Raw genomic sequence first — 55,917 nt, 5'->3', positions numbered from 1 at the left:
TGCCGTTCGCTGTGGCACTGAGAACCGCAGGCACCCCGACCTCGCCGTCACCGCGACCCGTCTGGCTTTCCGCCGCAATCACGCACCACGATCAGAGTTGCGCGCCAGCCATATGCCGCCTCGGCGAGCCTTGGCTACGCTCGATGGCGATGACCATGCGGGAGGAACGATGACCCAGTGAGCCCGATTCCGTCTCATCCAGGCAAGCGCCCGTCTCGCCCGGCGATGCGGTCCGGCGCGGCACTTCTGCTCGGCGCCACCCTGCTGCTCACGATCAGTGGTTGCGAAACCGATCAACCGGCGTCGACGGCGGCCACGACGCTCGACCCGCCCGCCGTCACGACGTCCATTGCCGCGGCCGCGACGTCGATCTCGACGTCATCTGCCGCGACTCCCACCGCCGATCCCTATGCTGATCAAGCACTCATCGACCACATCGAGTGGACAGTAGCCATCGATGGCCCACGGCTGCTCGTCTTCCCGACACCGGCCGGGCGCCACACGACCTTTCCCGGCTCCGAGGACCGCGCCTGGCAGGAAGTGCTCGCGCAGTCCGCGCAAGCCGATACACCCGGCATGCGCGACCAGTTCGTGTGTCACTGGGATTGGGCCCGCATGGTGGCGCCGGACAAACCGAGTTGGAATCTCGAACCCTGGCGTCCGGCGCTCGACTATCAGGCCATCGTCCGAGCCAGTTGCAACCCGGGCGGACCCGAACGCTGACCACCACCGACTAGTACGCGGCACCGACCGGAGAGGACCAGCCATGCGCGTCGTCATCGCAGGCGGACACGGAAAGATCGCACTGCTGCTCGCCGAATTGCTGACCGAACGCGGCGACAAGGTCGACAGCCTGATCCGCAAACCGGAGCAGGCAGCCGATATCACCGCCACCGGCGCGCGCGCCGTGGTGCTCGACCTCGAACGTGCTGTGCTCGGCGACGTCGCCGCGGCCATACAGGGCTACGACGCCGTCGTTTTCGCCGCGGGCGCGGGCACCGGCAGCAGCGCGGAACGCAAGTACACGGTCGACAAGGGCGGTTCGGTGCTGCTCGCCACCGCCGCCGAGCAGGCCGGCGTGCGCCGTTTCGTGCAGATCTCCACGATGGGTGCCGCAGCGCCGCCCGCGGCGGGCAGCGATGAGGTCTGGGCCGCCTACATCGATGCCAAAACCCAAGCCGAAGACGACCTGCGTGCCCGCGATCTGGACTGGACGATCTTGCGCCCCGGCCGCCTCCTCGACACTCCCGCCACCGGCCTCGTGACGCTCGGTCCGCCGCCGCTGCCGCGCGGCGCCATCCCGCGCGCCGATGTCGCCGATGTCCTGGCGCGGATTCTGCACGCCCCGCAGACCGCGGGAGCGACACTGGAACTGATCTCAGGCGCCACTCCAGTGGGTTCCGCGATCGAAAATTTAGATAACCAGTCGGTCGCCCAAGGCGGTGCAGCCCCGACCGATTGACTTGTGCACGTCCCCGATTGGAGTCCGTCACTGTGTTCAGCCGCATCGTATCCATGAAGATCCGGCCCGGCTCTCGCTCCGAATTTCTGGCCGCCGTCGGCCGCAGCGCCGCCGCGTCGGTGCGTGACGAGCCGGGTTGCCTGCGGTTCGATGTCTGCGCCGACCGCGTGGATCCGTACCGGTTCTTCCTGTACCAGGTGTATGTCGACGACGAGGCGGCGGAAGCGCATCGCTTCACCGACCATTTCATCGCGTGGCGCAGCGCGGCCGACCGATATGTCGAGCCGGGCACTCAGGTTCAATACAGCACCGATGTCCTCGTCAACGCCAACTGAGTTGCCCGGCGGAACACGCTTTTGCCACGCGTTCGCGGGCGGTTAGCAGGCACGAAATCGCCTCTGCGCATACGCAATCGATCGTGCAGATGTACTTGCATCTGAAAGGCGCACCGACCTAAACTCAGTCCCGCAACGCTAAATAGGGGACAACCAGGGGAGGCCGCGTGGGCGAGCCAAGGGCCAATGTCGCCATGGGTTTGCTGCCGCCAGACGTCAGGGGCGTTCTAATGGACCAACCACTTCACGGCGGCCGGCTCGGAATAGCCGATGCCGCACTGGCCGACCAGCCAGCGAACGGTACAAATATGAGCACACCGTCGTCACGATCGGGCCAGCGGCCTGCCGCACTCACGCGGGAGACCGCCGTCGCGTTCGTGATCCACGCCGTCGAATCCACCGGTGCGGCCACCCGCCATGATTTCGACATCGACCGGATCGTCACCACCGCGCACGCGATGGCCGACGACTGGGATCTCGAGGTCCTGCAGCCGGATGCGTTCTGGCGCATCGCCTCCACTTTTATCAAGCAGTGAGGTAGCGCGCACTCGCGCAGGCACCGAATACTGTTGTGCCGCTGCGTGATACGGAGCGCTCCCCTGCACCTGCGGTGTCCTGCACCGACCGTGTGCCCGCCGTGTTTTGCGCTGTGCGACAACCCGAACGCACGCGCTCATCCCCTACCGAGCATGTGCCTGTCTCCGCAGCCATCTGCGATCGACGTGTGCATCGGCGTCAGTCCAACGGTGTGCGAAGCCCGATAGGGAACAGCGCGCCCGGGCACGCGTCAGCCGTGACGGCACACAAAAGCGGCGCAATCGAATGACCCCGGGCCGACGGCGAACCGCCGGACCTCACTCCCCTTGGGCGTACTCCCGGAGAATCTCCACGGACTTCTCCGGACGCTCGGACTGCACGCTCAGCCGGTCCATGACCGACAGGTACAGCGCGAGATCTTGCCGACGATCCAGGTACAGCGCACTGGTGAGGTGCTCGAGGTAAACGATATCGGGCAGTTCGGGCTCAGCGAAGCGCAGAATGCTGAATGAACTGCCTGCCGCCGCGTGCTCCCCCGCCGCGTACGGCAATACCTGAATGGTGACGTTGGGTAGTTCGGAGAGCTTGATGAGATGTTCCATCTGCTCACGCTGGACGCGCGCGCCGCCGACCGGCCGGTGCAGCGCGGCCTCATCGATCACCGCCCACACAACGGGCGGATCCTGCCGGAACAAGATCTCTTTCCGGCGCTGACGCACCGCGACCCGTCGATCCATGTCGGCGTCCTCGTAACCGAGGGAGACGACCGCTCTGGCGTATTCGGGAGTCTGCAACAGTCCAGGAATCAGATTCGCCTCGTAGGTGCGAATCTTGTTGGCCGCCTGCTCCAAACCCAGGTAGGTGCCGAACCAGGACGGCAGCAGATCGTTGTAGCGATGCCACCAGCCCGGTTCGTTCGCCTGCCTGGCCAGGTCCAGGAATCGTTCCCGCTCCACGGGGTCGTCGACGCCGTAGAGGGTCAACAGATCTCGGATGTCGCGTTCTTTGAAGCCGGTGCGGCCCAGCTCGAGCCGACTGATCTTGGCGTGCGAACCACGGATGGCGTCGCCCGCGGCCTCCCGGGTGATATTCGCCTTCTCCCGGAGCTTGCGCAATTGGCCGCCCAGTGCGATCCGAAGCACGGTCGGACCACGTTCCGCGACAACCGATTGCACACGACCGTCGTCATCGGGTTCTGCGATCATGAAGTCATCTCCGATACTCGGGTTTGACCACAGTGTGTCACAAACACCCCGGTTCGAAACACACCGCACCGACCGCCAATGTTACCGCTCAGCTAGTCAGATCGTCGAACTCGCCGGCCTTCGCGCCGCGGACGAATGCGTCGATCTCCGGACGGGTGTAGAAGAGCACTCCGCCCTCCGGGTCCCGCGAGTTCCGAACGGCTACCAGGTTATTGGTCGCCTCTGCCACTTCGACGCAGTTCCCGCTCGGATTACTGAACGAGCTCTTGCGCCAGCTGCCATCGATCTTGTTGGTAGATGTTTCCGACATTTCCCCACTCCTCGGTTACGCCAGTGGATCAACTCGAGTCAGTTCTTGCAGATGCACTCTCAAACGTTCTTGCATCTGCACTGACAATTGGGACGATAGCACGAAGTTCACCCTCACGCGCCTGGTATTTCATACCCCGCGGTCCGCTGTGAACCGCCGTCCGATCCGACCCGCGAAATACCGTGCTCAGCTCGCCGATCCCGGCCGTCCCTGCGGCGCGAATCTTGTACTGTCACAGTGCACATCGGATGTACCAGTCATTAGCGACACCCGCCGCGCCAGCTCGCCCCGCGTGCCGCACCCGCTTGCCGAGGAGCTCACAGTCATGTCCGACGACCACAGCCCATTGATCCGCACCGACATTCCCCATTCGGCGCGGATCTGGAACTACTGGATGGGCGGTAAGGACTACTACGAAATCGATCAGATCGCCGGTGACGCCGGCGTCGAGGTCGACCCCGACATCACCACCATGGCCGTGCAGTCCAGGCAGTTCCTGATCCGTGCTGTGCGCTACCTCGCCGGCGAGCAAGGGATTCGCCAGTTCCTGGACATCGGCACCGGCCTGCCGACCATGCAGAACACCCACGAGGTCGCCCAGAGCGTCATCCCCGAAGCGAAAATCGTCTACGTCGATAACGATCCACTGGTGCTGACGCACGCCAGAGCGCTGTTGACCAGCACCTCCGACGAGGGTGTGACCACCTACGTCGACTGCGACTTCCACAACCCGGAGCAGATCGTCTCCGACGCGAAGAACGTGCTGAACTTCAACGAGCCGATCGGCGTCATGTTCATGGGTGTACTCGGCCACGCCAAGACCTATGACGAACTACTGCGGATCGTGCACACAGTGCTCGACGCCGTGCCATCGGGCAGTCACCTCGTCATGTGGGACGGCACCGACGACAGCCAGGCCTACGTCACGCTGTGCGAGAACTACACCGGCACCGGCGGTGATCCCTACACGCCGCGGCCGAAGGCCCAAATCCGGGCCGTCTTCGAAGGTCTCGAGATGGTCGAGCCCGGTTTCGTCTCCATCACGGAGTGGCGAGCAGGCAACACCGAGGTGGGCGATGTTCGGCCCATCTCCGCGTACTGCGCCGTCGCGCGCAAGCCATAGTCAGCCTGACAACGACAGTTCGACACCGGCGGTCCTGGGCTACATCCCAAGGGCCGCCGGTGTTTTTCGGTCGGCCGTTCGTGCAAATGTACTTGCATCTGTAAGCGACAACAGCCTAAACTCGGAGCCATAATCCGGGAGGTGCGCAGGGAGTTCGCGCCGGCGTCGCAAGCGATCAGCCTCCCAATCTCATATGCGAGGGGCGGTCGATGAGTCAGCCATTCCGAACTCCCCACCGGGTCGCGATTGCCGGCGCCACCGGGATCGAAATGGTGCGGCCACGTGCGGTTCCCGACTTCACACCACCGGATTGCGGGACGGAGCCACGCGCTCTCACTTACCGGCTGGCCCGCGAAATTCTGCACATTCACGACGTCCATGGACCTCAGTGCAGGCAGTGGCTCGCCGCGGCCGCATACCTCTCCGCCGGACTCGACGACGAATAGTCACCGCATCGTTTGGCGCGCAATAAAAAAACAGACCGGCCGCTCCGATTTTGGTCGACGTCAATTCCAACCGATCGGTCGGATACCTCCGCCCACGGCGCCGAAACTTTCCAGCACACACCGCGACGGGATATCGCCCCGGACAATCTTCTGGCCTGACAACGGATCTCACGGAGAGCTATCCACATTCATCACAATTTCGTATAGTGATGCACACGATTCGGGCTCAGTTCTATAACGCCCGACGTGGTACTGGAGCAACGTGTATGACCTTCTCGATGCTGGATCTGTCCATCAACACGCCTGACACGGCGTTGGAAATCGGCGGGCAACCGGCGTCGGTTCCATTGCAGAACACCGATCGGGTGGCCTCGCGCATGGTGGGCTACTTCGCTACCTGCATGGCCCCCTGCCGCACGCTGCCCGGCGAGCAACTGCGCGGTGACGTCACGAAACTGACCCGCAGCTGTCTGGCGCTCGCCGCCGAAATGTTCGACAAGCGCGCGGTACCCGACGACGAGCAGCTGGACGAGGTCCGCGAAGCCGCGGCGCAATGGGCACGGGAAGCCGTGCCGCTCGGCACCATCTTGCGCGCCTATCACGAAGGACTCCGGATCGCGTTCGGTCTCGTGACCGCGCGGGCGAAGGCCGATGACGTCGACGAGTTGCTCGTCGCCACCGATCTGATGCTCGAACTGCTCGAAGCGATCACCGCCGCGGTGTCGGACGCCTACGTCGACGAACAGCACCTCGTCGCGCGCGAACACCAAACCGCGGCACAGACATTGGCCTCGGCACTGCTCAGCGGGCGCAGCAGCTCCGCATTGGCGCGGCAGGCGGGCATCCCCATCGCCGAGTCGTATCAGGTGGTGGCCCTCTCGATTCCGGAACATCCGGACGAACGAGACCCTCGGGTCGACGCGCAGGTCGCCGCGCGCCGCAAGCTACGCCGGTTGCAGTCGGCGTTGGCCACCGTTTTCGACTCCCGTGTCCTGGCCCTGCTCAGCACCAAGGGCGGCACGCTGCTGATCCCGGTCGATGAGGGCGCGGCGACGCTCACCGGCGAGGTACTCGCGCTGCTCACCGAGGCCGCGGCGGTACCGCTCACCGCGACGCAGGTCGTGGGTGACACCGAGCAGATCCCGGAGGCCGCCGAGCAGGCGCATGAGCTACTCAACCTGGTCCGGGTGGGCGGACGCGCGCGCGGCCTGTACCAGATGGCCGACCTGGCCGTGGAGTACCAGCTCACGCGCGGTGGGCCCGCGACCCGGCGGATCGCCACCATTCTCGATCCACTGGACGCGCACCCCGAACTGTTCGACACGATGCGCGCCTATCTCGGCAACGACATGAACCGCCAGCTGACCGCCAAGCAGCTGTATGTCCACCCGAACACCGTCGACTATCGCCTGCGCCGCATCTCCCAGCTCACCACCATCGATCTGGCCACCTCGGCGGGTATCTCCCAGGCGGCGATCGCGCTGTTGGCCCGCGATCTCGACCGCAGCGTCGCGCGCCGTCTGTAGGTCCACAGCCCCAGCTCGAGACCCTGTCGCGACCTGATGCGGATTTGTGCTGGTCACACGGTCGCGAACGAGAGATCCTTAGAACTGCCGCGACATCTGGATGGTGGAAATATGCGAATTGCGGAGATCTTGCATAGAAAAGGCACCGAGGTGGCCACCGTGCCGCCCGACACGACGGTGCGCAACCTGCTCGCCGCGCTGGCCGAACACAACATCGGAGCGGTGGTGGTATCGCCGGACGGCATCCGGATCGCCGGCATCGTCTCCGAACGCGATGTGGTCCGGAGCCTGCACGCGCGCGGCGCGGACCTGCTGGACACCCGTGTATCGGAGATCATGACCGCCGACGTGCGCACCTGCGCACCGGACGACCTGGTCGACGGACTGCGCAGCACCATGACCGAGCACCGGATCAGGCATCTTCCCGTAGTGCACGACGGGAAGCTGATCGGCATCGTCAGCATCGGCGACGTAGTCAAGAGCGCGATCTCCGAACTCGCCACCGAACGCGAGCATCTCGTCGACTACCTGCAGGGCAGATACTGAACGATCACCGCGCCCGTGGCGCGTGAAAGACGTTGTGTGCGAGAAACCTTCGAACGCCCTTCGCAAGGTGCGTATCGTTGGTGGCGTCCAGCGGTACTCGGAAGGGAGCGACACGTTGCGTTCACCTGCGTCCGGGTCGCACCTCACCCGGCCTGCGGCCACCCGGTCGCCGGTACCGGCGGAGCCGGAACCGCCGATCTACCCAACCGCCGCCGCTCGCCGACTTTTTCCCGCTCTCGCCGAATCCACCGCGGTCTACCTCGACAGCGCCGCAACCACACAGAAGCCGCTGCCGGTCATCGACGCCATCCACCGATATCACAGCTCGCGCACCGCCAACGCCGGTCGCGGCACCTATCCGTGGGCGACGGGCCTGACCGCGCAGATCAGCAGGATACGGGCGCGTACCGCGGCGTTCATCGCCGCCGAACACCCGGACGAGGTCGTTTTCACCGGTGGCGCGACCGCGGCGCTCAACGCCGTCGCACTGTCCTGGGGCCTCGGCGCGCTGGAGGACGGCGACGAAATTCTTTACAGCCCACGCGATCACGCCTCCAATGTCCACCCATGGCACCATCTGCGCCGAGTGCTCGCCCGGTTCGGTCGCCGCGTCGAATTGGTCCCCTATCGGGTGACCGAACTAGGTGAGGCGGACACCGCCGACATCCTGGCCAAGCTCACCCCGCGCACCCGGTTGATCACCACCAGCCACCTGCATCACGTTTTCGGCGGGCTGACCACCCTGGAGGAACTGCGCGGCAGATTGGACCCCTCGGTGTTGCTGTGTTTCGACTGCAGCCAGAGCGGCGGGCACCTGCCGGTGGACGTGACCGAACTCGGCGCCGACTTCGCGGTGTTCGCCGCGCACAAGATGTTCGGCGCGCCAGGGACCGGAATCCTGTACTGCCACCGTCGAATTCATGAACAGCTGCTGCCGTTCCTTCCTGGTGGCAATTCCGGAGTCGAGCTCACCGACGCTGGGCTCGTCTCGACCGGGATGCCGGATCTCCTGGAGGGCGGCACCCAGAACATCCCGGGTATCCTCGCACTCGGCAGCGCATTGGATGTCCTCGAGTCCTTCGATATCGGGGCGATAGCCGAGCACAATCGCGCGCTCACGCTGCGCCTGATCGCGAATCTGCGCCAGGTGCCCGGCCTGGAATTTCTGCCGGGGCCCGCGCACGCACCGTGTGCGATCGGCTACGGGATCCTGTCGTTCACCCTCGCCGGAATCTCTTCCACCGACCTCGGATTCGTCCTCAGCGAGCTTGGTTTCCTCGTGCGCACCGGCGCCCACTGCACGCCGGCCACCACCGCCGACGATGCCGACGATTCGGTTCGGGTCAGCACACACATCTACAACACGCTCGAGGAGATAGACCGCTTCACGGAATGTGTCATGACCATCGCCATGGAGGTCCGATGAGTATCGACGGCTCCCCGCGCTACGACCGGCGGGCCGCTTCCCGAGTGCTGGCCGGACTCGCCCAGCCCGGACTTTTCGCAACGCCGATCCCGGTCCCCACGGCCCGCAGGATCGAATACACCTGTGCCGCACTGCGTCCCGAACCGAACAGCCATCTCACCTTCTCGCAGCGGCTGTATCTGGAGCGGTTCATGCGCCCGTGCCGTCCCTACCAGGTCACCAGCGCCACACATCGGATCGCCTGGACCGACAGCGACGGAATCCCCAACACCGGCCACTTCCGGTCCGACGGGCTCGGGCCGCTGGTACCGATCGCCATGCGCGAAACGGTGCTGACGCTGTGGCACGCGTTGGCCGCGAATTCCGCTCTCGCCGACCGCATCAGCGCGCTCGGCACGCGCGAGCACGCGGTGCTGGCAGCCACCACCACCGATCACGAGCCCATGGACATCCTCCGCGTCGGCATCGAAGCGACCGGGCGGGCATTGGCCCAGCACGCGCTGCTCGCCCGGCAGACGCCATATCGCAGCGCGACCGAATTCGCCGAGGGAATGCGCGATTCCGGGCTATTCGCTGCGGTCGCGACCCGCTGGTACTGGGAACTGCAAGCCTCGACCTATCGGCGCGGAATGATTCCGGTGACCATCGCTACCCAGCCCGACGGGACCGTGCGCTACACCGCGGACAGCGTGGCGACGCTGCGCGCGATGAAGGACTCGACCATCGAGGATGCGCACAACGTCATGCGGCGTGCCACCAGGGTGGAAGGGTTGAGCGTCGAAGACGCGATCGCCAAATACCACGACGATCTCGACCTCATCTCCCGCCAGTACGCGCTGGTGCCGTCCAACACCCGGCCTGCCTGCCTTGCGGCGATGCCACACCACCTCGGCGGCGGGCACTACACCCTGTTGCCGCTGGTGGTGGACCAGTTCGTTACCGTCTTCGGCTGGCTCGCCGGGCGCTGCGAGATCATCGAGGTGAGCGCCGAGCTCGATGAACTGACCGCCGATGGCGAGGCAACCGCCGAGGACCAGGTGTTCTACGTACCGGACATGAATTGCAAGCACTGCGTCCGTACGATCACCGGGGTGCTGGAGTCGATGGGGATCAAGGTCGTCGACATCGACCTGATCAGTAAACGGGTCGTCGCGGAATTCCGTAGCCCGCGCAATCGGGCTCGCGCATTCGAGGCCATTCGTGACGGCGGCTACAACCCGGCCGCGGACAAGCCCGCGGCGATCGATTCGTCGACAACCGCCCCGTCGGAAACCGCGGTATGACGGCGCCGCTACCGGCGCTACCAGCGAAGATCCATCCGCTGGTGCGCGCCTTCCTCGACTCACGCGACGCCGTCGTGGACACGGTGGTCCGCTTCGGCTCCCCGGTACACCTGGTGTTCCCGCAGGTCTATGCCGAGAACCTGACACGATTCCGCGCCGTCCTCGACCTGCAGGTGCCGCACTACCGAATCTGCTACGCGCACAAAGTGAACCAGTCGCGCGCGTTCGTCCGGACCGCCGAGCATGCGGGCGTCGCCATCGATGTCGCCTCACCACAGGAGCTGGGCAGCGCGATCGCAGCGGGTTTCGGTGCGACGCGCATCGAGGTGACCGGGCCGAAGGGCGAAGCATTCCTGCGGGAGTTGATCGACTGCGGCGTCACAATCAATGTCGACAATCTGTGGGAGCTGCGCCGAATTGCCGAATTGGCAGGCGACCGCACGAAAGTGCCGGTACTGCTGCGTGTTTCCGGTTTCGACGCGACATCGGCGAGCCGGTTCGGCGTACCGCTCGCGCACATCGACCGCGCCTTCGATCTGCTCACGGCCAGTCGCAGCCGAATCACCTTCCTCGGCTTCGCCTTTCATATCGACTCGGGTGAGCCTGCTGAACGCATCAGAGCCATCGATGCCTGCCTGGCCTTGGTCGAACAGGCCTACGACCAGGGTCTGACACCGTCGGTGCTGAATATCGGTGGCGGCTTCCGTCAGGTCTTCACCGCCGACGCGGACCGATTCGACGGCTACGTGCTCGCGCTGCGCGAGGCGCTGCTCGGCCGTGGCACGCAGATGAGCTGGGGGAATAATACTTTCGGCTATCACGTCGACGGCGGCGCGGTGCACGGTATTCCGGTGTTCCACAAGTACGCCAATACCGTGCCCGCGACCACGATGCTCGCCGACCTGCTTGCCGCGCCACTGGAGCGCCACGGTGGCCGCACCGTAGCGCAGGTCGCCGGGGACAATATGCTCGAATTGTGGCTGGAGCCCGGCAAGGCCCTTGTCGATCATGCCGGCCTGACGGTGGCGAAGGTCGAGTTCGTCAAGGACCTCGCCGACGGCACCGTGGTGGTCAATCTCGACATCAGCCGTGACCTGGTGACGCCGGCGGATCAGGAGGTCATGGTCGACCCCATCGTGCTGTCCGGCAACGCCCACCACTCGGACACGCACGTCGGCCACGCTACGGTGACACCGCTGCGCACTGCGGACGACACCGCGACGGCACTGCGACCGATGCCCGAATCCGGCCCGGTGGCGGTGTATTTCGCTGGTCGGCTGTGCCTGGAACGCGACCTCATCACCAATCACAAGGTATGGCTGCCGCAGCGGCCCCAGCCGGGCGACCTCGTGGTTTTCCCCAATACCGGCGCCTATCACATGGATCTGTCGGCGGCGACGGCCTCGATGCATCCGGTGCCGGCGAAGCTTGCCGTCACCCAACGCGCGGGCAGTTTCCAGGCCTGCCACGACGGCGAGTACGAACCGCCCGTGCCGGTCGGACTGCCGCCGCACCGGACTGCCGCACGCGGTCCGCACCGACCGCCGGTGCTGCGCCACGTCTCCCACGCCGACAACGATGGAACGCCGTAATGCGCTACGACCACATCACCGAACTCATCGGGAACACTCCGCTGCTGCGCCTCGATCCTGCCGTGCACGGACTGGAGAACGTCGAGCTGTACGCGAAGCTGGAGTCGCACAATCCTTTCGGCTCCGTCAAGGACCGGGTGGCGTGGGGCATGATTCGCGACGATCTCGACGAGATCCGGGCGAACGGGCAGACCCTGATCGAGGCGTCCAGCGGCAATACGGCCAAGGCGCTGCGGATACTCGGCGCGGTGTACGGCGTCGGGCTGCGCGCGGTCACCAACCGGATCAAGGTCGCCGAGGTGCGGGATCTGTTGCAGCTGTTCGGCACCGACATAGTGGAACTGCCCGGACTCTCCGAATGCCCGGACCCGACCACACCGAACGACGTGTATTCGGTCATCGAGGCGACGATGGCCAAGGATCCCGACGCGTACTACCACGCTTCGCAGTACACCAACGAGAAGAACATCGAGGCCCACCACCACGGGACCGGCCGCGAAATCCACGAGGACCTCGCCGCCGACGGCATCACCCGCGTCGACTACCTCATCGGTGGTCTCGGCACCACGGGATCTACTCGTGGCACCGCCACCTACCTGCGCAAACACAATCCCGAATTACGCACTATCGCCGTGGTTTCCGACCGCACCGACTTCATCCCCGGCATCCGCTCGGAGAGCGAAATGTGGGACGTCGGGCTGTTCCAACCCGACTTCTACGACCGGATCGTCACCGTCGACGCCCCGAGCGCCGTCGACGCGACGCTGCGCCTTGCCACCGGCTACGGCATTCTCGCCGGCCCGACCAGTGGCGCAAGTTATGCCGCGGCACTCGAAACCTTGCGCGCCACGGCGGCTTCCACCAGCGATGGCCCCGTCGTCGCCGTTTTCATCGTCTGCGATCGCCTGGAACCGTACCTGTCCTACATCAAGAAGCGCAGGCCGGACCTCTTCGACCGCACCGACCGCAGGCCGCAGCCCACCGCGATCGAATTGACCGCGACACCGGCGCTGTCCCCCGACGAACTCGCCGATCTCGAGCGCACCGCCCGACCGACCGTCGTCGACACCCGAGGGGCCATGGCCTACCGCATCGGCCACGTCCCAGGCGCCATCAACATTCGCGACGACCAACTCGACGACATGTTCACCCACGGTATCCCTTTCCCACGCTCCCGCCCCATCGTCTTCGTGTGTCCCGTCGGCGAGCTCTCGCTGCGCTTCGCCACCACCGCCCGCACCGCAGGCTTCGACGCCTACAGTCTGGCCGGCGGCATCGTCGCCTGGCGCGACGCCGGCCTGCCCTTGGAACGCGGCGCCTGACTTCGGCGGATCACTCCGGCACTTTCCGGACACCGGGCAACCGCGAAAGGCGCGGTGGCCTCGACGCCCATTAATGTGAGACGGTGCAGACAGGGCAGGAATCAGACGACGACGCCGGTCCCCGGATCTGGGGCGGCACGACGCTCACCGAGCGCAGGCAGGCGCGGCGGGCCGCGCTGCTCGAAGCTGCGCTGGACCTGATCGGTGAATCCGGCGCCGCCGGGGTCACCATGCGCGCGGTGTGCCGGCGGGCCAATCTCACCGACCGGTACTTCTATGAGAGCTTCACCAGCCGCGACGAACTGCTCGACCAGCTCTATCGCCAAGTGGCCGACGAGTTCCTCGAGCCGATGACCGCATTCGCCGCCACCGACGATCCGGCGCGTGACCATGCGCTTTCCGAAGTACTCGTGGACAAGGTGCTCGCGGATCCGCGCAAGTCGCGACTGTTTCTGGTCGAGCCGTATTCGAGCACCGGCCTCGGCCAGACCACCATCGCCGTCATGCCGGTGTTCACCCGCCTGATGCAGGACCACTTGTTCGCCCACATCGAAGACCCGGTCCGCCGCCGCTTGGCCGCGGTCACCATGGCCAGCGGTAATGCGGGCATGTTCTCCGCGTGGCTCAACGGTTCGCTGCGCGCCACCAGGGAAGAGATCATCGACCACTGCGCCGAAACGATCGCGGTCTATCGCCGCCTGTATCGGTCTTGACGCTGTGTTCAGGAACACAAAGACCCACCACAAACAGCGAGAGACCCACCCACTCGGACGCAGGCCGTGGGCGATGAATCCTGGAAAGCGCCTGGCCGGACGTCACATTGCCAAGTCTTCCGTTTGGGTGTTTACTGGCGAACGCAAGGTGCCGATCGTTCGCTGAGGCTCCTTCACGGATACAGGCCAGCGACCCCGAACGTCGAGAGACGCCCCGGGTCAGGACAGGTCTCCCCGGATTAAGGGGTGATCCCGATTGGCTCCCGATACCTGTCGGGTTTACGCCGTGAAGTGCCAAAGGTCTTACGAGGAGGGCTTCCACCGGCAGGTTTGCCGGGATCCCCACGCATGCTCCGCAGCGATTGCCGATACCGCGCCCGGTTTTGCCGCGCGCACAACAGCCGAAGGAGGTGAGCCGGATGCCCGGCGGAGATAGTCCGAGAGCCCTATCAGCCAATTATTCACCCGGCGACACCTCCACGGCCGATTTCGGAACGGGACGAGCCTCGTAGCCTGCTGTTCGATGGTGCGCCGACCAGTCAGGGAGTGCGTGATGTCAACGGTAGAAATGATCATTCGGCTGCTCGCGGGCGTCGGCCTCGGCACGGTGATCGGCTTCGAGCGGCAGTACCGGGCCAGGGGTGCGGGCCTGCGCACCAATGCCCTCGTCTCCGCGGGCGCGACGCTGTTCGTCCTGCTGTCGGCCAATGGGTTCGAGGGCGCCACCGCCGACCCGACCCGCGTCGCGGCCCAGATCGTATCCGGAATCGGCTTTCTCGGCGCGGGCGTCATCATCCGCGACGGATTGAATGTGCGTGGGTTGAATACCGCTGCGACACTCTGGTGCTCGGCGGCTGTCGGTGCGCTGGCCGGAGCGGGGATGCTCGGCACCGCATTGGCGGGCACCGTTGCGGTCGTCGTGGTCAACATCGCCCTGCGGGCCGCCGGGCGGGCCGTCGATCGCCAGCCCGACGCGTCCGATGAGCAGCCCGCTTCCTATGCCTTCGTCGCCGTGACCAATGACGAGCACGAGGCACACGTCCGCGCGCTGCTGGTGCAGGCGTTGACGCGCACCGATTTCCGGCTGGTTTCGGTGGCCAGCGCGAACACCGACGTCCCAGGCCGCGTGGAGGTCCGCGCAGAGCTGACCGGTGACCAGCGCGATGACCGGCAGATGGAGTCGGCGGTGAGCAGGCTGAGCCTGGAGCCGTCGGTGACCAGCGTCAGCTGGCACATCGCGGTACCCGAGACGGCAAGCGGTGCGCAGGAATGACCCTGTTGCGTTCCTACTCCTGCCGGAACCAGGTGCCACTGGCCCTCGGGCCCAGGGCTATCGGCCTGATTGGGCGCGCCAGTAGTCGAGGTTGCTTCGTGTCAGTTGGGTGTGGGCGTTGTCGGGGCCGAGGATGCGTTCCTGATCGGCGAGTAGTTGTTCGTATTCGGCGATCGCGCCGGTGATGTCACCTGCTTCGCCGTGGCAGGCGGCCAGACAATTGCGGGTGTAGAGGGTGTCGGGGTGGTCGGGGCCGAAGATGCGGATCTGGTCGGTGAGCAGTGACTCGTATTCTGCTATCGCCCTGGCCGTTTCGCCGTCCTCCCGCAACCAGCGGGCGATGCTGTTGCGGGTGCGCACGGTTTGGGCGTGATCGCGGCCGAGCATACGATTCAGGTCGGTGAGCAGCTGTTCGAATTCCGCCAGGGCGCGGTGGATTTCGCCTGCCATCGCGCGACTGCGGGCGAGATCGTGTCGGGTACGCAGGGTTTCGGGGTCGGCCGTGCCGAGAATCTTCGACTGGTCATCGATGATCTGCTCGAATTCGGTGATGGCGCGGCGCAGGCTACCACGTTCGCTGCGCCAATACGCCAAGCTGTTGCGCACGCGCAGGGTCCACGGATGGTCGGCGCCGCACACGCGGATGTAATCGATCACGAGCCGTTCGAGTTCGGCGACGGCGCGCTCCAAACGGCCGGTATGCCCCCGCCAGTCGGCGGTGTGGAGGCGAGTGGTGAGAGTGTCGATGTCCTGATCACCGAGCACTCGCGCCTGATCACGGCCGAGATTCTCGAGTTCTTCGATGGCGGTATTGATGTCGCCGCTGCGGCCGCGGCTGTTCGCGAGGCGGTGGCGCACGCGCAGGGTGTCGCGATGATCCGCGCCCATGACGGCGGTGAAGCTCGGCAGCCACGCCGACCACAGGTCGCGATTGTCGGCGGCGCGTGGCGTCTGGAGTTGCTCGAGGAAGTCGAAGGCGGCCGCGGAATTGCCGAAGGCCAGGTAGTGGCGCACCGCCGCACCCCGTGCGTAAGTGGTGGCGCTTGTGGCGCCGTTGTCCACGATCGCCGCGATGATCGCCCGGTGGCCGTCTTCGAGTTCCACTCCGAGCCTGCGGCATTCGGCCCGCAATCCGGCCAGCAACGCGGCATGGGTCACCCCGACCGCCTCACGAACAGTGCCAGGGCGGCTACGAGTGATCAACGAGCCGAGACCTACCGTGAGATCACGCAGGCGGGCAATCTTGGTCTGGTGACCCATCCACGCCATCGCCGCGTCGAGTAGTTCGATCGGCAGCGCGGGCCCGACGCCCGCGGCGGCGAGGACACCGAGCAGCGCGCCGATCGTCCCGGCCGTCGCCTGACCCGCGACCTGCAGGGCGGCCCCGATGCGCAAGGCCACCACACCATCGAGGTCGACATCCTGCGCCATCACCTGATCGGCCACCGCGCCGGGGATCTCGGTCAACAGCCGAGCCATCAGCCAGCCCGCCGTCACCGAGTCGGAATCACCACGGGTCGAGGGTGTTTCGGCCAAGAGCACATCCGTCCATGCTGTCCACTCGCGCTCGTCGAGCACCATGCGACTGTCCCGTGCCGACTCCACCGTCGCGGCGATGTCCTCGGCGACCGGCTCGGAGACCACGATGCGGTGCATGTGGGCGAGCGCCGGCGCATCCTCGATCCCCATGCCCTGCCGAATACCGAGGATGATCCGCACATGACGGAGATCATCGCTGCGCGTGAGGTCGGCGAAGACGTCAATCAGCAATTGTCGGGTGCCGACTTCCGGGTGGTTGAGCCCGTCGACGATCACGGTGACCCGTCTACCGTCTTTTGCCAACCGCGCCAACGGATGTCGCACTTCGATGTCGAACACGTCATGAGCGGTGCCGTTGTGTTCGTCGAGCTCGCGTGCGGTCCGTGCGGCCGCGGCGAACCCGGGCACCCTGGCGCTCAGCTGCGCCGACAGCTCGGCGGCCACCGCGTCGACCGAACTGTTCACCGTCAAAAAGATAGCGGCAGTGATGTATTCGGGTGAGATGGGCAGAGTGTCGACGAGACTGGGCCGGATGAGCATGGCCAGCAGTGTGGACTTGCCGACTCCCGGCGGGCCGATGACGCCGCGCAGTCGGTTGCCGCCGGCTTCGATGATGTCGTCGAGGGTCTCCCTTACCGCGGCGGTGAGCAACAACCTGCTGGTCAGCTGGTCGACGAAACCTGCCGCCGGCCGATCGGTGACCGCATCCCGGCGGCGTGCGATATTCGGCACCAGCCACAGGCCGGGGTCGCCGCCCTCGCTGACAGTGACAGTGCCCGAGGTGAAGGACAGATGCTCGGGCTGCTGCCTGGTGCAGACGGTCGCAATCGGGTCGACCAGATCCGACGGCAGCAGGTTCTCGCCACGCAAAGGCAGACCGGAAGCGAAGGTGGACAACATCGTTCGAGTGAAGCAGCCCGCATACGCGGGGCCGTCACCCGCGGCGACCAGCAGCTCCATCCGACCCGCCGCCCTGGCCAGCAGTTCCGGCCATCGCCGGGCCGCGCCGAAGAGGCCCTGCTCGGTCTCGCACGCGTCCACCAGCACCACCAGCCCATCGAGTGCCGACCTGTTCAGTCGCTCCCGAATCTCCTGGGTGAGATGGAACGCCGTGTGGGAGTCCGGCATCGACGGCGAATCATGGCCGAGCAGAAAGAAGTCCTCGGCACTGGTCGCCGTCCCGTGCCCGATGAACCCGATCAACAGTGTGGCCTGCTGTCGCGCCGCGGCCGCGAATGCCGCCCCGACCGCCGAACTGAGCTGCGCGGCAGTCGGATTGAGCAGCGGCCCATCGGCATCGGTCGCGGCTTGCCAGCCGCCGGTCGCTTTCAAACTCTCGTACAGACCGGTCGCGAGTTCACCGGTGAACCCCAGTTCCCCCAGCGCCCCGCATTCGGATCCCACGACCAGCGCGAGCCTTCCTCCCATCCAGGCAACCTACCTTCCCTCTCGAAACCGGAACCCGCATTGGCTGGTTCCCAGCGTCGACAGCACGGTCGCTGCGTGCCGGCAGCACCGGCGAACCCCAACTCCTCAGCGCAACGCACGCGGATCCGACGACCAGCGCGAGCGTTCCTCCGATTCAGGCAACCTACCGTGCCTGGGAACCCGACTACGGACCTCATATTTTCGCGCGGACGACCACCGCGGTCGTCTCGCCGTGATAGGAACGTACTTAGAACGCCACACCGTGGCGAGCGATTACCGGGGGCCGTGAAGTATGGCAGCGATAGTGCTGGTGCATGGCATCGCGCAGGAACAATATTCGGCGGATGTGCTGGAGGCCCAGTGGATTCCCGCACTGGCGGGCGGGGTTCGTGCGGCCGGGCATCCCGAACTGGCCGATCGGTTGTGGCGCGGGCCGCTGCCGGGGGCACCCGAGGTTCGGATGGCCTTCTACGGCAACGCTTTTCTGGATCCCGGCGCTCAGGGTGGCACCGCTCCGATCGCCGACGACGACGATGATCAGGAACTCAGCGAACAGCTCGCCGCGGCGTGGCTCGCGACGGCGGCGGCGCAGGCCGGCGACTCGCGAGATCGGGTCGAAGCACAGCGGTACCTCGACAACGCCGCGCTGGGCGACGCGGGCCAACAGGGAATCGGGGCGACGGCCAGGTTCGCGACCAACACGCTCACCAGGCTGAAGTGGTTCGCGCCCTTCGGATTCGGATTCGCCGAGAAGTTCGTCAACCGGTCGCTGGCGCAGGTCACCCGGTACCTCTCCGACGAGGCCGTGCGCAAGCATGCCCAGCAGCAGGTGCTCGACCTGATCGGACCAGAGACCAAACTCGTCGTCGGACATTCGCTCGGTTCGGTGGTCGCCTACGAGGCGCTGCACCACACCGGGGGGCCGGTCACGCTGATCACCCTCGGTTCCCCGCTCGCGTTGCAGTCGATCATCTACCCACGCCTGCGTCCGCAACCGCCGATCGTTCCACCGGCGCTCGCCGGCTGGGAGAATATCGCCGACCGTGACGATATCGTCGCCGCGCACCTGGACCTGGCCCCTTTCTTCCCACCCGGCCCCGGCGGCACGGTAGTGCCGACAACGCATGCCGCCATCGACAATGGCGCACAACCGCACGACGCCGCGCACTATCTCACCAAGCGCTCGGTCGGCCGTATCGTCGCCGAAGCGCTGAGCGAACAGCGACACCCGTGATCGACGGCCCGACGCCGTTTACTCCGGGGCCGAATTCCGCTCCGACGCGTAGGCTGACAGCCCTGGTGTCTAGTCCGAGGAGTTCACCGCGATGACCGACCCCGTTCGGGGTTTGACGGGTACGCTGACGGCGGCGATTCGGGGTGCCGGAATGTTGGGTGAGGTTTTGGTGGCGATTCGTGGGGGGACGGAGCTCTATATCGCGCGGGCGGAAGAGCCGATTCCGGCGGGAACCGCCGTATTGATCATCACCGTCAATCCGGGGCGCATCGTCGATGTGGTTCCGTGGATTCCGTTGCAGACGGATCTGCCAGAGAGAATGTAAACAGTAGGGAGTCGACGTGCTGGGGTATCACGTACCTGATCCGGACGAAGCGATGCTCGTCAGTGGCGCCAAGAGCAAGGACGATGTGCCGTTCGGGGTGGTGATCGGACGCGGCAAATGGGTGATGCCCTTCTTCCGCAAGGTGAGCTATCTGTCGCTGGCGATGTTCGAGGCGGAAATCAAGGAGCGCTGCGTCACCAAGCAGGCCATCCAGCTCGAGGTGCGCGCGGTGATCGCGTTCAAGGTCGCCAATGACGAGAAGTCGATCGTCAATGCGGCACAACGCTTCCTGTCGGAACAGGAGCGAGAGATGTCGGTGCTTACCGGGCGCATCTTCTCCGGTCATCTGCGCTCGATCGTCGGGTCGATGACGGTCGAGGAGATCATTCGCGAGCGGCAGCGCCTGGCCGACGAGGTGCTCGTCGCGTCCAAAGTCGAGATGAGCAATATCGGGTTGTGGGTGGATTCCTTCCAGATCCAGTCCATCGATGACGGCAACCTGGGCTACATCACCGCACTCGCGGCTCCGCACAACGCCGCGGTGCAGCGTGACGCGCAGATCGCGCAATCACAAGCCGCGCAGCTCGCCGCGGAGGCCGAGCAGGAATCGCTGCGCCGCCGAGCGGAGTACCAGCGCGAGACCGCGATCCTGAAAGCCCAGTATCAGCGCGATATCGACAAAGCCAATGCCGAGGCGGCGCAGGCGGGGCCGCTGGCCGAGGCCAAGGCCATGCAAGAGGTGCTGACCGCGCAGGCCGAGCAGGCTCGCAAGGAAGCCGAACTGCGCGAACAACAATTGCAGGCCGAGGTGGTGAAACCCGCACTCGCGGAAGCGGAACGGGTGCGCATCCTGGCCGAGGCCGAGGCCGACCGGACCAGGATCCAGGCCGACGCGGCCGCGTCGAACAATCGAATCGCGTTGGACCAGTTGCTGATCGAGCAGTTGCCGGAGATCGTCAAGCAGGCGTCCAACGGACTGGCGAACGCGAACCTCACGGTCCTCAACGGGCCGGACGGTGTCGGGGAATTGGTCAACGGAATGGTCGGTCAAGGGCTCACCGTCTTCAATTCGTTACAAAAGGCGCTTTCATCCAACGACGGGGAAAATGCGAGCTAAAGTGGCCGAATAGCAACGGCGAGGAGCGGGTGTTGGTGTCCATCGGGAAATTGGTGTCGTTCGACAGCTCTCGGGGGTTCGGGTTCATTCGTCCCGATGACGGTGGACCGGATGTGTTCGTCCACGTGAACGACATCGGTCTCGACGAGGACGAGCTGCGCCAGGGCCGGGTGTTCGAATTCGAGGTGACCGAGGGCGACCGTGGACCCAAAGCGGTCAATCTGACAGTGGTCGGCGGCCAGCCGGCAGCATCGGCTCCTGCCCCTCGGCACAAAAAGGACCGGTCATCGTCCCCCGGCCAGCTGACCGCCGCCGAGCACAAACGCCAGATCACCGAGCTGCTCCTGGACGCGAGCCCCGCCTTGACCGCGGGCGAAATCCTGACCATCCGTGATCGCCTCACCGCGTATGCCGACCAGCACGGCTGGCTCGACTGAGCTCGACCAGGATACGAAGGTAGCCGCGCGGGAGCCGCGGCCGATCACCGCAGCTCCAGACCTCCCCGCACCAGTTGCCCGGCTCGACGTCGCCCCGGCCCGGTTGCCCGAAATTCACGATGTTGTCGGACCTGGGACCTACGATCGAGCCGGAGCCTCAGCCCGCGGTAACCGATGAATCTTCGTCGGCTACAGCGTCGACATGGGTGAGGGACAAACCGAGGAGGAGCGCGTGGACCTACCGGTGATGCCACCAGTCCGGCCGATGCTGGCGAAAACAGCTCCGTCGGTGCCGCGTGAGCCGGGCCTGAGTTACGAACCGAAATGGGACGGTTTTCGCTGCGTCGTTTTCCGCGACGGCGACGAGATCGAACTCGGGTCACGCAACGACCGCCCGCTGACCAGGTATTTCCCCGAGGTCGCCGAATTGCTGAAACAGGCGCTGCCCGAGAAATGCGTGGTGGACGGCGAAATCGTCGTGGTCACCGATCAGGGCCTCGATTTCGACACGCTGCAGAATCGTCTGCACCCGGCGGCCTCGCGCGTGAACAAGCTGGCCAAGGAAACACCGGCCAGTTTCGTCGCCTTCGACCTGCTCGCGCTCGGTGACAAGGATCTGACCGGCGAACCGTTCGCCGAACGCAGGCGACTACTGGAAACCATTCTCGACACCGAATTCGCCAGGGTGCACCTCACCCCGATCACCGAGGATCCCGAGGTCGCCGAGGACTGGTTCACCCGGTTCGAGGGCGCGGGCTTCGACGGCGTCATGGTCAAGTCGAACGACCTGGCCTACCTGCAGGACAAAAGGGTGATGCTCAAGGTCAAGCACGAGCGCACCGCGGACTGTGTGGTCGCCGGCTTCCGCTGGCACAAGGACGGCGAGGGTGTCGGCTCGTTGCTGCTCGGTCTTTTCGATGACGAAGGGCACCTGCATCATGTCGGGGTGGCGAGCAGTTTCACTGCGGCCAAGCGTAAGTCGCTGGTCGAAGAACTGACATCGTTGCGCGAGAACGCACTGGAGAACCATCCGTGGCGGGAATGGGCCGACGCGGCGGCGCAGGCGAAGGCCGACGGCAAGATGCCGGGTGGCGTGAGCCGATGGACCGGCGGCAAGGACCTGTCCTGGGAGGCGCTGCGCCCGGAGCTGGTCGCCGAGGTCCGTTACGAACATGTGCAATCGGGCCGCTTGCGCCACGGCGGCAGGCTGGTTCGCTTCCGCGCCGATCGGACCCCGGAATCGTGCACCTACGCCCAACTCGACGAGGTCGCGCCCGCCGAATTGAGCACCCTGTTCACCGAAATCCAGGGAAAGTGATGAGCGCGTCCGTCGATATCGAGGTGGACGGCAGAACCGTCGCCATCAGCAATCCCGACAAGATCTATTTCACCAAGCGCGGCGAAACGAAGCTCGATCTGGTGCGCTACTACCAGGCGGTCGCCGAACCGTTCCTGAAAGTGGTCGGCAATCGACCGCTGCTGCTCGAGCGCTATCCCGATGGCGCGTCGGGGAAATCGTGGTTCCAGAAGCGGGTACCGAAATCCGCGCCGGATTGGCTGCACACCGTCGAGGTGTCGACCCCCAACGGGACCACCAGCGACGCCCTTGTCGCGCATGATCTCGCGCATATCCTGTGGGCAGTGAACCAGGGCTGCTTGGGCTTTCACGTCTGGCCCAATCAGGTGGACGATCTGAAGATCGCCGACGAACTGCGCATCGACCTGGACCCCTCCCCTGGTATCACCTTCGACGATCTCAAGCATGCCGCCGTGCTGACCCGCGAACTGTTCACCGAACTCGGCATCGAATCCTCGATCAAGACCTCTGGTTCTCGCGGTCTGCACATTTATGTTGCGCTGGAACCGAATTGGGATGGTTACCAGGTTCGCGCCGCCGCTGTGGCCTTGGCTCGCGAGCTGGAGCGCCGCCATCCCGACGAGATCACCGCGCAATGGTGGAAAGAGGAACGCGGCAGTCGCGTGTTCATCGACTTCAACCAGAACGCTCCGCACAAAACGGTTTTCGGCGCTTGGTGCGTGCGCCCGAAGGTCGGCGCCCAGGTGTCGACGCCGATCGCCTGGTCCGAACTCGACACCGTCGTCCCCGACGAACTCACCATCGCCACCGTGCCCACGCGGTTGGCCACGCTCGGTGATCCGTGGGCGGACCGTGCCCCGCAATCGATCGAACCGCTGCTGACGATGTCCGAACGCGATATGGCCGCAGGCCTGATGGACGCGCCGTGGCCGCCGCAGTATCCGAAGATGCCCAATGAGCCGCCCCGCGTGCAGCCGAGCCGAGCCAAGAAGGCCGACTAACAGCTACGCAGCGCTACTCGGTCCACAGCACCCACACCTTGCTCTCGCACGCCAGCGCATGTCCGTCAGCAGTGCGTGCGCTCTTGGTTGCGCCGGAAACTTCACATTTTGTCCCGGCCTGCTGCACGGCCGCCGCGATGGCGTACGGGCCTGCCCACTGGTAGCCGCCACTCGCCGGAGTGGCCAGGCAGAGCAGGGTGTTCCCGTCCGCGCCCGTACCGATGAGCGCGGGGTCCGAACATGCCGTGCCCTTCTTCGGAGTGACCAGGTTGGTCGCCGCGGACGTCGTGGTCACGGGCGGCGGCGCGACCGTAGTCGGCGCCACTGTCGTCACGACGACGGGCGGCGCGGCAACGGTCGATACCTCGGTGACCTTGCTCGCACGCGACACCGAGTCGGTCCACGCCGTTCCGGACAACACCACGAATCCCGCGAGCGCCGTCGCCTCGGCCACCCCGATCAGCAGCGCGGACACCGCCATCGCCTTGCCACGCGGATGGCTGAAGGCGATGAAGCCGAACACAATCGCCACCGGAAACAACCCCAGCAACGCGGCAACCAGCGCGACGATCGCATACGGGTTGACGATGGGCGGAATCTCCACCCGCAACCGACCCGTCCGGCGAGGACCGCGCTGCGGCGCCTCCGTCCAGCGTCCCTCGGCTTCCGCCTCGGGCCAACGCTCCTCGGATTCCGATTCCTGCTGCCAGCTTTCCTCGTGCTGCGCCTCTGGCCAGCGTTCGATCTCACGGCGTTCCATCCGTGCCATGCCAGGTCCGTCCCTCTCCACACCACAACCGCGCAGGAGCCTCGGACTGCCCGGACCCGCCCCGATATCGACACAGAATAGGGGCGAACAGCCGCCGGATCATCCGAAACGTCCAATCGGCCGTCATCAAAGCGTAATAACGAAGCCGGAGCAACATTTCGCAGCAGTGGGAACAGTGCGACTTTTCGCCGTGCCCGCCCCGGAATAACGAACCAGCAAACACCTCTCGCGGATCGCGCGGCCGAGGTCCATGCTGATCACAAGGTGAAATCGCTGATCATGTGCTGACTCGAAACCAGGAGGATACATGTTCGGGAATACCGATTCGCCCCAAGGGCGGCCGTGGCACGCCCAGGCGGGCGATTTGCTCGGCGACGACTACAACGTGCCCGGCCTGATCCTGTGCGCGCTCGGCATCGTGGCGATGGCGTGCACCCTCACCGCAGCCGGATACGGGTTCACCGGCTGGACGCAGATCGGCGCGATCGCGACCGCGATGCTGTGGATAGCGGGTATCGGCGTACTGGTCGTCGAGCATCGCCGCGAGAAAGTGATCGAGCTGAAGTACGGCAGACAAGGACACGCGCCGGGACATGTCCGGCACGTTCGCTATGGCGCCACACAGCTCGACGACGCGACATCGGGAGAACCGGCCCGAGAGCTGACCTAGCGGCTCGAACGAGCCGCTCCGCGCTCACTGGCGCGGGTCCACTTTCGGCATCGTTTCGGTCATCAGCGTCATCAGCATGTCCGCGAGGAGCACATGCACCTGTTCGCGGGTGAGCGTGCCTCGGGTGATCCACTCCCGCCCGGCCACCTTCACCAGACCTCCGAAGGCGCGGACCATCGCGCGCAATTCCGCATTGTGTGTCGAATCGGCGCGTCCGACCATCAGCAGCATGCGCTCGGCGGCCGCGTCGTCGGCTTGATCGAGGATGTGCTGCACCTCGGGGTCGTTGCCGACGCCCTCGTGACTTGTCACCTTCACCCAGGTGCTGCCGTGTTCGGAGATCACGTCCAGCAGCCAGTGCACGCTGGCGTCGACTCGCTCGCGATCGGTGCCGCTCGGCGTCACCATGTCGTCGAGCCGCGGCAAGGTGACCATCCGGCGCACCACCGCGAGGTAGAGGTCGCGCTTGTTGCCGAAGTAGTGATTGATCAGGCCGCGCGCCACGCCCGCGCGCTGAGCCAGCTCGGCGGTCGAGACTGCCGCGTAGGGACGCTCACCGAACATGTCGATCGCGCAGGCGAGGATCTGCGCGCGCCGCTCATCGGGTTCCAGCCTGCGCCTGCGCGGCTGCGCTTCGTCGGAGGACGCGGCCGCCGACGAATCCGTCTCGCTCCGGACTTCAGAGAGACCGGGCAATGAGATCCTTCATCACCTCGTTGCTACCCGCGAGGATGCGCAGGACGCGGGCGCCGGTGTAGAGCTGGGAAATCGGATACTCCGTCATGTAGCCGTAGCCGCCGAACAGTTGCAGGCAGCGGTCAACCACGATACCCAGCTGATCGGTGAGCCAGTACTTGGACATCGCAGCAGTGGGAATGTCCAACTCGCCACCCAGGTGCTTGACGATGCAATCGTCCAGGAAGGTGCGACTCACTGTGGCGATCGTCGCGCACTCGGCCAGCTCGAACTTGGTGTTCTGCATCGCGAACAGCGGCTTGCCGAATGCCTCACGACCCTTGGTGTAGTCGACGGTCAGCTGGACGGCCTTCTCCATCATGGCCACCGCGATGATCGCGGTCACCAGGCGCTCTTGGGCGAGCAGCTGCATCATTTGGTAGAAGCCTTGGCCCTCGGCCTGCCCGAGCAGGTTCGAGGCAGGCACCCGCAGACCGTCGAAGAACAGCTCCGCGGTGTCCTGAGCCTTGCCGCCGATCTTGTTCAGGATGCGACCGCGAGTGAAACCCGGGGTGTCGTCGCCGACCTCGGCGAAGATCAGCGAAACGCCCGCGGCGCCCTTGGTGGGGTCGGTTTTCACGGCGATGATGATGCCGTCGCAGAGCCAGCCGTTGGTGATGAAGATCTTCGAGCCGGTGATGACGTACTCGTCGCCCTCACGGACCGCCCTGGTCTTGATGTTCTGCAGGTCCGAGCCGGTGCCCGGTTCGGTCATGCCGATCGACAGCACCATCTCGCCGCTCGCGGCTTTGGGCAGCACTCGCCGCTTGAGTTCCTCGGAACCGAATTCGTTCAGGTAGGGCGCGATGATCGAACTGTGCACGGGCATGCCGAGCGCGCCGTCACCGGCGAATGCCTGCTCCTCGATGATCGCCGCGTCGTGCGCGAAAGTGCCACCGCCGCCACCGTATTCGCTCGGCAGCGCGGTACACAGCAGACCGAGTTCACCGGCACGGTTGTACAGCGCGCGATCGGGATGCCCCTGGGCGACGAACTTCTCCTCGTGCGGGACGACTTCCTTGTCGAAGAAGGTCTTGGCCAGCTCCCGTACCGCTTCGACCTCGTCATCACTCCACGCGGCGCGTGCCATCGCTCGATCCTTTGCTCGCCTCGGGCCGGCCTCGTCGCCGACTCCTCGCCATCAGATTCCACCACTATTGGCATGATGTCAACAAGGCGGCACGTGCTGACATCACCCGTCGCTATCGCACGGGAGCGCAGGTCAGGTCGCGGACTGTCGCGACTGGTTGACCGCCGCCAAGGACGTGAAGATCGGGGTGTCCGGGTCCACCGCGATGCCTTGACGACGCAAGAAGCCATCGATCAGGCCCCAGACGAACTCGACGGCCTGATCGACGAACTCGACGGTCGTGGCCGGGCGCGACACCTCCGCGTCCCCCAGCCACAGATCGGTGATCGCCACGACCATTCCGACGACCGCACGGGCCAGATAGTCGATGCCCGTCGCGGCGATCGGGATGGATTCGGCGATTTCCCGCGCCCGCTCGGCGAATCGGCCCGCCACCGCCCGCCCGAGGTCGAATTGCAACACCGAACCATCGGTGTTCTGCGTGACGTGCGCCTGGCCGAGGAAGCGAAAGACGTTGGGGTGCTCCAGAATACTGTCGGCGTAGCCGGTCAGGACGCGGTGCAGCGCGGTGCGCGGCGGCTGGAGCATGAGGGTGAGATCATTGCCTGCCGCAGCCCCGGCCGTCACGGCCATCCGATTGCCGATCTCGGTGTACAGATCCGCTTTGTCGGCGAACTGGCGATATAGCCGCGGCTTGGTGATGCGGGCCTCGCGCGCGATGTCGTCCATGCTCGGGCGCGGACCATCCCGGTCGATCACCCGAATAGCCGCGTCGACGATCTCCTCGCGGGTAATCTTCCTCGCGGCGGATCTGGCATCGGATCTGGGCACAATCGCAGCATAACGTACCGACAGTACGGTAGCGATCTCCAGCAAACCGGGCCAGAAGAGCTGTTTCATCTGCCCATCACGTGACGTACCTCATATTCTCCCCTGCCGACGCCCATTGATTTACGAAGCTTCGTACTGCCAGTATCGGAGCACGTACCGGCGGTACACCAAGATTTGCGACAGCTCATCGATCGAGGCGCGAACATGACCGAACAGCCCGACAGCACCGACTCTGCCGACATCCGACGACCGGACCGACAGTCGACCGTGCCCGTCTCGGGCGCCGAGCTCGCCGTCTTCGAATGGGGCGACCCGGCCGCGGAACCCCTGGTCCTCGTGCACGGCGTCACCGACACCCATCACGTCTGGACCAGGGTGGCGACGTTGCTGGCCGAAGACTTCCGCGTGATCACCTACGACGTGCGCGGCCACGGCCGGTCCGCGAAACCCGCTGCGCCGCAGGACTATCGACTCGAGCGTCTGGCTGCGGACTGCTACGCCGTGATCGACACGGTCAGCCCGCACAGCCCGGTGCACGTGTGTGGCCACGGCTGGGGCGCGGTCCAGGCATGGGAGGCAGTGTGCGATCCGCGGGCGAACACCAGGATCGCCTCGTTCACCGCCATCTCCGGCCCCAACCTCGATCATGTGGGAATCCTGTTGCGCGACATCGCATCTCCGTCGCGATATCTTCGCGGACTGGCCACCGACCTGACCTGGTTGCTGCGCAGCGCCGGGTCAGCGCCCGCCGCCGCGCAACGGATCGCCTACCCGCCACGGGTGCGTTCCTGGCTGATCGAGCGGCTCGGCGGCGTCCCTCGCGCATACGCGCCGATCGCCGCCACCTGGCGCACCGATCTGCTCGCCGGAACCCGCATCGTGCGGGCCAACCTGCTGCACCATCTGCTGCGACCACGGGATCGGCACACGGCAGTGCCGGTCCAGCTGGTGGTCGACACCACCGACGTGTTCGTGCCACCGTTCCTCTATGACAGCAGCGCCCCCTGGGTGGATCGCCTGTGGCGCTGCGCGATTCCCGCCGACCACTGGCTCCCGGTGACCGAGCCGTTGCTCGTCGCCGAGGCCATCGCCAACTTCGTCGAAGACCTGCACGCGGCCGGCGCGACCATCCCGCGCCGCTAGCCGCTGCTCGCCACCGACGCAGCCCGACAACGGTTGGGTTACCGGCCAGGTCGAGCAGCCGGGCCGGTTTCGTGGACTCGGGCCTGACAAGAAGTCGATCGCTCATGGCCGAGCGCATGCGGCTGACGCAGCCGGCCGCCTTGCCCGCGCGCATCGCGGAGATACCGGAGGAAGAACTTGCCGATCTCGTCCGCCGACCCCACCACGCGGAACTCTGGAACGCGGTGGTCCCCTCGCTCTCGCCGTGTCCGACACCGTCCGCCGCCGCGTGCGGCCGGGCCGAGGTAGTGGCGGTGACGAGCGGCCTCGACGGTCCAGCCGGGGCGCGACCAGCGCGCCGAGCCGTCGATGCGACAATGAATGCGTCAACCGCCCCAGTTCACGAAGGATAAAACCGCATTCCGATGGCCGAGAACACCGCGTCGACATCGCCCGATCCCCAGGCCATCGACCCGGCCGAACTGGCCATTTGCCTGCGTGTGCTGGAACAGGCCGGGCAGCTGGACAAGGACGATCCGCATTCGATCGCCGTGCAGCGCGCCGTCGGGCACATGTTCAAGAAGCTCAAGCTCCGCCGCCGCGGCGAGGCAAGGGACGCCGTGGCGGCCGCGGATCGCGCGGTGGTCGCGGCGACGGCGACCGGGTCACCCAAACGGATCGATGACGAGACCGCGGGTATCCCGCTGACCTCGAACGCCGCGGGCGCGAGCGCGGGCACCCTGCTGCGGCCGCGCCCCTGCTACATGTGCAAGCAGCGCTACACGCGCGTCGACGCCTTCTACCACCAGCTCTGCCCGGAGTGCGCGGCAGGCAGCCACGCCAAGCGGGACGCGAGGACCGATTTGAGCGGCCGGCGCGCGCTGCTGACCGGCGGCCGCGCCAAGATCGGCATGTACATCGCGCTGCGACTGCTGCGCGACGGCGCACACACCACCATCACTACACGTTTCCCCAACGATGCCATCCGACGCTTCGCCGCCATGGACGACAGCGCCGACTGGCTGCATCGACTGCGGATCGTCGGCATCGACCTGCGTGACCCCGCCCAGGTGGTCGCTCTCGCCGATGATGTGGCCGCACAGGGCCCGCTCGACATTCTCATCAACAATGCCGCGCAGACCGTGCGTCGCTCCCCCGGCGCCTACAGCGCACTCGTCGACGCCGAATCCGGTCCGCTGCCCGCGGGCGTGCTGCCGGACATGGTGAGCTTCGGCAAAACGATGCAGGCGCATCCGACCGCGCTGACTGCCTCGCTCACGCCGAGTTTGACCGCCACGGACATCGCCGAACTGGCGCTGGTCGCGGGATCGGCGACACCGGAACGCATTTCGCGCGGCGTTGCGATCGACGCCGGCGGTCTGGTGCCTGATCTGGCGCATACCAACAGCTGGGTGCAGACCGTCGCCGAGGTCGATCCGACCGAACTGCTCGAGGTACAGCTGTGCAACTCGGTCGCGCCGTTCATTCTGGTGTCCCGGCTACGTCCCGCCATGGCCGCGTCGCCGGCGCGACGCAAGTACGTCGTCAATGTCTCCGCCATGGAGGGCCAGTTCTCCCGCGCGTACAAGGGACCCGGCCATCCGCACACCAATATGGCCAAGGCCGCGCTGAACATGCTCACCCGCACCAGCGCCAAGGAAATGCTCGAGGAAGATTCGATCCTGATGACCGCTGTCGACACCGGCTGGATCACCGACGAGCGCCCGCACTACACGAAGGTGCGCCTGGCCGAAGAAGGTTTCCACGCACCGCTCGACCTGGTCGACGGGGCGGCTCGGGTCTACGATCCGATCGTCCAGGGTGAGAACGGCACCGACCTGTACGGCTGCTTCCTCAAGGACTACCAACCGTCGCCCTGGTGAATCGCCACCGCGTGACCTCCGGCGCGGGCAGAATCGGATCGATACCGATCCGACAACCGCAAGGGGCACCATGGCGAAGCACGGCGGGCTCGGCGCGCTGGTGCGCGACCGGTTGCCATTGCTGCGCTGGTCGAACATCCGTTTCGCGCTGGGCGGGATAAGCCTGCTGCGCACCGGGCAGGTCGGCGACGGCCGCGAGGCCGCGCTGCGCGACCACGTGCTCGCCAACGCCACGGCGGGCGATCCGGAGAGCGTGCTCGCCACCATCGATGATTTCGCCCGCAATCGCAGCATGCTGATGAATGTCGGGGACGAAAAAGGGCTGCTTCTCGACGCCGCGGTCCGGCGGGCCGCCCCGACACTACTGCTCGAACTGGGCGCCTACTGCGGCTACAGCGCGGTGCGCGCGGGGCGGCTGATACCCGCGGACGCGCGGCTGGTGTCGGTGGAGGCCGGCCCCGCCAATGCCGAGATCGCCCGCGCTGTCATCGAACACGCCGGGTTGACCGATCGGGTCAGCGTCGTGGTCGGCAAGATCGGCGACGGCGGCACGACGGTGCAGCGACTGCTCGACGAGTACGGATTCGCGGTCGGCGCACTGGATTTCGTGTTCATCGATCATTGGAAGACAGCATATCTGCCGGATCTGAAAACGATCATCGCGGCGAACTGGCTGCATCCGGGGACGATCGTGGTGGCCGACAACGTCAAAGTGCCCGGCGCACCGCGTTATCGGCGCTACATGCGCGAGCACGAGGGCACATCCTGGCGCACCATCGAGCACATGACTCATGTCGAATACCAGTCGCTGCTCACCGACCTTGTGCTCGAGTCCGAATATCTGGGCTGAACGCCGCAGCCCGGACAGGTGCCGTGCGGCGGGCGAGCGGTGCGCTATCGTTGCGCGCCTGCACCACGCCGCCCGAACGACTACGCTGAAAACGTGCTGTACCGGCTGTTGGCCGACGTTACCGCCGCCGTGCACTTCACGTTCGTGGCCTACGTGGTGGTCGGCGGATTTCTCGCGTGGCGCTGGCCGCGCACCATCTGGCTGCACCTGATGGCGTTCGGATGGGGCTTCGGCACCATCTTGTTCGGGGTCGATTGTCCGCTGACCTATCTGGAGAATTGGGCGCGCCACCGGGCCGGTATGGCCGGGCTCCCGTCGAGCGGGTTCATCGCCCACTACCTGACCGGAGTGATCTACCCGGAGAGCGCGCTCGGGTTGGTGCGGGCGCTGGTTGCGGTGTGTGTCGCGGTGTCGTGGGCCGGATTCGCATGGTTGTCGCGGCGCGGACGGGAAGCCGAGTACGCACGTCCGGGTAGCCATGATCGCATCGGCCCGGCGCCCGGAATGGAATCGTCCAGAAGGGGTTTCAGGCCACCGGGTGATGTCGTGCCAAACTCGCAGTGATCAGGTCGGCCACCTCGGCGACCTTCTGGTCCAAATAGAAATGCCCACCCGCGAACACCGCACGCTCGAACCTTCCCGCGGTGTGATCGCGCCACTCGTCGGCCTGCGCCGGGACCATCGTGGGATCCTCGGTGCTCACCAGCGCGGCGATATCCCCGGCTAGTGGCTCATCCGGGCGGTAGACGTAGGTCTCCACCGCCTGATAGTCGCTGCGGACGGCAGGCAACACCAACTCGGCGAGACTGGGGTCCTCGCGCAATATCCGCACCGATGCCGGGTCGGTCGCCAGCCGCTCCAGATCGCCGATCAGCTCGTCGTCCGACTCGAGGTGCAGACGCCCGGGTTCCAGGTAAGTCGGCGCGGGACGACCGGAGACGAACAGTGTGGTCACCGACTGGCCCGCGTGTTCGAGCAGGCGGGCCGTTTCGAATGCCACCGTCGCTCCCATACTGTGGCCGAACAGCGCCAATCGCTCGACCGGCCCTTGACGCACGATCTCCTCGGCGATCCGACCCGTCAGCGTCTCCATATCCGAGATCACCGGTTCGCCGAGCCGATCCTGCCGCCCCGGATACTGCACAGCGGCGACGGCGATACCGGGGCCGAGTTTCGCGGCCAACGCCCGATACGCGGTAGCGGACCCGCCGCCCGGTGGCATGCAGACCAGTTGGTGCCGCGCCGCGGCGTCGGCTCCCAGCACGCGCAACCAGTCCGTGGCTGCGATGGTTCGGCGCACGTCGATCTCCTTCTCGGTCGGAACAGCTCGTGAGCGGATATCCCTTTGTATCAATTGCGCGCCGAGGTGTGGGCCGATGTGGCCGCCCCTGGTCGGCCGCGGCGAGTTATTCTTGCCGCTCCGGTGAGCTGTTCGTATCGACGAGGCGGTAGGTATGACGGAGTGGACCACAGCGCAGTCCAGTGGATCGACCACCATCGAGATTCGGGTGCCTGCACTGCTCGAGCAGCTGGTGATGCTGCGGGCCCTCGCCGAAACCGTCGCTCTCATCGCGGATTTCGGGCTCGACGAGGTCACCGACATTCGGCTGGCGCTCGACGAGATCGCTACAGAGCTGATTCTCGACGCCGTTCCGGACACGACCATCGACTGCCGTTTCACCTATCGCGAGTCCGCGATGCTCGTTCGGGTCTGCTCCGTCGCCGCGTCGAATACCGTACCGGGTCAGGGTAGTTTCGGATGGCACATCGTGCGCACACTCACCGACACCGTGCACGCCGTTCAGGCCCCGCTCGACACAGCCACCGGGGGTTATCCGACCGTCGTCGATTTCCACTGGGTGCGGGGCGGCTCCGATGGCCGATGAGCAGGTCTCGTCACCGGCGCCGCGACCGCGGCGAGCTCGCCAAGGCACAGACCCCTACGACAACATCGAACCACTGCTCACCGAACTCGCCGCCGTCGATGCGAGCGATCCACACCGAGAGGTGCTGCGCCAGCGGGTGATCGAGCGTTGCCTGCCGCTCGCCGAGAACATCGCGCGCAAATTCAGCGGCCGCGGCGAGAATTTCGATGATCTGCTGCAGATCGCCAGAGTGGGTCTGGTGCAGGCCGTCGACAGGTTCGACCCGTCCTTCGGTGCGTCGTTCCTGTCCTTCGCCGTGCCGACCATCATGGGCGAAGTACGACGACACTTTCGCGATCACACCTGGGCGTTGCGAGTTCCACGGCGGCTCAAGGAAATTCAGCAGACGATCGGCCCGGCCACCGAGGAGTTGGCGCAACGACTCGGCCGCATGCCGAGGGCAAGGGAGATCGCGGAGGAAATCGGCGCCGATCTGACCGAGGTCACCCAGGCGCTCATCGCACGCAACGCCTACCAGACCGCATCCATCGACCCCTCGCCCAGCGGCGGCGATGACGCCACGACGACCTCGGTACTGGACACCTACGGCGCCGACGAACCGAACTATCGCACCGTCGAGGACTATCTGGCGGTCGAACCGCTCATCGCCGCACTGCCCGAGCTGCAGCGTCAGGTATTGATCATGCGTTTCTTCAAATCCATGTCCCAGGCCCAGATCGCCGAAAAGCTGGGCTGCTCCCAGATGAACGTCTCCCGCATCCTGTCCAAGACCCTCAACACGTTGCGCGAGCAAGCATTGCGTGACTGATGCAGCACCGTTGACGGCCGGTATCGGTCGCCGCACAGCGCGCGTGCGCGATACGACCTCACCGATCCCCGCAGCGGTCTTTCGTCGGGAGATTCCGGCCCTTAGACAAAGGTGTCGAACCCGTTCTCGACAGCGAGATCGGCCAGGATCTCGGCCCCGCCCGCGGCATCGGTTCTGGTCCTCGGATGCGGGCGCCGTCCGCCTCGCTCTGAAGTTCGACGAGGTGCACGACAACGGTGTCGTACACCTCTGCTACGGTCCCGCCTCGCACACCTTCGAGAGGAAATCATGATCAAGCCTTCGTCCGTCGCCGCCGCGCTCGCCATCGCCGCGGGCGCGCTCATCGCGCTGCCCGCCGCGCCCGCGCACGCCCAGTCCCCCAGTTGTGCCAAAGCCATTGAGCTGATCAACATCGCCATCGACACGACCGGCGGCACCATGGACGAGGCGACCGCGACCGCGCTGTCCGGCAGGCTGAGCGGCCTGGCCGCGATGGCCCAGGGTGCCCAACGGGATGCCATCGAGGCCTACGCAGGCGCCCTGATCTCAGACGAGGTCGCCGACCTCACACCCTTCACCGACGAACTCAACCGCGCCTGCGCCTGACCGCGCCGATCGGCTGCGCGAGGATCCTTGTCGGTAGCGGCATCGCCGACAGGGATTCGCGCAGTCATCAGGCGTCGACCACCAACGGTCCCGGTTCGGGACACGCACGGGTGGACGATCTCCGCGGAATCCGGCGCGAAATCGGTGCGGTGGCCGGGGCATCCGGCTTCGACCCTGAGCACGCAGATTCCGCACAGCCCGTTGTCGCAGGACCCCGGTTGTGTGGGTAGCACTGCCGGCATCGCATCCAGCGAGCTGACAGCCTCGGATACATGGACCAGTCGCCGGGTTCGCGACACGATCCACGAGGTGATCATCGCAGCTTCCCGAGATAGCCACCGCGGCGCGCCGAAGTCGTTGAGGGCCAACGAGACCACCACCGCGCCCTGTGACAGTATGGGCACTCGTGAGTCGCAAAGCCGCTGCATCTAGAGTGTTCGATCCGGTGAACGCGCACGAACGGCTGCTGCACGACTACGAATCCGGCATCGGTGTCCCCGGCTCGAGTATTGCGCCGCCCTTCGTTCCCCGCAGCCATCTCGCCGCCACCCTGCCGGTCTGGGCGCTGGCCGCTGGATCGGTCGCGGCGCTGAACACCGCGGCGAACCGCATCAGGGTCGCGCACGGCCTGCACCCGGTGGCGTATCGGCTGGACCCGGACCGCATCACCGCCGCGTTCTCCAGCGAACGCTTGTTGCGCGTCGACGGACACCCGCCGACCATGTTCGCGGAGCTGTCCGGCTTCTTCCCCACTTTCGACGGCTGGGTCCGCACCCACGCCAACTACACCCACCACCACCTCAGGCTGCTCGCCGCACTCGGTCTGCCCGCCGACGTCCCGATCGATCTGGCCGTCGCGCAGATGGCGATGAGCCGCGCCTCCGATATCGAGGAGCGGGCCGCCGAGACGGGCGCGCTCGCCGTGCGGGTCCGCACAGAGCAGGAATGGGCCGAGAGCCCGCAGGGACAGGCCGCCGCGGCCGGACCACTGGTCGCGATCGACTCGCGCGACGATCGTGGCGAGTCCGGACTACCCATCGGCGCAACGCCTCTGCAGCCGCTGCGCGGCGTCCGGGTGCTCGATCTGACCCGCGTGATCGCCGGACCGGTGGCAACCCGCACGCTGGCGCTGCTCGGCGCCGAGGTGCTGCGTGTCGATCCGCCGGAGCTGCCCGAGATCCCGTGGCAGTTCGCCGACACCTGCCAGGGCAAACACTCCACCCTGCTCGACGTGCGCGGCGAGCTCGCTGTGCTCGATGACCTACTGGCCTCCGCCGACGTGCTGATCACCGGATACCGGCCCGGCGCGCTCGAACAGGCGGGGCTGCGCGCGGCCGCGCGCCCCGGCCTGGTGCACGGCCGGGTCAGCGCGTGGGGCGAATCCGGCCCATGGGGCAACCGCCGCGGTTTCGACAGCATTGTGCAAGCCGCACTGGGTATTTCGATCATCGAGGGCGCTGCGGCGGTCCCCGGCGCACTGCCTGCGCAGGCCCTCGACCATGCCTCCGGCTACCTGCTCGCCGCCGGTGTCATCGACGCGCTCGTCGCGCGGGCCTCCGACGGTATCGGCCGCGATGTCCGAGTTGCCCTCGCGCGCACCGGTTCCTGGCTGCTGGACGCACCGGATCGCATGCCGAGCCATCCACCAGCCGCCGCGCCCAACCCGGCCGCGACCGTGATGCACGGAAATGTGGTCACCGCCGCGCCCGCGCTGCCCGAGTATCCCGATTACGCCTGGCCTGCTCCCGCCTACGGCGCGGGGGCGGTCGCGTGGCCCGTGCGCACGCGCTGACCGAGCCCGGCGATCCATTGTCCGCATGAGCGAGCGGTAAACGTCTTCGGCATCACCACCGAGCTCATCGTCGGTTCGGCACCCAGGAACAGGCGGGCGCCGCCTCGGGCGTGTCGGGGACGGGCGCCGAACTCGGTGGCGCGCTGGGCATTTCGATCCTCAGCAGCATCGGCATCGCGCGCTACCGCGGCGACCTCGCCGAGTCACTGCCCGCGGGATTGCCCCCGCCGGACGCTCGGTACGCGATACCCTCGGCGCCGCCACCGAGGTCGCCGCGAGCTTGCCGGGACATACCGGCGAGTTGGTCCTGCTGGCAGCGCGCGAAGCATTCCTGCACGGCGTGCACATCACCGCGGACATCGCCGCTATTGCCGCACTAACGATTTCGGTGATCGCAGTAGTTCGGCTGCGCCATATTCCCGCGGGGACACCCGAGCAGGACTGACCGGTCAGGTGCGCTGATCCTGGGCGAGCACCGCGATCGCTTCGGTGAGCCGAGCTCCGTCCGGCAGATTCTTGCCACGGGTGATCATCCACAGCACACCGAGCCCCTGGGTGAGCACGAAATACAGCTCGGCTACCGCGCGCGCGACGTCCTGATCCAGTTCGGGATGTGCCTGCTGGAGCGCACGGGCGATGTCGGCATATGCGCCGGTGAGACTGTCGGTCATGAATTCCTGGGATTCCGGAGTGCGCGCGACGCGCAGCAGGTTCTCCAGGCTCGCCAGCATTCCCTCGCGATTGTTCTCGAACACCTCCGGCATGCCGTCCCACATCTGAGCGAATGCCTCCAGCAGCGGTTTGCCGCTGGTGTCGCCGATCAGCGCCTCCATGCTGTCGCCGATGCCGCTACCGAGCGCCTCCGCCAGCGCCTCGGTGATCAGGCGCTCCTTGGAGCCGAAGTGGTAGCCGATCGCAGCCAGGCTCACCCCCGCCGCCGTGGCGATATCTCGTGCGGTGGTCTTCGCGACACCGCGTTCCACGATGGCTTTACGTGCTCCCGCCAGTAGATCTTCTCGGTTTCCCATGCTTCCCACCATACAACGTCTAAGACATTCGTACTAGACAGGCGTGCGACAAATGTGTTAGACATTCGTCTGACACGAACGTCCTCAGAGGGGAATTGGGATCATGAGCACCACTCGCACACTCCATGTCCTCGTCAGCGGCGGCGGAATCGCAGGCAACGCCGTTGCGCTGCAATTGCTGCGCGCAGGCATCCGCACCACCGTTGTGGAGCGGGCACCCGAGCCGAGACCCGGCGGCCAGGCCGTCGACCTCCGCGGGCCGAGCCGCGAGGTGGCCGGACGGATGGGATTGATGCCGGGCATCCGCAAATATCAGCTCGACGAGCGCGGCATGGCCTATGTCGACGAGAACGGCAGAGAGTTCGCGCGAATGCCCGCCGAAATGTTCGACGGCAAAGGCCCGATCGCGGAAATCGAGATCACCCGCGGCGACCTGAACCAGGTGCTGCTCACCGAACTCGCCACGGCGGGACGCGAACTCGACTACCGCTACGGTGACTGGATCGAGGGCCTCGAACAGGACGACGCCGGTGTCGTGGTGGGCTTCGCGTCGGGCGCCACCGAACGCTTCGATCTCCTCATCGGTGCGGACGGAGTGCACTCGGCGACACGGCGGCTCGCGTTCGGTCCGGAAGAACAGTTCGCGACCTACCTCGGCGGCTACACCTCCTTCTTCACCATCCCGACGCCCGCAGGCGCCGAGCCGGGCTGGTTCAAGATGCACTCGGTCCCCCGCGCCGCGGTCGGGATCCGCCCGGACGCCGAGCCCGCCACCTCGAAGGCGATCATCACGATGCGGACCGCCGCCGACCCGGCGCTGCGCCGCGATGTCGCCGCACAGCACGAACTCATCCGGACCATGCTCGCCGAGGCGGGCTGGGAGACACCGGCGGTACTGTCCGCGATGGCGACGACACCGGACTTCTACTTCGACGAGCTGGCGCGCATCGACATGCCGTCGCTGACGGCCGGGCGGGTCTCGCTACTCGGCGACGCAGGCTTCTGCGGCTCCCCGATGACCGGCATGGGCACTGCGATGGCGATCGTCGGCGCCTACGTGCTGGCCGGCGAAATCGCCGCAACCCCGGACGATCTCGCCGGTGCGCTGGCTCGCTACGAGACCGTCGTCACGCCGTTTCTCGCCAAGGCCAAGGAACTGCCCGGCGGTGGCATCAAGATGATGCTGCCCAACTCGCGTCTCGGCACCAAGATGGCACACGCCAGCATGAAACTGATGACCTCACGGCTGTTCAAGCCGCTGATCATGAAGATGATGACCGACACCGACGACTACACGCTGCCGACGTACTGAGCCTCCGGCCGGGCGACTCCGCGCCGCTCGCTACGCTCGCAGTGTGCGGCAGCAGATCATCATGGACGTCGATACCGGGATCGATGACTCCCTCGCGCTGCTCTATCTGCTGGCCTCCCCGGAGGCCGATATCGTCGGCATCGCCGCGACCGCGGGCAACGTTGCGGCAGCTCGGGTGGCGGCGAACAATCTCGCGTGGCTGGACGTGTGCCGGGCGCCCGACATCGAAGTCGCGCTCGGCGCTGCCGATCCCCTGGCCGTCCCATTGCGCACCACCGAGGACACGCACGGGCCGCAGGGCGTCGGCTACGCGGAACTGCCGGAATCCGCGCGGCCGCTTTCGCACCGCTCGGCCGCCCAGATGTGGGTCGAGTTGGTACGCGAGCGCCCGGGGCAGATCGTCGGCCTGTGCACCGGACCGCTGACGAATCTCGCGCTCGCCCTCCGCGTCGAGCCCGAGTTGCCCCGACTGCTGCGGCGGCTGGTGATCATGGGCGGCGCGTTCAACCACCCCGGCAACACGACGCCGACCAACGAATGGAACGTGCACGTCGACCCGGAGGCGGCCAAGGAAGTTTTCGACGCCTTCTCCGCCGCGCCGCCCGACCGCCGGCCGATCGTGTGCGCGCTCGACGTCACCGAGACCATCGAGATGTATCCCGTCCACCTCGCGCTGCTGGCCGAACGCGCGGGGAGCCTGCCGGTCGAGCAAGTGTCGGAAACCGATTCGCCCGAGGCCCGCTCCGGCGCGAACAACCCCATCGTGCGACACCTGACCGACGCGGTGCGGTTCTACTTCGACTTCCACCACACCTACGACCAGGGGTACCTGGCACATATGCACGACCCGTTCGCGGCGGCGATCGCCCTCGACCCCGCGCTCGCCGCCACCCGCCCGGCGACAGTCGATGTCGAACTGATCGGAACGCTCACCCGAGCAACCACGGTGGCCGATTGGGCCGGGATGTGGGGCCGGGAGCCCAACGCCGACATCGTGATCGGCGCCGATCCCGTTGCGTTCTTCGACCGAATGATCACCAGGATCGGCGATTACGCCCGAGCCGTTTACCCGCCAACAACACCCGAGGATGCGTGATGATCGGCGACAGCAACGACGACAATTCTTATCTCGCCGACTTCCGCACCCGGCTTGACCTGCCCGGAATCATCGACGTCCATACACATTTCATGCCGGAGCAGGTGATGCGCAAGGTGTGGGCATACTTCGATTCCGCGGGTCCGCTGACCGGCAAGCCATGGCCGATCGCCTATCGCGACGACGAGCAGGTCCGGCTCAAAACGTTGCGCGGCTTCGGCGTTCGCGCGTTCACCTCGCTGGTGTACCCACACAAACCTGATATGGCGTCGTGGCTCAATGAATGGACCGCCGACTTCGCCGAACGGACCCCGGACTGCCTGCACACCGCGACGTTCTACCCCGAACACCACGCCGCGAGCTACGTCGAGGCGGCTATCGAGCGCGGCGCCCGGGTGTTCAAGGTGCACATCCAGGTCGGCGATTTCCATCCCGGCGATCCCCTGCTCAATGCGGTCTGGGGGCTGATAGAGGACGCACAGATCCCGGTCCTGATCCACTGCGGTTCCGGACCCGCGCCCGGGGAATACACCGGACCCGAACCCATAGCCGCACTGCTGCAACGTTTCCCGCGGCTGCCGCTGATCATCGCCCACATGGGCACACCGGAGTACTCCGAATTCCTCGACCTGGCCCAGGAGTACGCCGGTGTCCGCCTCGACACCACCATGGTGTGGACCGATTTCAGCGAGGCCGATTCGCCCTTCCCTGCCACCGAACGCGGCAGGCTGCACGACTTCGGTGACCGCATCCTCTTCGGCAGCGACTTCCCGAATATCCCCTATCCCTACGGTCATTCGATCTATGCGCTGGAACGGCTCGAGCTCGGCGACACCTGGCTGCAGCAGGTCTGCTATCGAAACGCCGGTCGGCTTTTCGGTATCGAATGACCGTCGAAGTCCTCAGACGGAGGCGACGGTGAACCTGGTCCTGGAGTGCGCCGGACGCTCGGCCTCATCCAGCAGCGCGACCGCGAAATCCTCCATGGAGATCGTCGAGATCCCCTCCGCGCCTGCCAGCAGTTCGTCGGCGCCCAGCCGGTAGGCGCCGGTGCGCTCCCCCGGTACCAGCTCGGCGGGCGGGCTCACGTAGGTCCAGTCCGCGTCGGCGTCGGCGCGGCAGATCGCCAGCTGTTCGGCGCACGCCTGCGCGATCGGCTGCAGCTCGACCGGGAAATCGGGGATCTCGTGCAGCATCGCGCCGTCGGCGCCCGGCACAATCAGGGTGGACGCGCCCCCGACGACCAGCAATCGAACGCCGGTCCGCGCCGAACCGGCCAACAGCACCGCGGTGAGCGCGGCCAGCTCGTGCTCACGACCCGACGCCGGTCGCGTCGCGGTGACCATCACATCCGCTGCGGCGCCGAGCATCTCGACGTCGACCGGATTCGAGGCATCGCCGGTGCGGAGTTCCGCTCCGGAAGGCACCGCCGCCGCGCGCGACGGGTCACGAACCACCGCGACGACCTCATGACCTCGCGAGAGCGCCTCGGCCACCACCCGGCTGCCCACGTCACCCGCCGCGCCGAACACTGTAATGCGCATGATGTCTGCCTCCTTCGGGCCATCGCCCGCTGCGATTGCTTAGCCCTAAGAAACATAGCTTAGCGATAAGCAAACTTCCTATGAGATAACTCACCGCTGAGATATTCGCTAGGCTGCGGAGGTGGCCGATCATGTCGAACAGCTGCTCATGCAGTGGCAAGTACAACGCCCCGACCTGGACGTCTCCCCGATGGCTGTCTTCGGACGGCTCACCAGGCTTTCCCAATTGGCCGGCGCCGAACTGCGCAAAACCTTTGCCGCGCACGGACTCGACGCCGCATCGTTCGATGTGCTCGCCACGCTGCGCCGCAACGATCCCCCGCACCGCCTGACGCCCACCGAACTCATGCGCTCCGCCATGGTCACCTCCGGCGCCATCACCCAACGCCTGGACCGCCTGGAGGAGCGCGGCCTGGTGAGCCGCGCCCGCAGCGAGCACGACGGCCGCGGCATTCTGGTGACACTCACCGAGGCCGGGCGCGAACTCATCGACGCCGCACTCCCCGACCACGTGGCGACCGAACAACGACTATTGGCGCCACTGTCGGCCGCCCAACGCGACGCGCTCGCCGACACATTGCGCACACTGCTCGAAACCTTCGGCGATATCGCCTGATTCGACACGCGCCACCGGGTTCACGGTGGCGTCCGGGTTGCTCAGCCGGCAAAGTCGATCCGAATCGTCAGCAGGTTGGTGCCGAAGGCGCGGACCATCGCGCTGTTCATGCCCGGCAGCGTGGCAAGTCGGGCGACGGCGTCATCCTCGGGCATCAGGTGCGCGACGCCGTCATGCCATTGGTTCCCGATGTGCACGCGCGCAGCGGGTTTCGCCTTGATGTTGCGGACATAGTCGGATTGGTCGCCATGATTGGACACCATCCAGAAGGTCGCGCCCACTTTCTTCCCGCCCACCGGCGTACGGTGTGGCGCACCGGGCTTGCGCCCAGTTGTCTCCAGCAGGATCTGGTCCCGCATCCGCGTGGTGATCGGGTCCTCGCCGAGGTGATCGAACGCGGCAAGACCCACGGCGACATCCCCCCGCACGCCGCTGTCGCGCCGGTCGTGAAACAAGCTTTCGGTGTGCTCTGGTACCGGATCTGTTCCAGCCGAACGCGCTGCACGCCGGCGGCGGCGAGCGAACCCGCCGCCGGGCTGACCACCCAGCGGCGCGCATAGCGGGGTTTGGTTCACTCAGAGGCATGAGCGATCTCTTCGTCAAGATCTGCGGCCTGCGCACCGAACAGGATGTGGACACCGCGGTGGCGGCCGGGGCCGACGCGATCGGCTTCGTTTTCGCGGCGAGTCCACGCAAGGTCGACGCGGCGACCGCCCACCGACTCGCACAGCGCGTGCCCGCGCAGGTGCTGACCGTCGGGGTCTTCCGCGGCCAGTCTGTCGACGAGGTCGTGCAGGTGACGCGGGACAGCGGCATCCGCGCCGTCCAACTGCACGGCGACGAGGGCCCGGAGTACTACGCGGCGCTGCGCGCGCCCGGCCGCACCCTCATCCGCGCCACCGCCGCCACCCAGGTGCCCGCCCGATGTGGCGAACTCGGTGAAGACCTCCTGCTCCTGGACGCACCGGATCCCGGCTCGGGCCTGCCGTGGAACTGGGCGTCACCAGAGTTCACCGTGCCGACCGGCCGGTGGCTCCTGGCAGGCGGCTTGCACCCCGGCAACGTCCGTCATGCCGCCGAAGCGACCGGCGCGTGGGGTGTCGACGTGTCGAGCGGAGTGGAAAGCGAACGGGGCGTGAAGTCCCCGGATCTGATCCGCGCCTTCCTCGCAGCGGCGCGCGGATAGCCGCGCTCAGGCCTGCCAAGCAGTGGGCTGCGCGCCGGTCGAGGGACAGTATGACGAAGCCGTAGACCACCGCGCGGCCGGGCGGTCATGCTTTTTCGCGAAGTTCGAAACTGTTTGTCGCCTCGCCATATTCGAGACGGTGAGACAGACAGCTGGGGGCGGCTGAGACCCGAGTGCGATCAAGTGCGCGACTCGCCGATGCGGCTGCCGAAAGAGTCTCTGGCCTCTTGTTCGCCGTCCACCCGTCTGCGAAAGTGATTGCCCGTCAGCACGAAAGCGGAAGTAGGCGAACTCGACGGTGATGTCGCTGCTGTGGATCATGTTGCCTTACAGCGCCTTTCTCTCTTTCGCCGTAGGCCACCTATGGCGATACCGACGCGACCGATTCCGCTCCTACCTCGCGCACCCGGACATGGACCGCGCACAACGCCTCGGATCGACCGTGTTTCCCGTCGGTTTCGGCACTGTGGTCGCCGCACGCATCACCGACATGATCTCCTCCGGAGCACACAGCCGCCCCGAGGGCACCCTCTATGTCGCCATCCTCGTCGTCGAAATGACCGCGGGCGTCATAGCGACGACAGGCGCGGTGTTGCTGTTCGTTCCCGATCTGATCGCCAGCCCCGCTCGGCCCGCGATCACCTGGCTGGACCGCATCACGCTGCCGGTCTTGGTCGCGGGCCTATTGTCCGGCGTGATGATCAGATTCGACCCGAACTCCTCCGGCAACGGATACCGGACCGCCGAATCGCTGTTCGCCTGGTTCCGCTCGCTGTTCACGCTCCATCCGAACCCCGATGCCATGCAACACGCCCCACTGATCTATCAGGCTCGCGGCCTTATCCTGGTGCTGCTCATCGCAATGTGGCCTTACACCCGGCTCGCCGGGATCTTCGCGGGCCCGGTCATCCGGTTGTCGCTGAGGAGACGGCGCCAGCTCCGGCAACCATTCGGGACACGAACGGCACCGGAGCATTGAGCGCCCGCATCGGCAGGCACGGATCCATCCACCGAAGCAGAACTTATGCTCAGCCGTGACGTCTGTCGCCCATCACCAGTTCACCGAGTCGCGCTTCGGACTCGGGCGAGAACGGGTCCTGCAGCGCCCGATATGCGGCAACGGCTTGCCCGGTGTCCTCGGCGACCAGGTCGGCGTTGATCTGGGCCGCGGTGGCCCCGCCCGCCGCCGCGGCGGCGCCCACCTGGGCGGTCAAGTCGGTGACGTTGCCCGCTACCCACACGCCGGGCGATTCGGTGCGGCCGGTGGGCTCGGCGGGCAGAAATTCACCCATTCCCGACGGATGCTGCGACGGAAGCAGTCCGAGCGAGGCGAGCATGTCACCCCGCGCCACCATCCGCGGTTGGACCGCCAGCGCGGTTCGGCGGACCACGGCGCCATCGCTCAGTCGCACTCCAGCAAGACGGTCCTCGACGACTTCCAGTGCGGCGACCTCACCCCGCACCACCGGGATGCCGCGGGCCGCGAGTTGCTCCGCCTCCGCGCCGGTCGGCGGCGGCATGGTGTGCGAGAAGAATGTGACGTCGGCGCTCCACTGACGAAACAGCAAGGCCTGCCGCACCGCCATCGGACCGCAGGCGAGCACACCGATGGCGTGGTCACGGACCTCCCAGCCGTGACAGTACGGGCAGTGCAGCACATCCCGGCCCCAGCGCTCGCGCAGGCCGGGTAGGTCGGGAAGCTCGTCGACCAGCCCGGTGGTCACCAGCAGCCGGCGCGCTCGCACAGACCTGCCGTCGGCCAGCGCCACCTGGAACCCCTCGGCCTCGCGGCCTACCGCGCCGACCTCCCCGGCAACGACATGTCCGCCATAGCCACGCACCTCGGCCCGACCGCGCTCCAACAATTCGCCCGGCGCAATCCCCTCCCGCGCCAGCAGCCCGTGCACGCCCGCGGCCGGTGCGTTGCGCGGGGCGCCCGCGTCGATCACCACCACCGTCCGCCGTGCACGGGTCAGCATGAGCGCTGCGCTCAACCCCGCAGCGCCACCGCCGACAATCACCACGTCATAGCCATCACTCAGCTGATCGGTCACCATGACCACCTCCTCGGTTCCACCATGAGAGACACCGAACGATTTCGGCAAGATTGTTTGCCAATACGGCAAACCCGGAAGGCATGGACGACGACCCCTATCACGCGCTCGACGCAGTCGGCCGCAGTGCCGCACCCGCCTCGCGCGGTAGGCTCGACCAGGTGCATGTCGTCATCATCGGTTCGGGGATCTCGGGTCTCTCGACAGCGGCCGAGCTGCTTCGCGCCGAGCACGAGGTCACCGTCGTGAGCGCGGAACCGATCAGCGCGACGACGTCGTTTCTTGCTGCGGCCGTATGGTTTCCGACCGCAGCGGGTCCGGCCGATCGTGTCGGCGTGTGGAGCACGGAGACATTCGCTCATCTGGAAGCCCGTGCCGCCGCCGGTGCGCCCGGGGTGCGCATGTGCGAATCGCTGGCGCTGTATCGGAGCCAACCCCCGACGCCGATGTGGTCGGGCACCGTGCGCGCGTTCCGCGCCGCCGACAACGACGAGCTTCCGCCCGGCTATGCGTTCGGATTCGGATTCGCCGTTCCGCTCGTCGAGATGCCCGTGTTTCTGCCGCATCTTCACGAGGAGGTCGACGCGGCAGGGGCACGGTGGATCCGGCGGACGGTGCGCCGACTCGACGATGTCAGCGATCTGGCACCGGACGTCGTGGTCAACTGTGCCGGATTGCGCGCGGGAGAACTGGTCAACGACCCGACCATCTATCCGATTCGCGGGCAAATCGTTCGCGTGACCAATCCAGGGCTGACCGTATCGGTCCGCGACGAAGCGCATCCACTCGGTCGTGCGTATGTCCACCCGCGCGAAAACGACTGCATCCTCGGCGGCTCCCTCGATGCGGAGGAATGGGATCTGACTCCGAATCCTGCTCTGACACAGTCGATCCTGGACAGGTGCCGCGATCTCGCCCCGCGACTGGCCGGCAGCCGGGTGATCGAAACGCTCGTCGGCTTGCGGCCGGGCCGCAGCGAGGTTCGACTCGAGCTGGACCGCTCTAGCCCGATACCGGTGATCCACAATTACGGTCACGGCGGTTCCGGCATCACCATCGGTTACGGCTGCGCACGCGAAGTCGCGACGATCGTCGACGGCCTCTGACCGCACACCTCGGCCAGGAATACCCCGGGCGAGAACACAATCCGTCCACCAGCAACGGTGGCCATCGAGAGCCGCACCTGGTCGTGCGGCTGTCCGATCGCCTGGGACACGACCGAGGCCGCCCCGTCGACCCTCAGCGGTCGAAGGCGTCGAGTATCTCTTCGGCCGCCAGTGCCGCGGTAAGAGTGCCGTCGCGAACCTGTTTCTCCACTTGGGCCCGAATGGCTTTCACGTTCGGATTGTCCGCGAGGCGGCGCAACAACTGGTCATGAACCATGGTCCAGGTCCAGTCGATCTGCTGGCGGCGGCGCTTCTCGTCGAATTCCCCTGCGTCGGTGAGAACTCGGCGGTGTTCGAGGACAGTGTCCCAGAACTTGTCCAGGCCATGACCTTCCAGACCGCTCATGGTGAGAACCGGTGGGCGCCACAGAGCGTCGTGCGGGTGGATGAGGCGCAGCGCGCCCGCAAGTTCGCGGGCAGCGGCCTTGGCTTCGAGTTCGTGTTTGCCGTCGGCTTTGTTCACCGCGACCAGGTCTGCGAGTTCGAGGACACCTTTCTTGATGCCCTGCAACTGATCTCCGGTCCTGGCCAGGGTCAGGAAGCAGAAGACGTCGACCATATTGGCGACCGTCACCTCGGACTGGCCGACGCCGACGGTCTCGACCAGAATTACGTCGTATCCTGCGGCTTCGAGCAGGACGATGGTTTCGCGCGTCGCCTTGGCGACGCCGCCGAGGGTGCCTGCCGTCGGCGACGGGCGAATGTAGGCGTTGCGCTCCAACGACAGTCGTGCCATGCGGGTCTTGTCACCGAGGATGGAGCCGCCGGTCCGGGTGGAGGACGGGTCGACCGCCAGTACCGCGACGCGGTGCCCCTTACCGATCAGATCCATGCCGAGCGCGTCGATGAAGGTCGACTTGCCGACACCAGGAACACCGGTGATACCGACCCGATTCGACACCACGACGTTCTCGGAGTCGGCCTCGGGAGTCAGCTGCAGCAGCAGTCGCTGCGCCAGGGCCCGGTGATCGGCCCGTGTCGATTCGACCAACGTGATCGCTCGCGCCAAGGCGGCCCGCTCGTTGTCGCGGACCGCCTCGGCGAGTGCGTCTACGTCGATGACGCGTCTGCTCATTCGGCGCTGGTGGAGTCCACAGCGCCGCTACCGATCTCGTGTCCGAGCTCGCCTGCGAGCTTCTTCAACAGATCGATCGCCGCGTCGGCGATGACGGTGCCCGGTGGGAAGATGGCCGCCGCGCCCGCCTCGTACAGCTCGTCGAAGTCACCGGGCGGAATGACGCCGCCGACGATGACCATGATGTCGGGTCGCCCGACATCGGCCAGTGCCTGCCGCAGGGCGGGCACCAGCGTGAGGTGACCTGCCGCGAGCGAGGACACACCGACCACGTGCACGTCGTTGTCGGCCGCCTGCTGCGCCACCTCTTCCGGAGTCTGGAACAGTGGACCCACATCGACGTCGAAGCCGAGGTCGGCGAAGGCCGTTGCGATCACCTTCTGACCCCGGTCGTGCCCGTCCTGGCCCATCTTCGCGACCAGGATGCGGGGGCGACGGCCTTCCGCTTCGGCGAACTCCTCGACCAGATCGATCGCCTTACTGATGTTGGTCACCTTCCCCGCCTCGTCGCGGTACACACCGGAGAGCGTACGGATTTCGGCCTGGTGGCGGCCGTACACCTGTTCCAGCGCGTCGGAGATTTCGCCGACGGTGGCCTTGGCGCGCGCCGCGTTGATGGCCAACGCGAGCAGGTTGTTCTCCATGCCGCCCTCGGAAGAGGATGCCGCACGGGTCAATTCAGCCAGCGCCCGCTGGACCTGCGCCGAATCCCGTTCAGCGCGTAGCCGTTGCAACTTCTCGATCTGCTCGGCGCGCACCCGCGAGTTCTCGACCTTGAGCACCTCGACTTGCTGGTCCTCTTCGACCTGGTACTTGTTGACGCCGATCACCGGCTGCTGGCCGGTGTCGATACGCGCCTGGGTGCGGGCGGCGGCTTCCTCGATGCGCAGCTTCGGGATGCCCTCGCCGATGGCCTGCGCCATGCCGCCGTGCGCTTCTACCTCGGCGATATGGGCGCGGGCCCGGTTGGCCAGCTGATGGGTGAGCCACTCGACGTAATACGAGCCGCCCCACGGGTCGATCGGCCGGGTCGTGTTGGACTCCTGCTGAATCAGCAGCTGGGTGTTGCGGGCGATGCGGGCGGAGAAGTCCGTCGGCAGCGCGAGCGCCTCGTCGAGGGCGTTGGTGTGCAGCGACTGGGTGTGCCCCTGGGTCGCGGCCATCGCCTCGATGCAGGTGCGCGCCACATTGTTGTAGGCGTCCTGCGCGGTGAGCGACCAGCCCGAGGTCTGCGAATGGGTGCGCAGCGAGAGCGATTTCGCGCTCTTCGGCTCGAACTTCGCGACCAGCTCGCTCCATAGCAGACGTCCGGCCCGCAGCTTGGCGACCTCCATGAAGAAGTTCATGCCGATGGCCCAGAAGAACGATAGCCGCGGCGCGAACTTGTCGACCTCCATGCCCGCGGCGATACCGGCGCGGATGTACTCGACCCCGTCGGCGAGGGTGTAGGCCAACTCCAGGTCGGCGGTCGCGCCCGCTTCCTGAATGTGGTACCCGGAGATGGAGATCGAGTTGAACTTCGGCATCTTCGCGCTGGTGTAGGCGAAGATGTCGGAGATGATCCGCATCGAGGGCTTGGGTGGATAGATATAGGTATTGCGGACCATGAACTCCTTCAGAATGTCGTTCTGAATGGTCCCGGCCAGTTGTTCCGGCGTCACGCCCTGTTCTTCCGCCGCGACGACGTACAGCGCGAGGATCGGCAGCACCGCACCGTTCATGGTCATCGAGACGCTGACCTGGTCGAGCGGAATGTGGTCGAACAGCTGACGCATGTCGAGAATGGAATCGATGGCCACGCCCGCCATTCCGACATCACCCTGGACGCGCGGGTGGTCGGAATCGTAGCCACGGTGGGTCGCCAGGTCGAACGCGACCGACAACCCCTTCTGCCCGGCCTGAAGATTGCGGCGGTAGAAGGCATTCGAGTCGGCGGCGGTGGAGAAGCCCGCGTACTGCCGAATGGTCCACGGCTGGTTGACGTACATCGTCGGGTACGGGCCGCGCAGGAACGGTGCGATGCCGGGCACGCTGTCGAGCGGATATCCTTCCGCCGCAACAGCATCCCGATCGGCCTTGGTGAACACCGGTGGCACCTCGATACCTTCCGGCGTCGACCACACCAGCTGCTCGGGGGCGTAGTTGTTCGCCTCGGCCGCCCCCTGAACGAAGGCATCAACCTGCGCGGCGTCCACCGCGGCGGGTCGCGCGGGATGCTCGGCCAGCGGCACATCGGCGAAACTGCCGATCACATGCTTGATTTCGCGAGTAGTCATCAGGCTCCTACCTTTTCCAGCAGGCCGGACAGGGCAGCGACCGCGTCGATACGTGCCGCGAGGTAACCGTCCGGACGCTGCGCGCCGCTCAGCTCCGCGACTGCCTGCTGCGCACCTGCCAGCAACACCGTCTCGATTCCGGCCGCACGCAATGCCTCGACCGCCGCGCCCGCATCGGTGCCGTAGCGCTTGTCCGAACCACACAGCACCGCGATCGTGGCACCGGATTCCGTTGCCGCCGTACTGATTCCGTCGGCCGCCAGCGGACCGGGATTGATCGACTCGATGCCGCCGGAGGCCAGCAGGTTGGCGATGAAGGTGACCCGCACATTGTGCTCGGCGACCGAGCCGAGCGGCACGAGCAGCGCACGCGGCCGGGAGCCCTCGGCCGCCAGGTAGGCGTCCGAGCGATTGCGCAGCGCCTCGAACCTGGCCCCGTAGCGGGCGGTCCGCGATTCCTGACGCGCGGCCTCCGACAGCGGTTGTTCGGCCAGGTTGGGGAACTCGTTCACCCCGGTGACAGCGGTCTTGCGGTGCGCGACATCGGAATCCCGTGCCGCCCTTGTCGCGGTGATCCGCTCGGCGAGCAAACCGGAGTCCAGCGCGGCCTGGTAGCCGCCCGCGGCCTCGAGCTCCTGCATGAACTCCCAGGCCTTCGCCGCGAGCGCGGCGGTGAGATCTTCGACGTACCAGGAACCGGCGCCCGGATCCTGCACGTGCCCGAGGCGTGATTCCTCGAGCAACAGCAGCTGTGTGTTGCGAGCCATGCGGTCGGCGAACGGTTTGGAGACGCCGAGCTCACCCGCGGGCAGGGCCGAATCGAACGGCAGCACCGTCACGGTGTCCGCACCACCGACACCCGCGCCGAACGCGGCGAGCGTGGTGCGCAGCATATTCACCCATGGGTCGCGCTGGGTCATCATGGCCGCGGAAGTCACGGCATGCTGGGGCGCACCGCCGAACGCGGGTGCGCCGCAGACGTGCGCGACACGGGCCCAGAGTTGCCGGGCCGCACGGAGTTTCGCGATGGTGGCGAACTGGTCGTCGGTCGCGGCGAAGCGGAACTCGAGCTGACCCAGCGCATCCGCGACGTCCTGCGTCTCGGTGAGGGCACGCAGATACTCCAGACCGGCCGCTACCGCGGCACCGAGCTCCTGAGCGTCCGAGGCGCCCGCGTCGTGGAAGACGGTGCCGTCCACGGTGATTGCGCGCACGGTCTCGGCCCGGGCTATGGCCTGCCCGGCCAGGCCCAGCGCCTCGGCCAGGTCGACATCCGACGTCGACGCGAAGCGGCTGGTGAGCGGGGCCGCCCCGAGTCCGACCTGAATGTCCGCGCGCGGGGACAGCTCGTAGCCATCGAGAACGGTGAAGACCTGCGCGGCAGCGGCGGTAGCCGCACCACCGGCGTCCAACGTCAGCGGAGCCAACTCGAACAGCACCCCCGACAATGCCGCGGGCAGTTCGGCCACCGGCACGCCACGCTCACCGACGCCGAGCCACACCGCGCTGATGCCGTTCGCCAGACCGAACATGATCTCGCGGTTCGCCGTCGCGGCATCGTGCGCGCCGACGTAGGCGCTCACATACCAGCCGCGGTTCACGTCACGGGTCGCGTCCCGGCCACGCACGAACGGGAAGGCGCCGGGCAGCGGCTGCTCCGGCCGCTCGTCACGGCGGGTGTAGAGCGGGTTGACCGTGAGCCCGTCGTAGGTGGTCTCCGCGAGCAGCCGCTCGGGCTCGGCGGGAAGATCGGCGGGGTCGATCTTGCGGGCCTTCGCCAGCACCCCGGCCACGCCCTTGCGCCATGCGGCGTATTCGGGCACCGGATCCGCCGTCGGATCTGAAGCAATCGGCATAGCTGCGTTTCCTCTTCCACTCGATTACGGGCGCACCCACTGTGTGCGCCCGATACCGTCGTATTCGCCCAGCTCAGCGAGCACTTAGGTTAACGAGCATTCGTCCCGTTTCCTTTGATGCTAGCGGGAGGTATCCGGTCGGTTGATCGTGGCCGCCACTACCAACCGGTAACCTCGCAGTGGTGACCAGATTGATCCGTGACCCGCGTATCGCCGCGCTGCTCGTCGGCGGCGGCGTGCTATTCGTCGCGGCGATGCTGGTCCCGCTACCGAGCCCGCAGCAGCTGCAGCAGTGGGCGAGCACGGTCGGTCCACTCTTCCCGCTGCTGTTCTTCGTGGTGCACGCACTGGTCACCGTAGCGCCGGTGCCACGCACGGTGTTGACGGTGAGCGCCGGGGTGCTCTTCGGTCCCGCACTCGGCATCACGCTCGCGGTCTCGGCCACCACCGTCAGCGCCGCCCTGGCGATCCTGCTCGTGCGCGCGCTCGATCGGGACCGCGTGGCGGCGCATCTCACCCACCCGGCCGTGCGCGCCATCGACGATCGCCTGGAACGCCGCGGCTGGCTGGCCGTCGGTTCGCTGCGGCTGATCGCGTTCGCGCCGTTCTCGGTGATCAACTATTGCTGCGGGTTGTCCTCGATCAGGTTCTGGCCCTACATGGTCGCCACCGTCGCCGGCATCCTGCCCGGCACCGTGGGCACCGTCATCCTCGGCGACGCGCTCACCGGCGGCACCCATCCCGCCATGTTCGTGGTATCGGCCGTCTGTATTGCCGTCGGGATCATCGGCCTCGTCGTCGATGCGCGATGGACGCAGACCCACCGATCCGCCCCGGCCGCGGCTGCTCCCGCGCAGGTCTCGGTGTCCGAGTAGGGCACACCGGCGACGCGCACAGCGCGTCAGTCCACGGTCAGCTCGATCGGCACCGCGAATACGTCCACCATCGCTCCGTTGCGCAGCACCGTCACCGGCAACGAGACTCCGATCGCGTCGGCGAACAGTTGACGTTGAATGCCTTGCGCATCACGTACTTGTGAGCGCGCGACGCTGAGCACCAGATCACCGCGGCGCAATCCGGCATGGTCGGCGGGACCGCCGCGCACCACCTCCACGACGCGCACGCCCGCAGGCTGCCCGGTGCGCTCGGCGACATTCGCCGGCAGCGGCGCGGGCACCCCGACCAGACCGAGGTAGGCCCGGCGCACCTGCCCCTCGCTGAGCAGAGTGCTGATGATGCGCCGGGTCGTCGTGTTGATCGGAATCGCAAGGCCGAGGCCGACGCCCGCCACCGCGGTGTTCACCCCGACTACTCGACCCGACGAATCTGCCAGTGCACCACCGGAATTGCCGGGATTCAGTGCGGCGTCGGTCTGGATCACGTCCTCGATCACCCGCCCCGCCCGCCGCGACGCGACCGGCACGGCACGGCCGAGCGCACTGATCACGCCCGCGGTGACCGAGCCCGCCAACCCCAGTGGACTTCCTACCGCAACCACCAGCTGGCCGACTACCAGCTTGTCGGCGTCGCCGAGAGCGACCGCGCCAGGCGCTCCGCCACGGGCGCGCAGCACCGCGAGATCCGACAGCGGATCGATGCCGACGACGTCGATCCTGGATTCCACCCCGTCGGCGAAGACCACCTCGCCATTACCCGCCGAGCCGACGACGTGCGCGTTGGTCAAGAGGAAACCGTCGTCGGTGAACACCACCGCCGACCCGGTCCCCCGCCGCGTCCGCACGCTCGCCACGTGCGGCGTCACCGATGCCGCGACCGCGATCACGGTCCGCGAATAGGCGTCCATCGCAGCATCTTCCGCGCGCTCTGCCGAGGATCGAATCGACTCGTCGTCCACGACGGCCCCCATCCTGCTGCCCGACTCATAACCTGTCTTCACCAGGATGCGCCTTTCGCGGCCGATTGCGCACCCTGTTCGCCTCCGGCGCAATCGGCGACCAACCGGCCGCCGACCAGGTCAACGCGCCAATCCGTGCGACACGCGGCGAACCCTGCTCGCATCCCGGCACGGGCACGCTGGGGCAGGGGTGCGGTCAGCGGCGGGGGCCTATGCCGTCGCGCAGCGCTCGCGCCACATGGCCCAGCTCATCGCGGATCGCGCTGGTGACCTGGTCGCGTCCGCGACGCGAGCACTCGCGCCCAGGATCGGGATCCGATTACGCCGACGGCACGCGGTCCAGGAAGCCGAATACTCCGGCAATGCGCCCGTCCGACGCCAGCGTGATCACATCCGAGCCGGCGACCGGCGCGCTCCCGTCGGCCACCGAGACCAACTCCCAGGAGAACCGAGCGGTGTCATGATGTCCGTCCACAGCGCCGACCACCCGGAACTCGAACCCGGGAAACTGCTGCTGCACGCCCCCGATCGCGGCGGTCAGATCCACGTGCCCGCTGACCTCGGCAAGCGGATCGGTGTAGGACCCGTCCTCGGTCCACGCGGCGGCGACTGCCGCGGCGCGCGCCTCGTCATCGGTGGCATTCCACGCCGTGAAGTACCGGCCCACCGCATCCTCATACTGCGACATGCTGAATTCTCCTCTGTCGTAACGGTTTTGGTCCTCCAGCTCGATCGCTCGAACCGGATGCCTCAACCATGCCCGGTTCCGATCGGCGAGTCGATTACGCAGGAGGTAATGATTCAGCGCGCGCTCGAGTGGGTGCGGGGAGACAAAGGCGGACACCGCCGTCGAGCACAACATTGTCATATCCGATGGCGGTGTCGCGCAGGTGATCTCAGTGTTCGGCTACCAGCTCCGGGTCCGGCTCACGATCATCGGTCGGCGCCATCACCGCTTCGCCGCGGGCGACCATGCCCGCCTCGTCGGAGAGTGTCAGGTGCGGGATGAACAGCGCGAGCAGCAAGGCGAGCAACGCGCCGGGGATCAGATACCAGAAGCCGGGTACGAGTGCGTCGACGTACGCACCGACGATCGCGTCGTGCAGGTTCTCCGGCAAGCGCTTGACCACCGACGGCACCAGCGCGCTCGGATCGAGTTTCGCCGCCGCCGCCTCCGGCCCGTGCGCTACGAACACCTCGGTGAGGCCGTCGGTCAGCCGACTGGTGAAGATGGAGCCGAAGATCGCGACACCGAGCGCACCGCCCATTTCCCGGAAGTAGTTGTTGGCGCTGGTTGCGGTGCCGATCTGATTGGGCGCCACGGCATTCTGTACGACGAGCACGATGATCTGCATGAGCAAGCCGAGGCCGGCGCCCATCACGAACAGCATCGCCGAAACAACCCACATCGCGGTATTCGCGTCCAAGCGGGTCAGCCATAGCATGTCGAGGGCGATGAGCGCCGCACCCAGCGGCGGGTAGGCCCGGTATCGGCCGGTCTTGGTGACCGCGGCCATCGACGTCATCAGGGTGAGCATCAGCCCGACCATCATCGGTATCAACAGCAGGCCGGAAACCGAGGCGGAGGCGCCGGTGGCCATCTGCAGGTAGGTCGGGATGAAGGCGAGCGCCGCGAACATCACCAGGCCGACCAGGAATCCGATCACCGAGGTCAGCACGAAGGTCCGGTTGCGGAACAGCCATAGCGGCAGCATCGGCTCCGCAGCGCGCGCCTCCACCATCACGAACGCCGCGACCACGACCACGAGCGCGGCCATCATCGTCACTATCACTGTCGAACCCCAGGCGTACTGCTTGCCACCCCAGTCGGTGATCAGGATCAGCAGCGTGGTCGCCGACGACATCAACACGACACCGAGATAGTCGGGCCGGCTTTCGGGCCGGTGGCTGGGGATGTTCAGATACCGGAATGCGATGACCAGCGCCACGATTCCGACAGGCACGTTGATCCAGAAGCACCAGCGCCAGTCGAGATGGTCGGCGAAGAAGCCGCCGAGCAGCGGCCCCGCGACCGAGGTGATGCCGAAGACAGCGCCCATCGGGGCCATGTACTTGCCACGATCCTTGGCAGGCACGACATCCGCGACGATGGCTTGCGCCAGGATCATCAGGCCGCCGCCACCGACACCCTGCAGCCCGCGGAAAACGATGAACTCCCAGAAGCCCGTCGAGGCGGCCGCACCGATCGAGGCGACGGTGAAAACCGTGATCGCGAAGAGGAAAAGCCAACGCCTGCCGAACATATCGCCGAATTTGCCGTAGATCGGCATCACGATGGTGGTGGCGAGCAGA

The 55,917-nt window shown here is 66.5% G+C and carries 56 protein-coding genes, 1 pseudogene and 1 riboswitch (2 of these 58 only partly in view); of the genes and pseudogenes, 39 read left to right on the top strand and 18 right to left on the bottom strand.

Features of this window, described 5'->3' with window-relative positions; translation table 11 throughout:
• The 5 genes from ACFU4Z_RS25775 to ACFU4Z_RS25755 all read left to right on the top strand — a co-directional run.
• Positions 1 to 21, top strand: partial view of a hypothetical protein gene (locus ACFU4Z_RS25775; RefSeq protein ID WP_379067319.1) — the final stretch only. 222 nt of this gene lie to the left of the window's left edge; the window shows 21 of its 243 coding nt (coding positions 223-243); the start codon falls outside the window, past its left edge; it ends in the stop codon at positions 19 to 21.
• Between the two features lie 156 nt (positions 22 to 177).
• A complete protein-coding gene (locus tag ACFU4Z_RS25770; protein WP_379067317.1) occupies positions 178 to 723 on the top strand; it encodes a DUF2599 domain-containing protein in 546 nt (181 codons plus the stop codon).
• A 43-nt stretch (positions 724 to 766) separates the two neighbouring features.
• Positions 767 to 1,462: an SDR family oxidoreductase gene (locus ACFU4Z_RS25765; protein WP_379067315.1), complete on the top strand. Its 696-nt coding sequence runs from the start codon at positions 767 to 769 to the stop codon at positions 1,460 to 1,462.
• Between the two features lie 32 nt (positions 1,463 to 1,494).
• A complete protein-coding gene (locus ACFU4Z_RS25760; RefSeq protein ID WP_379067313.1) occupies positions 1,495 to 1,797 on the top strand; it encodes a putative quinol monooxygenase in 303 nt (100 codons plus the stop codon).
• A 308-nt stretch (positions 1,798 to 2,105) separates the two neighbouring features.
• Positions 2,106 to 2,333, top strand: a complete 228-nt coding sequence (locus tag ACFU4Z_RS25755; protein ID WP_364900996.1) for a hypothetical protein — start codon at positions 2,106 to 2,108, stop codon at positions 2,331 to 2,333.
• Between the two features lie 318 nt (positions 2,334 to 2,651).
• Here the strand turns inward: ACFU4Z_RS25755 and ACFU4Z_RS25750 are convergent, their stop codons facing one another.
• Positions 2,652 to 3,539 (bottom strand): helix-turn-helix domain-containing protein, encoded by an 888-nt coding sequence (locus ACFU4Z_RS25750; RefSeq protein ID WP_379067310.1) that lies wholly within the window; start codon positions 3,537 to 3,539, stop codon positions 2,652 to 2,654.
• Between the two features lie 88 nt (positions 3,540 to 3,627).
• Positions 3,628 to 3,849: a DUF397 domain-containing protein gene (locus tag ACFU4Z_RS25745; RefSeq protein ID WP_379067308.1), complete on the bottom strand. Its 222-nt coding sequence runs from the start codon at positions 3,847 to 3,849 to the stop codon at positions 3,628 to 3,630.
• A 325-nt stretch (positions 3,850 to 4,174) separates the two neighbouring features.
• Here ACFU4Z_RS25745 and ACFU4Z_RS25740 point away from each other — a divergent pair, with 325 nt between their 5' ends.
• The 10 genes from ACFU4Z_RS25740 to ACFU4Z_RS25695 all read left to right on the top strand — a co-directional run bounded on the left by ACFU4Z_RS25740 (position 4,175) and on the right by ACFU4Z_RS25695 (position 15,099).
• Entirely contained in the window at positions 4,175 to 4,972 is a 798-nt protein-coding gene (locus ACFU4Z_RS25740; RefSeq protein WP_379067306.1) for an SAM-dependent methyltransferase, read from the top strand.
• Between the two features lie 209 nt (positions 4,973 to 5,181).
• Positions 5,182 to 5,418 carry a hypothetical protein gene (locus ACFU4Z_RS25735; RefSeq protein ID WP_379067304.1) on the top strand — a complete coding sequence of 79 codons (237 nt, stop codon included), beginning with the start codon at positions 5,182 to 5,184 and terminating at the stop codon, positions 5,416 to 5,418.
• A gap of 266 nt (positions 5,419 to 5,684) precedes the next feature.
• Positions 5,685 to 6,944 (top strand): PucR family transcriptional regulator, encoded by a 1,260-nt coding sequence (locus ACFU4Z_RS25730; protein WP_379067302.1) that lies wholly within the window; start codon positions 5,685 to 5,687, stop codon positions 6,942 to 6,944.
• A 111-nt stretch (positions 6,945 to 7,055) separates the two neighbouring features.
• A complete protein-coding gene (locus ACFU4Z_RS25725; RefSeq protein WP_379067300.1) occupies positions 7,056 to 7,490 on the top strand; it encodes a CBS domain-containing protein in 435 nt (144 codons plus the stop codon).
• A gap of 115 nt (positions 7,491 to 7,605) precedes the next feature.
• Positions 7,606 to 8,916, top strand: coding sequence for an aminotransferase class V-fold PLP-dependent enzyme (locus tag ACFU4Z_RS25720; RefSeq protein WP_379067298.1), 1,311 nt, complete (start codon positions 7,606 to 7,608; stop codon positions 8,914 to 8,916).
• Positions 8,913 to 10,199 carry a heavy-metal-associated domain-containing protein gene (locus tag ACFU4Z_RS25715; protein ID WP_379067296.1) on the top strand — a complete coding sequence of 429 codons (1,287 nt, stop codon included), beginning with the start codon at positions 8,913 to 8,915 and terminating at the stop codon, positions 10,197 to 10,199. The genes ACFU4Z_RS25720 and ACFU4Z_RS25715 overlap by 4 nt, the downstream gene beginning before the upstream one ends.
• Positions 10,196 to 11,791 carry a decarboxylase gene (locus ACFU4Z_RS25710; protein ID WP_379067294.1) on the top strand — a complete coding sequence of 532 codons (1,596 nt, stop codon included), beginning with the start codon at positions 10,196 to 10,198 and terminating at the stop codon, positions 11,789 to 11,791. Before ACFU4Z_RS25715 ends, ACFU4Z_RS25710 begins: the two co-directional genes overlap by 4 nt.
• Positions 11,791 to 13,113, top strand: coding sequence for a pyridoxal-phosphate dependent enzyme (locus ACFU4Z_RS25705; protein WP_379067292.1), 1,323 nt, complete (start codon positions 11,791 to 11,793; stop codon positions 13,111 to 13,113). The genes ACFU4Z_RS25710 and ACFU4Z_RS25705 overlap by 1 nt, the downstream gene beginning before the upstream one ends.
• Before the next feature lie 83 nt (positions 13,114 to 13,196).
• Positions 13,197 to 13,826, top strand: a complete 630-nt coding sequence (locus ACFU4Z_RS25700; protein ID WP_379067290.1) for a TetR/AcrR family transcriptional regulator — start codon at positions 13,197 to 13,199, stop codon at positions 13,824 to 13,826.
• 147 nt (positions 13,827 to 13,973) lie between these two features.
• Positions 13,974 to 14,145, top strand: a riboswitch (M-box (ykoK) riboswitch).
• A gap of 234 nt (positions 14,146 to 14,379) precedes the next feature.
• Positions 14,380 to 15,099 carry an MgtC/SapB family protein gene (locus ACFU4Z_RS25695; protein ID WP_379067288.1) on the top strand — a complete coding sequence of 240 codons (720 nt, stop codon included), beginning with the start codon at positions 14,380 to 14,382 and terminating at the stop codon, positions 15,097 to 15,099.
• Positions 15,100 to 15,156: 57 nt separating this feature from the next.
• On the opposite strand, the gene ACFU4Z_RS25690 is transcribed toward ACFU4Z_RS25695, so the two are convergent.
• Positions 15,157 to 18,066: a tetratricopeptide repeat protein gene (locus tag ACFU4Z_RS25690; protein WP_379067286.1), complete on the bottom strand. Its 2,910-nt coding sequence runs from the start codon at positions 18,064 to 18,066 to the stop codon at positions 15,157 to 15,159.
• Between the two features lie 292 nt (positions 18,067 to 18,358).
• Between ACFU4Z_RS25690 and ACFU4Z_RS25685 the strand changes: the two genes are divergently transcribed.
• From ACFU4Z_RS25685 to ligD, 6 genes are all read left to right on the top strand, one after another.
• Positions 18,359 to 19,300 (top strand): hypothetical protein, encoded by a 942-nt coding sequence (locus ACFU4Z_RS25685; RefSeq protein ID WP_379067284.1) that lies wholly within the window; start codon positions 18,359 to 18,361, stop codon positions 19,298 to 19,300.
• Positions 19,301 to 19,391: 91 nt separating this feature from the next.
• On the top strand, positions 19,392 to 19,625 hold the full coding sequence (locus ACFU4Z_RS25680; protein ID WP_379067282.1) for a hypothetical protein: 234 nt from the start codon (positions 19,392 to 19,394) through the stop codon (positions 19,623 to 19,625).
• A gap of 16 nt (positions 19,626 to 19,641) precedes the next feature.
• Positions 19,642 to 20,742, top strand: coding sequence for an SPFH domain-containing protein (locus tag ACFU4Z_RS25675; RefSeq protein ID WP_328402575.1), 1,101 nt, complete (start codon positions 19,642 to 19,644; stop codon positions 20,740 to 20,742).
• 29 nt (positions 20,743 to 20,771) lie between these two features.
• The gene (locus tag ACFU4Z_RS25670) at positions 20,772 to 21,179 is read left to right on the top strand and encodes a cold-shock protein (RefSeq protein ID WP_379067279.1); all 408 of its coding nucleotides are present in this window, start codon (positions 20,772 to 20,774) and stop codon (positions 21,177 to 21,179) included.
• Between the two features lie 232 nt (positions 21,180 to 21,411).
• Positions 21,412 to 22,497, top strand: coding sequence for an ATP-dependent DNA ligase (locus ACFU4Z_RS25665; protein ID WP_379067392.1), 1,086 nt, complete (start codon positions 21,412 to 21,414; stop codon positions 22,495 to 22,497).
• Positions 22,497 to 23,498, top strand: coding sequence for a non-homologous end-joining DNA ligase (gene ligD, locus ACFU4Z_RS25660; RefSeq protein ID WP_379067277.1), 1,002 nt, complete (start codon positions 22,497 to 22,499; stop codon positions 23,496 to 23,498). The genes ACFU4Z_RS25665 and ligD overlap by 1 nt, the downstream gene beginning before the upstream one ends.
• A 13-nt stretch (positions 23,499 to 23,511) precedes the next feature.
• Here the strand turns inward: ligD and ACFU4Z_RS25655 are convergent, their stop codons facing one another.
• On the bottom strand, positions 23,512 to 24,267 hold the full coding sequence (locus ACFU4Z_RS25655; RefSeq protein ID WP_379067275.1) for a DUF4190 domain-containing protein: 756 nt from the start codon (positions 24,265 to 24,267) through the stop codon (positions 23,512 to 23,514).
• A gap of 307 nt (positions 24,268 to 24,574) precedes the next feature.
• Here ACFU4Z_RS25655 and ACFU4Z_RS25650 point away from each other — a divergent pair, with 307 nt between their 5' ends.
• A complete protein-coding gene (locus ACFU4Z_RS25650; RefSeq protein ID WP_379067273.1) occupies positions 24,575 to 24,937 on the top strand; it encodes a hypothetical protein in 363 nt (120 codons plus the stop codon).
• A gap of 24 nt (positions 24,938 to 24,961) precedes the next feature.
• Here ACFU4Z_RS25650 and ACFU4Z_RS25645 read toward each other — a convergent pair whose 3' ends face one another.
• The 3 genes from ACFU4Z_RS25645 to ACFU4Z_RS25635 form a co-directional block, all read right to left on the bottom strand.
• Complete coding sequence (locus ACFU4Z_RS25645; RefSeq protein WP_379067271.1) at positions 24,962 to 25,633, bottom strand: TetR/AcrR family transcriptional regulator; 672 nt, start codon at positions 25,631 to 25,633, stop codon at positions 24,962 to 24,964.
• Positions 25,617 to 26,762 carry an acyl-CoA dehydrogenase family protein gene (locus ACFU4Z_RS25640; protein ID WP_379067269.1) on the bottom strand — a complete coding sequence of 382 codons (1,146 nt, stop codon included), beginning with the start codon at positions 26,760 to 26,762 and terminating at the stop codon, positions 25,617 to 25,619. The genes ACFU4Z_RS25645 and ACFU4Z_RS25640 overlap by 17 nt, the downstream gene beginning before the upstream one ends.
• 132 nt (positions 26,763 to 26,894) lie before the next feature.
• Positions 26,895 to 27,593 (bottom strand): TetR/AcrR family transcriptional regulator, encoded by a 699-nt coding sequence (locus ACFU4Z_RS25635; protein ID WP_379067267.1) that lies wholly within the window; start codon positions 27,591 to 27,593, stop codon positions 26,895 to 26,897.
• A gap of 204 nt (positions 27,594 to 27,797) precedes the next feature.
• Here ACFU4Z_RS25635 and ACFU4Z_RS25630 point away from each other — a divergent pair, with 204 nt between their 5' ends.
• From ACFU4Z_RS25630 to ACFU4Z_RS25615, 4 genes and pseudogenes are all read left to right on the top strand, one after another.
• Positions 27,798 to 28,736: an alpha/beta fold hydrolase gene (locus tag ACFU4Z_RS25630; RefSeq protein ID WP_379067265.1), complete on the top strand. Its 939-nt coding sequence runs from the start codon at positions 27,798 to 27,800 to the stop codon at positions 28,734 to 28,736.
• 404 nt (positions 28,737 to 29,140) lie between these two features.
• On the top strand, positions 29,141 to 30,598 hold the full coding sequence (locus ACFU4Z_RS25625) for an SDR family NAD(P)-dependent oxidoreductase (RefSeq protein WP_379067263.1): 1,458 nt from the start codon (positions 29,141 to 29,143) through the stop codon (positions 30,596 to 30,598).
• Positions 30,599 to 30,668: 70 nt separating this feature from the next.
• Positions 30,669 to 31,448: an O-methyltransferase gene (locus ACFU4Z_RS25620; protein WP_379067261.1), complete on the top strand. Its 780-nt coding sequence runs from the start codon at positions 30,669 to 30,671 to the stop codon at positions 31,446 to 31,448.
• Between the two features lie 93 nt (positions 31,449 to 31,541).
• Positions 31,542 to 31,892 (top strand): annotated as a pseudogene (locus ACFU4Z_RS25615) (DUF2784 domain-containing protein); the annotation flags it as partial.
• Between the two features lie 82 nt (positions 31,893 to 31,974).
• On the opposite strand, the gene ACFU4Z_RS25610 reads toward ACFU4Z_RS25615, so the two are convergent.
• Positions 31,975 to 32,748, bottom strand: a complete 774-nt coding sequence (locus tag ACFU4Z_RS25610; RefSeq protein WP_379067259.1) for a thioesterase II family protein — start codon at positions 32,746 to 32,748, stop codon at positions 31,975 to 31,977.
• Positions 32,749 to 32,902: 154 nt separating this feature from the next.
• Here ACFU4Z_RS25610 and ACFU4Z_RS25605 point away from each other — a divergent pair, with 154 nt between their 5' ends.
• The 5 genes from ACFU4Z_RS25605 to ACFU4Z_RS25585 all read left to right on the top strand — a co-directional run bounded on the left by ACFU4Z_RS25605 (position 32,903) and on the right by ACFU4Z_RS25585 (position 36,985).
• On the top strand, positions 32,903 to 33,334 hold the full coding sequence (locus ACFU4Z_RS25605; RefSeq protein WP_379067257.1) for an ATP-binding protein: 432 nt from the start codon (positions 32,903 to 32,905) through the stop codon (positions 33,332 to 33,334).
• A complete protein-coding gene (locus tag ACFU4Z_RS25600; protein ID WP_379067255.1) occupies positions 33,324 to 34,142 on the top strand; it encodes an RNA polymerase sigma factor SigF in 819 nt (272 codons plus the stop codon). The genes ACFU4Z_RS25605 and ACFU4Z_RS25600 overlap by 11 nt, the downstream gene beginning before the upstream one ends.
• Positions 34,143 to 34,430: 288 nt before the next feature.
• Complete coding sequence (locus ACFU4Z_RS25595; protein WP_379067253.1) at positions 34,431 to 34,748, top strand: hypothetical protein; 318 nt, start codon at positions 34,431 to 34,433, stop codon at positions 34,746 to 34,748.
• A gap of 445 nt (positions 34,749 to 35,193) precedes the next feature.
• A complete protein-coding gene (locus ACFU4Z_RS25590) occupies positions 35,194 to 36,540 on the top strand; it encodes a CoA transferase (protein WP_379067251.1) in 1,347 nt (448 codons plus the stop codon).
• Between the two features lie 280 nt (positions 36,541 to 36,820).
• A complete protein-coding gene (locus ACFU4Z_RS25585; protein ID WP_379067249.1) occupies positions 36,821 to 36,985 on the top strand; it encodes a hypothetical protein in 165 nt (54 codons plus the stop codon).
• Between the two features lie 4 nt (positions 36,986 to 36,989).
• On the opposite strand, the gene ACFU4Z_RS25580 is transcribed toward ACFU4Z_RS25585, so the two are convergent.
• Positions 36,990 to 37,568: a TetR/AcrR family transcriptional regulator gene (locus ACFU4Z_RS25580; protein WP_379067247.1), complete on the bottom strand. Its 579-nt coding sequence runs from the start codon at positions 37,566 to 37,568 to the stop codon at positions 36,990 to 36,992.
• A 103-nt stretch (positions 37,569 to 37,671) separates the two neighbouring features.
• Between ACFU4Z_RS25580 and ACFU4Z_RS25575 the strand changes: the two genes are divergently transcribed.
• The 3 genes from ACFU4Z_RS25575 to ACFU4Z_RS25565 all read left to right on the top strand — a co-directional run bounded on the left by ACFU4Z_RS25575 (position 37,672) and on the right by ACFU4Z_RS25565 (position 40,866).
• Positions 37,672 to 38,880, top strand: a complete 1,209-nt coding sequence (locus ACFU4Z_RS25575; protein ID WP_379067245.1) for an FAD-dependent monooxygenase — start codon at positions 37,672 to 37,674, stop codon at positions 38,878 to 38,880.
• 61 nt (positions 38,881 to 38,941) lie between these two features.
• Positions 38,942 to 39,976 carry a nucleoside hydrolase gene (locus ACFU4Z_RS25570; protein ID WP_379067389.1) on the top strand — a complete coding sequence of 345 codons (1,035 nt, stop codon included), beginning with the start codon at positions 38,942 to 38,944 and terminating at the stop codon, positions 39,974 to 39,976.
• Positions 39,976 to 40,866: an amidohydrolase family protein gene (locus ACFU4Z_RS25565; RefSeq protein WP_379067243.1), complete on the top strand. Its 891-nt coding sequence runs from the start codon at positions 39,976 to 39,978 to the stop codon at positions 40,864 to 40,866. Before ACFU4Z_RS25570 ends, ACFU4Z_RS25565 begins: the two co-directional genes overlap by 1 nt.
• Before the next feature lie 12 nt (positions 40,867 to 40,878).
• Here the strand turns inward: ACFU4Z_RS25565 and ACFU4Z_RS25560 are convergent, their stop codons facing one another.
• Positions 40,879 to 41,520, bottom strand: a complete 642-nt coding sequence (locus ACFU4Z_RS25560; protein ID WP_379067241.1) for an NAD(P)-dependent oxidoreductase — start codon at positions 41,518 to 41,520, stop codon at positions 40,879 to 40,881.
• 121 nt (positions 41,521 to 41,641) lie between these two features.
• On the opposite strand from ACFU4Z_RS25560, the gene ACFU4Z_RS25555 reads away from it, so the two are divergent.
• Entirely contained in the window at positions 41,642 to 42,136 is a 495-nt protein-coding gene (locus ACFU4Z_RS25555; RefSeq protein ID WP_379067239.1) for a MarR family winged helix-turn-helix transcriptional regulator, read from the top strand.
• Between the two features lie 41 nt (positions 42,137 to 42,177).
• On the opposite strand, the gene ACFU4Z_RS25550 is transcribed toward ACFU4Z_RS25555, so the two are convergent.
• A complete protein-coding gene (locus tag ACFU4Z_RS25550) occupies positions 42,178 to 42,495 on the bottom strand; it encodes a nitroreductase/quinone reductase family protein (RefSeq protein WP_379067387.1) in 318 nt (105 codons plus the stop codon).
• 224 nt (positions 42,496 to 42,719) lie between these two features.
• Between ACFU4Z_RS25550 and ACFU4Z_RS25545 the strand changes: the two genes are divergently transcribed.
• Both ACFU4Z_RS25545 and ACFU4Z_RS25540 read left to right on the top strand, forming a co-directional pair.
• Complete coding sequence (locus ACFU4Z_RS25545) at positions 42,720 to 43,322, top strand: phosphoribosylanthranilate isomerase (protein ID WP_379067237.1); 603 nt, start codon at positions 42,720 to 42,722, stop codon at positions 43,320 to 43,322.
• A gap of 301 nt (positions 43,323 to 43,623) precedes the next feature.
• Positions 43,624 to 44,301 carry a respiratory nitrate reductase subunit gamma gene (locus tag ACFU4Z_RS25540; RefSeq protein ID WP_379067385.1) on the top strand — a complete coding sequence of 226 codons (678 nt, stop codon included), beginning with the start codon at positions 43,624 to 43,626 and terminating at the stop codon, positions 44,299 to 44,301.
• A 49-nt stretch (positions 44,302 to 44,350) separates the two neighbouring features.
• Here the strand turns inward: ACFU4Z_RS25540 and ACFU4Z_RS25535 are convergent, their stop codons facing one another.
• Positions 44,351 to 45,379, bottom strand: a complete 1,029-nt coding sequence (locus ACFU4Z_RS25535) for an NAD(P)/FAD-dependent oxidoreductase (protein ID WP_379067235.1) — start codon at positions 45,377 to 45,379, stop codon at positions 44,351 to 44,353.
• A gap of 80 nt (positions 45,380 to 45,459) precedes the next feature.
• Here ACFU4Z_RS25535 and ACFU4Z_RS25530 point away from each other — a divergent pair, with 80 nt between their 5' ends.
• A complete protein-coding gene (locus ACFU4Z_RS25530) occupies positions 45,460 to 46,482 on the top strand; it encodes an FAD-dependent oxidoreductase (RefSeq protein ID WP_379067233.1) in 1,023 nt (340 codons plus the stop codon).
• A 133-nt stretch (positions 46,483 to 46,615) separates the two neighbouring features.
• On the opposite strand, the gene meaB is transcribed toward ACFU4Z_RS25530, so the two are convergent.
• From meaB to ACFU4Z_RS25515, 3 genes are read right to left on the bottom strand one after another with little or no spacing between them, the layout of a single operon-like run.
• Entirely contained in the window at positions 46,616 to 47,617 is a 1,002-nt protein-coding gene (meaB, locus tag ACFU4Z_RS25525) for a methylmalonyl Co-A mutase-associated GTPase MeaB (protein WP_379067231.1), read from the bottom strand.
• Positions 47,614 to 49,893 carry a methylmalonyl-CoA mutase gene (gene scpA, locus ACFU4Z_RS25520; RefSeq protein ID WP_379067229.1) on the bottom strand — a complete coding sequence of 760 codons (2,280 nt, stop codon included), beginning with the start codon at positions 49,891 to 49,893 and terminating at the stop codon, positions 47,614 to 47,616. Before scpA ends, meaB begins: the two co-directional genes overlap by 4 nt.
• On the bottom strand, positions 49,893 to 51,749 hold the full coding sequence (locus ACFU4Z_RS25515) for a methylmalonyl-CoA mutase family protein (RefSeq protein WP_379067227.1): 1,857 nt from the start codon (positions 51,747 to 51,749) through the stop codon (positions 49,893 to 49,895). Before ACFU4Z_RS25515 ends, scpA begins: the two co-directional genes overlap by 1 nt.
• Positions 51,750 to 51,931: 182 nt before the next feature.
• Here ACFU4Z_RS25515 and ACFU4Z_RS25510 point away from each other — a divergent pair, with 182 nt between their 5' ends.
• The gene (locus tag ACFU4Z_RS25510; RefSeq protein ID WP_379067225.1) at positions 51,932 to 52,624 is read left to right on the top strand and encodes a TVP38/TMEM64 family protein; all 693 of its coding nucleotides are present in this window, start codon (positions 51,932 to 51,934) and stop codon (positions 52,622 to 52,624) included.
• A gap of 26 nt (positions 52,625 to 52,650) precedes the next feature.
• On the opposite strand, the gene ACFU4Z_RS25505 is transcribed toward ACFU4Z_RS25510, so the two are convergent.
• The 3 genes from ACFU4Z_RS25505 to ACFU4Z_RS25495 all read right to left on the bottom strand — a co-directional run.
• The gene (locus tag ACFU4Z_RS25505; protein WP_379067382.1) at positions 52,651 to 53,553 is read right to left on the bottom strand and encodes a S1C family serine protease; all 903 of its coding nucleotides are present in this window, start codon (positions 53,551 to 53,553) and stop codon (positions 52,651 to 52,653) included.
• Positions 53,554 to 53,923: 370 nt separating this feature from the next.
• Entirely contained in the window at positions 53,924 to 54,292 is a 369-nt protein-coding gene (locus ACFU4Z_RS25500; RefSeq protein WP_379067223.1) for a nuclear transport factor 2 family protein, read from the bottom strand.
• 208 nt (positions 54,293 to 54,500) lie between these two features.
• Positions 54,501 to 55,917: the 3' portion of an MDR family MFS transporter gene (locus tag ACFU4Z_RS25495; protein WP_379067221.1), read on the bottom strand. It continues 191 nt past the right edge of the window; 1,417 of the gene's 1,608 nt are visible here — the last part of the coding sequence; the start codon falls outside the window, past its right edge; its stop codon occupies positions 54,501 to 54,503.

This window comes from Nocardia sp. NPDC057440 (assembly GCF_042802915.1).
Classification (GTDB): domain Bacteria; phylum Actinomycetota; class Actinomycetes; order Mycobacteriales; family Mycobacteriaceae; genus Nocardia.
Note: the sequence above shows the minus strand (reverse complement) of the source record. Positions and strands in the feature narration are given on the sequence as shown.

Bases quoted from the DNA above. Each gene is read 5' to 3' on its own strand.
- ACFU4Z_RS25765 (WP_379067315.1), top strand. From the start codon at position 767: ATGCGCGTCGTCATCGCAGGCGGACACGGAAAGATCGCACTGCTGCTC.
- ACFU4Z_RS25755 (WP_364900996.1), top strand. From the start codon at position 2,106: ATGAGCACACCGTCGTCACGATCGGGCCAGCGGCCTGCCGCACTCACG.
- ACFU4Z_RS25750 (WP_379067310.1), bottom strand. From the start codon at position 3,539: ATGATCGCAGAACCCGATGACGACGGTCGTGTGCAATCGGTTGTCGCG.
- ACFU4Z_RS25745 (WP_379067308.1), bottom strand. From the start codon at position 3,849: ATGTCGGAAACATCTACCAACAAGATCGATGGCAGCTGGCGCAAGAGC.
- ACFU4Z_RS25740 (WP_379067306.1), top strand. From the start codon at position 4,175: ATGTCCGACGACCACAGCCCATTGATCCGCACCGACATTCCCCATTCG.
- ACFU4Z_RS25735 (WP_379067304.1), top strand. From the start codon at position 5,182: ATGAGTCAGCCATTCCGAACTCCCCACCGGGTCGCGATTGCCGGCGCC.
- ACFU4Z_RS25730 (WP_379067302.1), top strand. From the start codon at position 5,685: ATGACCTTCTCGATGCTGGATCTGTCCATCAACACGCCTGACACGGCG.
- ACFU4Z_RS25725 (WP_379067300.1), top strand. From the start codon at position 7,056: ATGCGAATTGCGGAGATCTTGCATAGAAAAGGCACCGAGGTGGCCACC.
- ACFU4Z_RS25715 (WP_379067296.1), top strand. From the start codon at position 8,913: ATGAGTATCGACGGCTCCCCGCGCTACGACCGGCGGGCCGCTTCCCGA.
- ACFU4Z_RS25710 (WP_379067294.1), top strand. From the start codon at position 10,196: ATGACGGCGCCGCTACCGGCGCTACCAGCGAAGATCCATCCGCTGGTG.
- ACFU4Z_RS25705 (WP_379067292.1), top strand. From the start codon at position 11,791: ATGCGCTACGACCACATCACCGAACTCATCGGGAACACTCCGCTGCTG.
- ACFU4Z_RS25695 (WP_379067288.1), top strand. From the start codon at position 14,380: ATGTCAACGGTAGAAATGATCATTCGGCTGCTCGCGGGCGTCGGCCTC.
- ACFU4Z_RS25690 (WP_379067286.1), bottom strand. From the start codon at position 18,066: ATGGGAGGAAGGCTCGCGCTGGTCGTGGGATCCGAATGCGGGGCGCTG.
- ACFU4Z_RS25685 (WP_379067284.1), top strand. From the start codon at position 18,359: ATGGCAGCGATAGTGCTGGTGCATGGCATCGCGCAGGAACAATATTCG.
- ACFU4Z_RS25680 (WP_379067282.1), top strand. From the start codon at position 19,392: ATGACCGACCCCGTTCGGGGTTTGACGGGTACGCTGACGGCGGCGATT.
- ligD (WP_379067277.1), top strand. From the start codon at position 22,497: ATGAGCGCGTCCGTCGATATCGAGGTGGACGGCAGAACCGTCGCCATC.
- ACFU4Z_RS25655 (WP_379067275.1), bottom strand. From the start codon at position 24,267: ATGGCACGGATGGAACGCCGTGAGATCGAACGCTGGCCAGAGGCGCAG.
- ACFU4Z_RS25650 (WP_379067273.1), top strand. From the start codon at position 24,575: ATGTTCGGGAATACCGATTCGCCCCAAGGGCGGCCGTGGCACGCCCAG.
- ACFU4Z_RS25640 (WP_379067269.1), bottom strand. From the start codon at position 26,762: ATGGCACGCGCCGCGTGGAGTGATGACGAGGTCGAAGCGGTACGGGAG.
- ACFU4Z_RS25630 (WP_379067265.1), top strand. From the start codon at position 27,798: ATGACCGAACAGCCCGACAGCACCGACTCTGCCGACATCCGACGACCG.
- ACFU4Z_RS25625 (WP_379067263.1), top strand. From the start codon at position 29,141: ATGGCCGAGAACACCGCGTCGACATCGCCCGATCCCCAGGCCATCGAC.
- ACFU4Z_RS25620 (WP_379067261.1), top strand. From the start codon at position 30,669: ATGGCGAAGCACGGCGGGCTCGGCGCGCTGGTGCGCGACCGGTTGCCA.
- ACFU4Z_RS25605 (WP_379067257.1), top strand. From the start codon at position 32,903: ATGACGGAGTGGACCACAGCGCAGTCCAGTGGATCGACCACCATCGAG.
- ACFU4Z_RS25600 (WP_379067255.1), top strand. From the start codon at position 33,324: ATGGCCGATGAGCAGGTCTCGTCACCGGCGCCGCGACCGCGGCGAGCT.
- ACFU4Z_RS25595 (WP_379067253.1), top strand. From the start codon at position 34,431: ATGATCAAGCCTTCGTCCGTCGCCGCCGCGCTCGCCATCGCCGCGGGC.
- ACFU4Z_RS25580 (WP_379067247.1), bottom strand. From the start codon at position 37,568: ATGGGAAACCGAGAAGATCTACTGGCGGGAGCACGTAAAGCCATCGTG.
- ACFU4Z_RS25575 (WP_379067245.1), top strand. From the start codon at position 37,672: ATGAGCACCACTCGCACACTCCATGTCCTCGTCAGCGGCGGCGGAATC.
- ACFU4Z_RS25570 (WP_379067389.1), top strand. From the start codon at position 38,942: ATGGACGTCGATACCGGGATCGATGACTCCCTCGCGCTGCTCTATCTG.
- ACFU4Z_RS25565 (WP_379067243.1), top strand. From the start codon at position 39,976: ATGATCGGCGACAGCAACGACGACAATTCTTATCTCGCCGACTTCCGC.
- ACFU4Z_RS25560 (WP_379067241.1), bottom strand. From the start codon at position 41,520: ATGCGCATTACAGTGTTCGGCGCGGCGGGTGACGTGGGCAGCCGGGTG.
- ACFU4Z_RS25550 (WP_379067387.1), bottom strand. From the start codon at position 42,495: ATGCGGGACCAGATCCTGCTGGAGACAACTGGGCGCAAGCCCGGTGCG.
- ACFU4Z_RS25545 (WP_379067237.1), top strand. From the start codon at position 42,720: ATGAGCGATCTCTTCGTCAAGATCTGCGGCCTGCGCACCGAACAGGAT.
- ACFU4Z_RS25540 (WP_379067385.1), top strand. From the start codon at position 43,624: ATGTCGCTGCTGTGGATCATGTTGCCTTACAGCGCCTTTCTCTCTTTC.
- ACFU4Z_RS25535 (WP_379067235.1), bottom strand. From the start codon at position 45,379: ATGGTGACCGATCAGCTGAGTGATGGCTATGACGTGGTGATTGTCGGC.
- ACFU4Z_RS25530 (WP_379067233.1), top strand. From the start codon at position 45,460: ATGGACGACGACCCCTATCACGCGCTCGACGCAGTCGGCCGCAGTGCC.
- meaB (WP_379067231.1), bottom strand. From the start codon at position 47,617: ATGAGCAGACGCGTCATCGACGTAGACGCACTCGCCGAGGCGGTCCGC.
- scpA (WP_379067229.1), bottom strand. From the start codon at position 49,893: ATGACTACTCGCGAAATCAAGCATGTGATCGGCAGTTTCGCCGATGTG.
- ACFU4Z_RS25515 (WP_379067227.1), bottom strand. From the start codon at position 51,749: ATGCCGATTGCTTCAGATCCGACGGCGGATCCGGTGCCCGAATACGCC.
- ACFU4Z_RS25505 (WP_379067382.1), bottom strand. From the start codon at position 53,553: ATGGACGCCTATTCGCGGACCGTGATCGCGGTCGCGGCATCGGTGACG.
- ACFU4Z_RS25500 (WP_379067223.1), bottom strand. From the start codon at position 54,292: ATGTCGCAGTATGAGGATGCGGTGGGCCGGTACTTCACGGCGTGGAAT.